Genomic DNA, 55,734 nt, shown 5'->3' on the forward strand with positions numbered 1-55,734 from the left:
AGGCGGGGTGTGGGTGGTCTGGGCTGGGGCGGTGCGGGTGGCGGGGGATAGGCGGTGGGGGGTTAGGGGGTGGTAGGTGGGTTGGGCTTCTGGGGCGGGGGTGATGAGGGTGGTGAAGACGGTGTTGATCCAGGTGAGGACTGGTGGGAGGGTGCGGAAGTTGGTGGTGAGGGTGACGGTTTCGCCGAGGAGGGACTGCGCCGTCAGGTAGGTGGCGATGTTGGCTCGGCGGAAGCGGTAGATGGATTGCTTGGGGTCGCCGACGACGAAGAGGGAGCCGTCGGGGATTTCTATGTCTCGCCAGTCTTCGGCGTCGGCGGAGGCGCCGGCGGCGATGCGGACGGCTAGTTCTATCTGGATGGGGTCGGTGTCTTGGAACTCGTCGAGGAGCAGGCGTTGGTAGCGGTCCTGGAGGGCGGAGCGGACTGCGGGCTCGCGGCGCAGCAGGTTGCGGGAGAGGACGAGGAGGTCGTGGAACTCGAGGCGGCCTTCGGATCGGCGGTGTTCGGCGGACTCGAGGACTCGTTCGGCGATCCAGTGGGAAAGGTGCCTTAGGCAAGAGTCCAGGAGGAGTTCGACCAGGGAGCCGGCGACTACGACGACCTCGGTGCAGTCGGCGCGGTTGCGGGTGATGTCGGGCCAGTTCTCCTTGCGGCCGATCCTGCCGACCTTCAGGGTGCGGAGGTTCTGCAGGATCGCGAGCTGGGTCTCGGCGTCAGTCGCGGCGGCGAGCATCAGGCCCAGGTCGCGGATGCGGTGGATCTTCGGGAGGAGGCGGTCGTCGTCGGCTCGGCAGTCGGTGGCGGCGGCGCCGATCTGGGCGGCTGCGGCGATCAGGCCGGTGAGGTCAGGCATCGCGACCAGCTCGGGTGGGTCGACCAGGACGCGTTCGCCGATCAGGTCCCAGTCGTTGCCGAACAGGCGGGCGAGGGAGCGGAGGTGCTTGAGCTCTACGCCGACTGCCATCGCGAGCAGGAGGGGCTCGGCGATGGTGTCGTCGTCGAGCAGTTGTTGCTGGAGCTCGGACCAGCGTTCCTCGAAGGCGACGGAGGAGCCGACTTCGTCGAGGACGTCGATCAGTGGTGGCAGGCCGGCCTCGATCGGGTGGGCGAGGAGGATCTGCTGGGCGAAGGAGTGCAGGGTGCCGATCGACGCGGAGTCGAGGTCGTCGAGGGCTTCGTCGGCGCGTGGGCGGTCGGGTCCTTTGCGGGACTTCTCGAACTCGACGCGGAGGCGGTCGCGGAGTTCGGCGCCGGCCTTCTCGGTGAAGGTGACCGCTGCGATGGTGCGCAGCGGTACGCCGTCGCGCAGGACCAGGGTCGTGACCCGGTCGATCAGCGCGTGGGTCTTGCCGGAGCCGGCGCCGGCCTCGACGAACAGAGTCGTGTCGGTGGCGGTCCGAATCTGCTCGCGGGCCTCCGCGTCGAGCAGTTCAGTCATCGAACCTCACCTCTGTATGCGCCGGTCTCGGCCGAGGCGAAGAGCGCGAACGGTGGGCGCGAGCTGGATGCGGTGAAGGGCTCAGTCATTGAGGCTCACCTCTTCGAAGGCGGGCAGGGCGCCGGGGTCGATCAGGCGGACCAGGCGTTCCAAGGTTGGGTCGAAGCGTTTGCGGTCGTAGCGGGCTCGGACTTCGCTGTGGCCGATGTCGTCGGGATTGCAGTACGGGCACTGCACCCAGAGGAAGTCCGGGATCTCGGGTGCCTTCGCGGGGAAGTAGCCGGCGGCGATCGACGAGACGATGACGTCGAGGGCGTGCACGTAGCGGTCGGCGACCTCGGGAGTCAGCGGCACCGGGATGCGTCGGCCTCCCTTGCGGACGAACCAGTACGACGCTTCGACGGGCGTCGACTCCTCGCCCAGGCGGGCACGGGCGGCGTACGCGTAGACCGGGAGCTGCAGCTTCGTGCCGGCGGCGACCGGGTCGGACTCGATCGCTTCGTAGCGGGAGAAGCCGCCGGTCTTCACATCGGTGACGTAGATCGTGCCGTCCTTGCCGAGGTCGACCTTGTCGGCCGAACCACGCAGCAGCACCCGTCCGGACGGCACGGGGATCTCCACCGGCGGCTCGCCGTCGAGGCCGAAGCGCAGCTCACTGGCGACGACCGACGCGTCGTGCGCGGCGCGCCAGCGATCGTCGTCCTCGAGCAGGACCAGCAGGTCGCCCAGGATGCGCAGTCGCTCGCGTTGCCACAGGCGCGGATGGCCGGTCAGGCCTTCGGCCTCGAAGCGAGCGGCGAAGTCAGCTCCGATCGTCAGCAGCAGCGATCGCTGCTCGGCGGTCCAGGGCTCGCCGTATCCCGGGAGAGAACCGGCGAGCCGGCTGACAAAGGCGTCCAGGCTGTTGTGGATCAGGTTGCCGATCTGGACCGGCGAGATCACCAGCAGATCCTCGGGGGCCTCCAGCGGCTCGACCTGGAGAAGGCGTTCGACGAAGTACGCGTGCGGGCAGGTCGCGTACGACTCCAGCGAGGTCGGGGACGCGATCCGTTCCTCGAGCGCGTAGTCCGGCAGGCCGTCGACGCCGGACAGGTTGCCGTCGAAGCGGGTGAACTCGTCGGCGGAACGGGCCCGCAGCAACAACCGGGCCCGGTCGACGACGCTGTCCGACAAGGCCAGCCCCGCGGTCGCCGCGCGGACCTGCCAGTCCTGCTCGGTGGCCGGCATCCTTGCCGTGGTCAACGAGCCCGCGTACGACGCGGAGGTCAGCAGGCGGCCGCCGTACGACGTCTGGTCCCACAACGTCGCGGCCAGAGCGTGGTCACCGCTCAAGTCTCGCAATGTGCCGAGCAACCAACGGGTCGGCAAGCGGCGGCTCGAACGGCGGAGGTCGCCGCGGGGGAAGGACGCCACGACCCGCGACGATCCGGCCGAGAACGCGGCGAGAAGATGCCGCTGCTTCTCGTCGAGCCGATCCCGCGCTGACGCCAGCTCGGGGGCGGCTGCCTCACGTACTCGGTGCGGGAGAAGGGCGTCCTCGTGCAGGCGACCTGGATAGAGGTCTTCCGCAAGGCCGACCACAAAGATCACGTCGACCGAGAGGCCGACGGCGGCGGACAGCGGAGCCACCAGTACGCCGGTGCCGAACGTTCCGATCCGAGGCAGGGACTGCTGCAGCTCCAGATCGAGGACGTCGCGCAGCACACTCAGACTGGCCGGTGTGCCGAGCTCGTCGAGTGTCGACAGCCCGCGCAGCGATCCCTCGACGGCGACCGCGGCGTACTGCTCCTCGACGGGCAGAGTCGCGTAGTCGCCGAGCAGGTCGTGGAACAACCGGAGCACGACCTCGGACAGTTGCGACCAGCTCTCCATCACCGCGGCGGCGCCCAGCCTGCGTCGCAGCTCGACGGCAAAGGTGTGCATGCGGAGGGCGTTGGAGGCGTTGTACTGCGCGCGGCGGATCACCGCGGGGCGAGGATCGTCGGCGAGCTGCTCCTGCTCGGCTGTCCGCCGTTCGGCCTCAGCGTACGAACCGAGTCGCACCTCCCAGTCGTCGCCGCGCACGACGCCGGCCACTCGCGACAGGCGCTCCCACTGCGGCACCGGGATCCGCTCGCCGGTGAAGTCGCGGGTCGGGGCGTTGGCCAGGGCGCGGAACAGGTCGGCCCGGGGCAGGTCGCGATCGACCAGCGCGAGGACCTCGAGCAGCGTCCGTGCCAGGGCTCGTTCGTGCACCGGGCGGGTACCCGGACCGTTCGCGGTGATCTTGGCAGCGGCGAGGTGTTCGTGCAGGAGTCGTGCGTACGGCGACGCGGCGGCGTACAGGACGGCGACGCGATGCGCGGGTGTCTTCTCCAGCACCGTCACGAGATCCCTGACGACGCAGCGGATCTCGTCATCGGCGTCCGACGAGTTCAGCACCTCGGTCGCGACCGGGTAGTTCTTCGAGATCGACGGTGGCAGGTCGATCCCGATGCGTTCCAGCGACCGGCGTACGGCACGATCGGCACGGCGTACGTCGGTCAGGCCAACGATGACGGTCAGATCGGCGGCCGCGATCCCGAGCGAGGCGACGAACGATGCCTCGGCCTGGCTCAGCTCCTGTGGCAGGTACAGCACCAGGGAGCCGAGCTCGGCGACGACGGCCGGCTCGGCCTCGGCGCGAGAGGCGGCGGCCCTGAGCAGGTCGGTTTCGTCGTACCAGTCGCTGCCGAGTTCGTCGCAGACCGTGCGGTGCAGACGGATCAGCGAGGGACCGAGCCCGGACGCGGCGGACACCTTCTCCAACGCGGGATCGCTGAGGTCGCGCAGCTCCCGGTGCGCTGCAGCAAGCGCTTGGATGGTGGACGGGTGGTCGGCGACCTCCTCGAACACGCCTGGCGCTTTGGACAGCGCGGTCCGCCAGGTCGCCGCGACGATGGGTCGAGTGGCCGGCCGTCGAGGTGCCAGCAGCCCGGCCGCCAGCTGCTCGGCCAGACGTGGCAACGTCGCCAGGTACAGCGCCGCGATGCCTTTGGAGGCGAGGAATCGGCGCGCCACGACACCGGTCAGGTTGTCCGGCAGCAGCAGCGTGACGGGCTTCATCGGGTCGTCGGCCTTCAGCCGCGCGACGACCTCGGCCAGCCGCTCCAGCGCTGCCGCGCCGTACGCCGACGTCTCGATCCGGGTCCCGCTCACTGTGCCCCCGATCCTGGTGCCTTGTCGTGAAAGACGCTAAACCCTGCCACGGACAATCCTTCCGCGGCCGCGGCGGCGAACCCATGACCTGAACCGGCATTCATCAGGAACTCTTGAGGAACCGGCCCGGAACCACCGCAGGAACTGCGGGAAAACGCCGCTGGGAAAGGCGAAGGCGCGCCGTGTCGCTGCGGGGGCGGCGATCGGCTCCGACAATGAAGTATGACCAAGGAGACCACCGTGGCGCGGGCACTGCTGGTGCTCGTCTTCGCGCCTGCCGGTGGGCTGTTCGGGAAGGCCGTGGCGACGGCCGCGGGCGGTCAGGAGTGGTGGCCCTGGCTGGTCGCGTCGGCGGTTTGGCTGCTCGTGTCGGGTGTGGTTTCGATGGCGGTGTCGAACCGTCTCGACGAGCACAGATAATGCTCCGATGGCCGCCGCGCTGCACCACGTCGAGATCTGGGTCCCGGACCTGTCCCGTGCCGTCGAGAGCTGGGGCTGGATCCTCGGCCGGCTGGGCTGGAAGGACGGCGACAGCTGGCCCGGTGGGCAGATCTGGACCGCCTCCGACGGCAGCTACGTGGTGGTCGAGCAGAGCCCTGCGCTGAGCGCCACCGAGCACGACCGGCTGCGGCCGGGGATGAACCATCTCGCGCTGAACGCGGGAAGCCGGGCCGAGGTCGACGCGATTGTTGCCGAGGCCTCCGACCAGGGGTGGACACTGATGTTCGCCGACCGTCACCCGTACGCCGGAGGGCCGCGGCATTACGCCGCGTTCCTGCACAACGGCGACGGCTACGAGCTCGAGATCGTCGCGCCGCTCTGAGGCGGCGGACGGGGGAGGTCGGCAGGTGAGACTCGTGATGCCTGGAGTGACACCGGGGACTGTTGGTGTGACATGGTTGACCGCGGCAGTGAAGGTCGCGGGGCGAAGGTGGAAGGACGGTGCTCGTGACGGAGGCGCCTGACGGGGGAACGACGCCCGGACCGGTTTCTCCGGAGGTGCTGGAAGCCCGGATCCGCGGTCTGCAACACGCACTGGCGCAACTGCTCGACAATGCCCACCAGCTGACCCGTGGCGAGCATCAGCGCGCCGTACAGCTGCACCGTCAGCTTCAGGAGCAGACAGCGATCGCGCGGCGTGAGTCCAGCGGACTGGTCGAGGCAGCGACCGCGGAGGCGCTGGCGACCGCTGAGCCCAACGCGCGACTGCTGGCCGACCGGCTCGCTCCCGGACTCGCTTCCATCCCTCCGAACGACGCGCGCTGGCGCTCCCGCCAGCTCGTCGGCGCCGGCATCCCGTCGTACGTGCGCGTCGGTGAGCTGGACGCCGGTACGCCGGTGGTCGCGCCGCTGCTGCGGACGAACGGCTGGCGGGTCACCGCTGACCGGCCCGAGTCGGCACGCCAGCTGCTGCAGAGCACGGCGCTGCGGCTGATCGCGGCGGCGGAGCCGTTCCGGTTGCGGATCGACTCGTTCGACCCGCGGCTGACCGGGATGATGGGGCTGCTCGGCCACCTGACCACGAAGTACCCGCAATTGGTGCCTAGGGCAACACACACGGCCGAGCAGCTGCACTCGGTGCTGTCCAGCCTGGTCGACGTGTCGTCGCTACGAGCGAGCAGGCAGGCGCAGCTGGGCCACAAACGGTTCGAGGAGCTGATCCGGGAGACCGGGCGGGTCACCGATCCGTACCGGCTGATCGTGCTGTTCGACTACCCGGCCGGCATCGACACGCTCGCCCAGCGCGACCTGCTGCGGCTCGCCGCGACCGGTGGCGAGCGAGGCATCTGCTTCCTGGTCCACCACGACCCGGCGATGGCGTCGGAGTCCGACGTAGACGCGCGGCAGCTGCTCGACCTGCTGACGCCGGTGTCGGTGACGAACGGCAAGGTCGAGGTGTCCCAGCTCTCGAACGTACCGGCCAAGCTGGACCCGCCGTTCGAGGCGAACGTTGCCACCGGCATCTGTGACGTCGTGGCCGAGCTGGCGGAGATCGCCGTGCTGCCGACGATCGATTTCGAGCGGACGCTGCCGGACCGTCTGACCTGGTGGAACCCGGTCAAGGACGAGCTGAGCACAGTCATCGGGTACGACGACCGCACGCCCGCGCTGATCCGGCTGCGGAGCGGCAACCCGGCGCTGCCGCACGTCCTGGTGGGCGGTGCGGTCGGCCAGGGCAAGTCGAACCTGTTGCTGGTGATGATCCACGGTCTGGCCGCCAGGTACGCGCCGGACGACCTGGAGATGTACCTGCTCGACTTCAAGCACGGTGTGGAGTTCTCGGCGCTCGGACCGGCCGCTGAGCGCGAGCACTGGCTGCCGCACGTCCGGGTGCTCGGCATCCACAGCGACAGGGCGTTCGGGCTCGCCGTACTGCGGCACCTGTCCGACGAACTGGCTCGGCGCAGCGAGATCTTCAAGGCGCACGGCAACGTCGCGGACATCGCCGAGCTGTCTCCCGGGCCGGACCGGCCCCCGCGGATCCTGGCGGTGCTGGACGAGTTCCAGGTGCTGCTGGAGGACGACGACGAGCTGGCCGACGAGGCGGCGCGGTTGCTGGAGCGGCTGGTGCGGCTCGGCCGTGCGTACGGCGTCCACGTCGTACTGGCCACGCAGACGATCGAGGGGGTCAAGCGGCTGTCGACGCGGCGTGACTCGATCTTCGGCCAGGTGCCGTACCGGATCGCGCTGAAGACGACACCAGCCGACTCCCAGGCGATCCTGCGGACGGGCAACACAGCGGCCGCCGAGCTGCAGTTCCGTGGTGAGGCGGTGCTCAACGCGAACTTCGGCTCGCCGGACGACAACCAGCACGTGCTGGTCAGCTTCGCCGACAAGCCGCTGCTGGACGACCTGCGGCACGAGCTGTGGAGACGGTCCGGTACGACGAGGGCGCCGCGGGTCTTCCACCTGGCCGAGCCGGCGCGGCTGACCGACACCGCGGCTGCTGTGAAGGCTGAGCTCGGCCGGCCCTGGATGGGCTTGCCGATCGCGGTGACTGAGGAGCCGGTAGCCATCGAGGTGCAGCCGGAGCCGGGTGCCGGCGTACTGGTGCTGGGTGACGGGCCTACTGATGCGCTGGGCGTGCTGACAGGGCTGGCAGTGTCCACTGCGGCTGCTGCCGCCGTACCGCCGCGGTTCGTGTTCCTGGACGGGACGGATTCGGCCCCGGCAGTTGCTGAGGGCAAGGGCGCGCTGATCCAGGTGCTGCGGTCGCTCGGCTGCGAGGTGGAGACGGTCGACAAGCACGGGGACGTCGCGCCGAAGCTGTTCGCGCTGCGGGACGCGGTCAAGGAGGGACGGGTCGGCGGTACGACGTACCTGCTGGGCTTCGGGTTGCACGCCGTGCCGAAGATGCAGACGCACGCCGAGGGGTTCTTCGAGAGCCCGGCGAACGCGCTGCAGGAGATCGTGCGCGACGGGCCGACGCAGGGGCTGGTCACGTTCGGCTGGTGGAACCGGCTGCACGTCTGCACCGAGCAGCTGGGGTACGGGCGGGCCAACGTGGCGACCCACCTGTTCCTGCGGCACCCGCAGGAGGGGGTGCGCGCGGTGGCCGGTCCGCTGGTGCGCTGGGCTTCGGAGCCGCACCGCAGCCTGCTGTGGGACGGGCTGCACCCGGAGGCGCAGGTCGTCGTACCGTACGCGCCGCTGCGCGTCGACGAGGTCGACCGGTACCTGGAGCTGGTGCGGCGATGAAGACCGAAGAGCAGGAGTGGGCCGAGTACGCCCGGGAGCTGCGCCGGGTCGCTGGAGCCCGTGCGGACGCGCAGCAGGAGCAGGACCGGCGTACGGCGGCCAAGACCCAGGCGGAGGCGTCCGCAATGGCTGAGGCCAACGCGATGGCCGAGCGGGGGCACAAGCTGGAGGTCCGGCTCAACGGCCTGGCCGAGAAGGCCGCGGTGAGCCTGCAGCGGGCCGGACTGCCTCCGGACGGCAAGCGGACGGCTGTGCCGTTGCCGGAGATCAGGGCGATCGCGGACATCGAGGTGGTCGCCGCCCGGATCACCAAGCAGCTCGCGGAGACCGTGGACCAGCTGGAGGCGGTCCGGGCGGAGGCCCTGGCCGAGCAGGAGCGGCGGAAGCGCCGTACGATCAGCGCCGCCCTGACAGTGGCCGCCCTGCTCATCGTGTGGGTGGCGCAGTCGTTCCTTGCCGGCGTCGAAGCGGCCGCGATCGCGGCGGTGACGATGCTGGCCGCGTCCCGGGTGCTGGGCCTGCCCCGGCTGCCCGGAGCGCGCTGGTGGGGCTGGGGTGGTGCCGTGCTGGTCGTCGTACTGATGGCCGCCGGGCTGCCCTGGTGGCTCGCGATCGGCGTACCGGTAGTGGTGTCGGGGACGGCGATCGTGCTGCCGAAGAAGCGCAACTCCTAGGGAAGAGGCAGTAGACGTGTCGGACGTACAGCGGCTCAAGGAACAGCTGCACCAGGTATCTGCGGAGGCCAAGCAGGCAGCTGGTGGGCTGGCCGGGTTCAAGCTGCGGTTCACGCAGCACAGCGCGCAGGTGGAGAGCCTGATCGCCGGTACGGCGACAGGAGTGGACCGGGACATCTCGGAGATCCTGGACGCGGCCGGCAAGGCGGTCGAGCAGGCCGCTGAGGCGCTGGAGATCGCATCGGCCGGCTGCAAGAGCTACGCGGACCAGATCTAGGCCCTGCGCGTGCCGTCTGATCTGCAGCGGGTGGCTCGGGGACTGGTCGAGTGCCTGGACGAGGTGCCGCAGGTGGTACTGCACCTGCAGCGGACGGCCGACCGGTGCCGGGAGAACGCGGCACTCGCGATCGTGGCGTCGCAGGGGCGGGCGACCGTTGCGGCGCAGCAGTTGGATGCGGCTGCTCGGGCTTGTGAGGCTGCTGCGCACTACTTGTCGATGGCGCCGCCCAAGGCGAAGGCCTGGGCTGAGCGGTTGGTGGGTGAGGGGCGGTCTTCGAATCGGCCTGATGCCGGGTCGGCGGATCGGAACAAGGCGACCGGTGGGGTTGCCGAGCGGGATTCGCGGGGGCGGACTCGGCGGTTGGAGGCCCGGTTCAAGCCTGAGGCGGATCCGGAGGCTGTTGAGGCGCCTCTGATTCGCGTGGCGCGGCAGGCTTTTGAGGAGCTGCGGAAGAAGCAGGAGAAGGACGCCGAGGAGCGGGATCAGTCGGAGTTGGACGAGGAGCTCGAGGTCGAGCTCGTGGTTGATCCGAAGGGGGAGCTCCGGGCTGCTGGGAAGGCTGCTGCATCTTCTGATGAGGAGGATGAGGAGCGGGAGGAGCCGGCGTACGAGATCGCTGTGGATCTTGGGGATGCGGCGCGGGAGCTGTTGGAGGCGATGGCGGCTTCGGGGGAGCAGGTGTGGGAGCGCGCCGAGCTGGTGATCGCGGTGGATCGGGTGACAGCTGTTTTCGAGTACGGCGAGGAGCCGGCTGAGGTCGTCGTACCGGTGGTTGATGTGGAGCTGCCTGCGTTCGAGGCGGGGGATGCGCCGGGGGTGGTCGAGGTGCCGGAGCTCGAGGTCGAGGTGGGGGACACGGAGTTCGACCCGGCGTTCGAGCCTCGGGCTTTCGGGGTCGACTTCGCACCGTCAGTACACGACGCGCATGACAAGTTCGACGCAAAGGAGCAGGCGATCGCCGACCGACTGGTGATCGAAGGATGGCGGGTCGATGCGCGGCTTGATAACCACAAAGAGCACGGGCTCAAGAACCCGGACGCGATGGTCCGCCGGGACGGGAGCGACCGGGGGCGGGTCACGGAGTTCAAGCGGCTCGACAGTGCGGCGCCGAACGCGATCAAGCGGAGCATCGAGAGAGCCACCGACCAGGTCAAGGGGGTCGGCGAGGTGGTAATCGACGGGCGGATGGTCGACCTCGGGTACGACGCGGCTCTGCGCGCTTTCCGCCGTGCCTGCGCTCAGGACGGTAGAACTGTTGCTCCAGTCGTCCACGTGATCCTTGGCGACGGACGGTTGGTCACTTACGAGAGGGAGAGCTGATGTCCGACAACGGCAGCTTGTTCATCGGGTCGGACGAGCCGATCGTCGAGGTCGCCGGGTGGTTGCGGGCAGCGCTCGGACTCGAGGAGGTGAGCGAGGCACCGGGCGAGATCGGGTTCCGGGGTCGGGCGGTGAGTGTGGACGACGGTTGGGTGGGCTTTCTCGTGCGGCGGAACGGTTACATCGAGGCAGACCCAGCGCCTGAGGACGTGCAGGCGCTCGACGGGTATCCGGTGGAGATCGATGTTCAGTACTTCGGCAAGGACGAAGAGGTGCTGCGGGCAGAGTCGAAGGCGGCGTTCGAGAAGGTGGTGGCGGCGCGGCCGGATCTGCCGGTGTTGCTGTGCCACAACCTGGCGTTGCTGGTCGCGGCGTACCTGCCGGGGGCCGGGATCAAGTACTTCGATGCGGGTACGACGCCTGACGGGCCTGATCTGGCCGTGTGGGAGCCGTGGGTTGTGAGGTGACGAGTGGCCGCCGGCGACGAGATCTTTCTGGCTTCTGATGCGCCGGTCGAGGTGGTGGCTCGGCGGGTGGCAGAGGCGCTGGGGCTGGAGTACATGGGCGTGATCCCTGGAACCGGGGAGTTGCAGTACAAGGGGCGCGGTCGGACGTTCGATGGGTGGATGGGGGTGTTCATCGAGGCGAACGACTACTACCCCGAGCCTGGGGAAGTGCAGGCGATGGATCTTTACCCGGTCCTGGTGGATGTGCAGAGCCGACAGGTGAAGGAGAAGCAGGCCGAGGAGGCTCGGCTGGCGTTCGAGGTGTTGGTGCGGGAGATGCCTGACGTACCCGCCTTGCTGGCGCACAACATGGAGATTCTGGTGGCTGCCAGCCGGCCGGGGGTGGGTACGCACTATTTCGGGGAGCGGGTGTGGCTCGATCCGCCTGAGGTGGAGCCGTGGGGGCCTTGGGTGGTGCTGGCGGGGGAGTGAGTCGCCGGAAAAGTTTTGGGAAGTCGCGTCATGAAGCTTCTGGGGGGCCGTCACTATCTGTGAACCCATCCCCACAGGGAAGTGGAAGTGATGACGTGATGTGCGAGTTGTCGATGTCGCTGGTGGGTAGGTCATGGGGCGGATCTCGCCTCCTGGTTTTGCGTCGGGTGCACTGATGGGCGGCGATCATGCGGGGCCGCAACGGCGGCGGGTGCGGGTCTGGTTCGGGGACCATGTCGTGGCGGACTACTGCGCCGAGGCGGAGCTGGCGGATCGGTACGCGGCGGCGATGTCGCGGCGGTTCGCGGGGCTCCGGGTGACCACCGAACCGGTGTCGGCGGCTGATCCGGGGACCGGGCGGCCGTTGCCGGGGGAACGGTTGTGGGAGGTCGCGCCGAAATGAGATCACGCCGGTTTCGATTGATGCGGCACGAGGACGTGTCCGGGGTGAGTGGGACCGGGCCCGTCGCGGAGGGGGTCCAGTTCACCGACGGGGCGGTCGCGCTGCGGTGGTACGGGGACTACCCGACGACCACCGTGTGGGACGGGATCGACTCGGTGATCGCGATCCACGGGCACAGCGGGGCGACGGAAGTCGAATGGCTCGACCCTGATCCCGGTCCGGACCCGGCGATCGCGCGGCGGGAAGATCTGCCGCCGCAGCCGTGGCCGGAGTTGCACCAGGCGCCGGAGTCCGAGGACGAAGGGCCGGGGCCGAGTTTGACCAGGTCAGACGACGCGAACGGCTCAGCTGGTACGACGGGCGCTGCGGATCGCTCAGGTGGGTCGACCGCGGTCGGCTCAGCCGGTACGACGGGCGCCGCGGATCGCTCAGATGGGTCGACCGCGCACGGCTCAGGCGGGTCGACGGGCTCTGCAATGGTTCCCGGGCAGCGCGCGACCAGGCCGATCTTCCCGGCGGAGCACGGGTCGTCGGGGCCCGTGTTTCCGAGCGGGCACGCCAAGGAGCCGTTCTCGGAGTTCATGGACAACCAAGCCGGTCCGGCGCGACGTCGTACCGGGTTCACCGATCTGCTCTGACCACAGCACCACATGACCACGACCGGGTCCGGCGCCGCGGACCCGGTCCTTCCCCCGAGCGGGCCGCGCACCGAAACTCCCTCCGGTGCCGGCCCGCTCGTAGCGTCAGGGCTTGTACTCCTCCGTTTCCAGCTGGTCGAAGTTGCGGAAGGTCGGCGGCCCGTCGCACAGGCCGGTCAGGGTGGCCGCGAACTCGCCGGTGTCGTCCCGGCTGGAGTTCTCCATCGCCTCCTCGTACGACGCGAACTCGATGACCGCGCAGTACCGGCCCTCTTCGTCGCGGTCGGCGCACGTCATCGCCCTGGCCGGGCTCGGACCGTCGCCGGTGGCCTGCCGCTTCTGGCGGAAGTCGCTCATCAGCGCGGCGATCTCGTCCTGCCGGGACGTGCGGTACTCGATGAACTGCACGAAGCCAGTCATGTCATCCCCCTTGGAATAGGCCTCTTCTGCTGACAGTGCGCCGCCCCCTGGCGGTCCGCAAGGCTCCGCGCCCCCTGATGACTCACTGCTGGCGGCAGGCAACGATCTGCTGTCAGCAGAGGTACTGGGAATCGGTACGCCGGGCTGCTTGGCTTGGTGCCATGCAGATTCTGGTACTGGGCGGAACAGCCTTTCTGGGGCGCGAGATCTCGGCGCAGGCACTCGCACGGGAGCACGCGGTGACCTGTGTGGCGCGGGGCGAGAGCGGTGGGGTCGTTGAGGGCGCCGCACTCGTCACCGGCGACCGGAGCAAGCCCGGCGCGTACGACGGCGTACCGGTGCAGGACTGGGACGCGGTGTTCGAGGTGTCCTGGCAGCCGGGCTTCGTCAGGGAGGCGCTGGACGCGTTCGGAGCGCGGGCGAAGCACTGGACCTACGTGTCGTCCGGCAACGCGTATGCCGACTTCAGTACGCCGGGTGCCGACGAGTCGGCCGCACTGCGTGAGCCGACCGAGTCGGAGACCGCAGACCGGGACCAGTACGGCGAAGCGAAGGTTGCGTGCGAGCAGCTGTCGTCAGCAGCGGTAGGGGATCGCCTGGTGATCGCACGGGCCGGTCTGATCGGCGGACCGGGCGACCGGAGCGACCGGGCCGGTGCCTGGGTCGCCCGCGCGGCCCGGGCGCCTGAGGAGCCGTTGCTGGTGCCGGACACGCCAGAGCTGCCCACCTCGGTCATCGACGTACGGGACCTCGCCTCCTGGTTGCTGGACTGCGCTGAGCAGGGCGTGACCGGGACGTACGACACTGTCGGGCCGGTACAGCCGTTCGGTGAGTGGATCGAGCTGTCACGCCAGGTCGGTGGACACACCGGTCCGGTGGTCAGTGCGCCGAGGGCGTGGCTGGAGGAGCGGAAGGTCGAGCAGTTCATGGGACCGGACTCGCTCGCCATGTGGCTCACCGAGCCGGGCTACGAGGGCTGGTCGAACCGCAGCGGCCAGGCGGCCATCCAGGCCGGTCTGAAGCACCGGTCGCGGGAGGAGGTCGTCCGGGACACGCTGGCGTGGGAGCGCGAGCTGGGACTGGACCGGGAGCGCAAGGCAGGGCTCAGCCCGGCGCGGGAACAGGAACTGATCGCGCAGCTCGGCTCAGACTGAGGGCATGAAGCTGCTGCTGATCTCCGACACCCACCTGCCGGTCCGGGCGAAGAAGCTGCCGGAGCCGGTCTGGGACGCGGTCGACGTCGCCGACGTGGTGATCCACGCCGGCGACTGGGTGAACGTGGAGCTGCTGGACGAGCTGACCGAGCGGGCCAAGCGGCTGATCGGCTGCTGGGGCAACAACGACGGGCCGGAGCTGCGGAAGCGGCTGCCGGAGGTCGCCCGGGAGACTCTGGACGGGCTGCGAGTGGCCGTCGTACACGAGACTGGCAGCAAGCAGGGACGTGAGCTCCGGGCGGAGAAGGCCTACCCGGACGTGGATCTGCTCGTGTTCGGGCACAGTCACATCCCGTGGGACACGACGTCGCCGCGAGGGCTGCGGCTGCTCAACCCGGGATCACCGACGGACCGCCGGAGCCAGCCGTACCGCACCTACCAGACGGCCACGATCAGCTCGGGCCGCCTGGAAGATGTTGCCTTGCACAACCTTTAGACGTTGGCTGCTTCCTTGACCCGGGCCTTGAGCCGGTCACGAACCTCTTCGGGCGTGTACGAGCGACGCTTCCGCTCGCCCCGCGCGATCACCACACCGGTCGCCGCGACACCCACCAGGCCGGCGACTCCGAGCACCTTCCATACCTTCATGAGCACTAACCTAGCGATGTGGAGACGCGGATAACGCTGGACGACGCTACGGAACTGACACGAACAGGTGACATTTGGCTGTTCCGCGGGGAATCCGCGGCCGATCGGGCGATCCAGCTGACGACCAACAGCCCGGTCAACCATGTCGGTATGGCGATCGTGATCGAGGACCTGCCGCCGCTGATGTGGCACGCCGAGCTCGGCCGGTCGCTGCCTGACGTCTGGACCGGCAACCACCAGCGCGGCGTGCAGCTGCACGACCTGCGCGACGCGGTGACCACCTGGGCGCACAGGTACGGCCAGCGGGCCTGGCTGCGGCAGCTGGACCCCGTGGTGGGCCAGGAGATGGAGGACGCCGTACTGCGGGTTGTCGCGCGCCTGGACGGTACGCCGTTCCCGTCGACCGCCCGGCTGGCGTCGCGGTGGATCCGCGGGCGGGTGCCGGCGTTCCGGCGCGGGGACCGTGAGCTGGTGCTCGAGACGGCATACTGCGCGGAGGTGGTCGCGCTGACGTACGAGGAGATGGGGCTGCTGCCGGGTGGGCGACGGCCGAACTGGTACGACCCGGGGCGGTTCTGGAGCGGCGACGACCTGGATCTCGGGCTCGGGGCGACGCTCGGCGAGGAGATCGCGGTCGACGTACCGGCCTGAGAGCGGGTGGACCGGAATTGTCGGTGGGCTGTGATTGGCTGGTCGCAGTAGGAAACCACGGACCGATTCCGAGGAGGCGTCGCCGATGTATGCCGTCATCGACACCGAGACGACCGGCCTGCTGCCCGGGCACCGGCACCGGGTGATCGAGGTCGCCGTCGTGCTGCTGGACGCCGAGGGGCGGTTCGAGGACGAGTGGGTGACGCTGCTCAACCCGCAACGGGATCTCGGTCCGCAGCACATCCACGGGATCCTGACCGCCGACGTGCTGGCGGCGCCGGAGTTCGTCGACGTCGCGCGGCGGCTCGGTGAGCTGCTCGCCGGGCGGATGGTGGTGGGGCACAACGTCGAGTTCGATCTCGGGTTCCTTCGGGCGGAGTTCGCGCGGCTCGGGCACGTCGTACCGCTGATCACGGAGCGGTCGATGTGCACGATGGCGCTGGCCGGGTATCTGTTCCCGGGATCGCGGCGGACGCTCGGGGCGTGTTGCGCGGCGGCCGGGATCACCTTGGAGGGTTGGCATTCGGCGCTTGCGGACACCCGGGCGACGGCTGAGTTGTTCAGTGCTTACTTGAAGTCGTTCCCGTCGCCGCCGCCTTGGCAGTGGGCGTACGACGAGATCCGGGAGCTGCCGTGGCCGGAGCTGCCGGGGACGCATCGTGGGCCGACGGTGCGGCCGGTGCACGCGGGTGGGCGGCACGGGTGGATGAGTCGACTCGTCGATCAGTTGCCACGGGTTTCGGAGCCGCCGCAGGCTGACTCGTATCTCGCGGTGCTGGACACCTTGCTGGCGGATCGGGAGATCGATGCGGCGGGGGCTGATCTGTTGGTGCATGTGGCAACGGATCTGGGGCTGACTCGGTCCCAGGTTGATCTGTTGCACGGGGTTTATCTGGATGAGCTCGCCGCTGCTGTTTGGTTGGACAGCGAGATCAGCGACGAGCAGCGGGCGGATCTGGATCGGGTGGCGACGATGCTCGGGCGGCAGGCCGGCGACGTGGACGACGCATTGGTTGCTGCTAGCAACGGTCAGTACGTCGTACCGGCGCGGCCGGGGGCTGGTGGGTTTCCGCTGGGTAGCACGTTGGTGTTCACCGGGGACATGGTGGAGCCGCGGGAGGTGTGGTGGGACCGGGCGGTGGCGGCCGGGTTCAGTCCGCAGGAGGCGGTGCGCGCGGAGACGACGTTCGTGGTGGCGGCCGATGTGGACAGCTTGTCGTCGAAGGCTCGGGCGGCGCGGGAGTTCGGGGTGCCGATCATCGCGGTGGAGGCGTTTCGACGATTGCTGCCGGCTGAGGTGCTGCCCGCTGATGACGAGCGGAAGGCGGGGTGAATTAGGGTCGACGGCGTGGACAAAGCAGAGCTGGGGCGGCGGATCTACGAGGTGGCGCATCTGACCGGGGAGTTCACACTGCGGTCGGGGGTGACGACTGATCACTACTTCGACAAGTATCGCTTCGAGGCGGATCCGGTGCTGCTGGATGCTGTTGCGGAGGCGTTGGTTCCGTTGGTGCCGGCGGGGATCGAGGTGCTGGCCGGGCTGGAGATGGGTGGGATTCCGGTGGTGACCGCGCTGGGGCGGCATACCGGGTTGCCGTGTGCGTTCGTGCGGAAAGAGGCGAAGACGTACGGGACCTGCCGGTTGGCCGAGGGGGCTGAGATCGCTGGGCGGCGGGTGCTGGTGGTTGAGGACGTGGTGACGAGCGGCGGGCAGATCGTGCTGTCGACGCGGGAACTGCGGGCGCTGGGGGCGGATGTGCGCGAGGCGTTGTGCGTGATCGATCGGGAGCAGGGCGGGGCGGAAGCGTTGAAGGAGATCGACCTGGGGTTGATCTCGTTGCTGAAGGCTGCTGATTTGGGATAGTCACGTTGGGAGCCGGGAGCCGGGAGCCGGGAGCCGGGAGCCGGGAGCCGGGAGCCGGGAGCCGGGAGCCGGGAGCCGGAAGCCCGGAGCCCGGAAGCCCGGAGCCCGGAAGCCCGGAGCCGGAAGCCCGAGCCCGAAGCCCGAGCCCGAAGCCCGAGCCCGAAGCCCGAGCCCGAAGCCCGGAGCCCGGTCAGGGGTGCGCCGGTGGCGGGTGCGGATCAGGCGTGAGCCTCGGCGGGGTTGGCTGGGGGTGGCGTCTGGTCGTAGCGGGTTGCCTGGGCTGGGGTGACCGGGGCGAGGATTTGGCCTGTGGTGGGGGTTCCGAAGTAGCGGACTTGGGTGGGGTGGGTTGCTGCGTAGGCGGCGATGTAGGCGCAGACCACGCTGTCCAGGGCGTCTTCTACGCGTTTGAGGTCGGCCTTGCGGGTGGCTTGGGTGAGGGCCTGGCGGAGTTGTTGCCAGGCGGGGTTTGCCTTGACCTGCAGGGGTGGGGAGGCGTCGGCGAGGGACTCGACGTACTGGGCCAGGCGGAGCATTTCGGCGTACAGGTGCTCGAAGTCGCGGCCGGGTTTTGATTTGTACTGGAGGATTCGGGGGAGGTCGAAGAGGGTGACGATGGCGGGGTGGGGGTAGACCTCGGCGGCGCGCCTGGCGGCTGTGGGGTCGAGGCTGAGGCCGAGGGCTTCGATGAGGCGGAGGGCTCGGGAGCCGTTGGTGAAGCTGGCGTTCGTGGTGTTGGCGGCGTGGCAGGAGGCGCCGAAGCGGCCGTAGTACTGGGAGATCAGACGTTCGCAGGAGCGGTGGCCGGTCGCGTTGTTGACCACGATGGGGGCGTCGAACGCGACGAAGCACGGGCCGGCCGTCCATCGGCTCAGCCAGGTGAGGATTTCGTCGTCGGTTTGCTGGACGGTGACGTCCAGCAGGCAGCCGGACGCGTCAAGTACGGCCAGACCGGTGACGCCGCGTTGACCCCAGGCGAGGTCGACGCCGACGTACCGCACCGCACTCATCTCAACCTCACCGCACTCCGGTGAGGTGCCCGATCCACGCTGGACGGAGGGCGGAACGGGCGAGCTGGATTTCAGTCTTCCGGCTCTTCGCGTTCGATCTCGAAGCGGAGGCTCTTGCCGGAGCGGATGCGTTCTACCGCGGCGAGGCAGGCTTCGGGGCTCATGTGGACGCCGATCTCGCCGAGGCGGTTGCGCAGCACCAGGGCGGCGTCCTCGGCCGACCGGGCGCTCGACTCGTTGATCGCGTCGATCGTCGCGGTGGTCAGCTTCTCGCGGATGTCCGGGTGGACCTCGTGGATCTCGTGGGTGATTCTGAACTCCGACATCGCGACTTTCTCCTGTCCAGCGAGCCCGTGACCTGTGTCCAGCCTAGTTCCCCGGACTATTCTGGAGGGAGCATTCTGTCGCTCCCGTCGGTGCTACGCGAGTACCCGCGACACGAAACTCTCAAGCCTGTTGCCGAGTCGCTCGATTCGGACCTCGGGGCCGACGGTCTCGCCCTGGGGAACCTCGGGCTCGCGCAGGCCTCGTAGGTAGAGCGAGCAGGCCAGGTCGGCGCAGATGTAGGTGCCGACGGTGTTGCCGGCGCGTCCGGCTGGACCGGCGCGGCGGGCGGCGAAGAGCGAGACGTCGATGACCTTGTGCGCCGTGTGGCAGAGGTCGCACAGGCCGGTACCGCGGCGGGGCTTGCCGGTGGCGGCGGTGTTGAGCGCGATGCCGAGCACGCCGTCCTCACGCGGTACGACGAGGTAGGCGCGCGCCGGCGCCTTCGGGTCGCGCCAGCCGAGGAAGTCCAGCGACTCCCAGGGCAGTTCGCTCAGTTCGTGCGGCATCGTGACCGCCTTGACCTGGCTCTTGGTCGAGTTGACGAACGATCGCCGGATCTCGTCCGCGTTCAGCGCCTGCACCACAAACTCCTCACCATCGACCGGTTTCCCGACCTACTCAAACCCGCGGCGCACGGTCGCGGCAACCGAAATACGGCGCCAGGGCGTGACAGTGCGGTGGCGATCCGGCAACATGCGGACCGGGGGAGTGGACTTATCAACCTGGAGCTGGCACCATAAGAGGTACAAACTTCAACTAAGCGCCCCCGGAGGACACCAGTTATGAGCACGACCGACTACGCCACGCTCACCGGCGACTACACGATCGACACCGCGCACAGCCGTACCGGTTTCGTGGCCCGGCACGCGATGGTGACCAAGGTTCGTGGGTCGTTCAACGAGTGGGAGGGTTCGGCCCACATCGACGGCGAGAACCCGGCGAACTCCTCGGTCAAGGTGACGATCCAGGCCAAGAGCATCGACACCCGCAACAGCCAGCGCGACGACCACCTGCGCAGCAACGACTTCTTCGAGATGGACGAGCACCCGGAGATCACCTTCGTCTCGACCTCGGTCGCGGCCAAGGGCGACGACGTCTTCGCCGTCACCGGCGACCTGACCATCAAGTCGATCACCAAGCCGGTCACGATCGACTTCGAGTACACCGGTACGGCGACCGACCCGTTCGGCAACACCCGGGTCGGCTTCGACGGCGCGGTCACGATCAACCGCAAGGACTGGAACGTCACCTGGAACGCGGCCCTCGAGGGTGGCGGCGTCCTGGTCAGCGAGAAGGTCACCCTCGAGATCGAGGTCTCGGCGATCAAGAACGCCTGAGCACAGCAGCACTGCCGTCCGGCGAGCATCACGCCGTACGACGAGCAACCGGGGTCACCGCTGGTCGGTGGCCCCGGTTTCGTCTTTCACAACCGGTGCCACGTCGTTCGCAACCGGCGCCGGGTCTTTCACAACCGGCCCGCCTCTTCACAACCGGCGCCGCGGCTTTCACGGCGACGGTTTCTGATAGCCGGCACCCCGCGGAGTGTCGGGTTCGTCGCGGTGGGGTCACGATCGGCCTTCGGTGCGGGCGGGAAGGTTTTGCTGCCCCCGTGCACTGGAAAACTCCTGGCTGAGTGACGACCTAGGGCCAGGGGGTCCGCCGATGATCGACACCAGGCTCTACCGATGGTTCCTGCCGCTGATCGGGCGGCGCCGGCCGGTACGGCGTACGCCGGAGTCGTTCCGCCCGCGCGGGACGAGTTCGCGGGTCAGCCGGCTCGCGGCGCGGTACGACGCGGACGTGGACGAGGCGCTGCAACGGCTGTGGCCGAAGGCGCGGGTCTACCACGATCGCGAGTTCGCGCGGGACCGCGCCGACTTCCTGCTGGTGGTGCGCGGGCGGGGCGTGATGGTCGAGACGAAGGTGAAGAGCGATCCGGGGTTGTTCCGCGGGTCGACTCTGCCGCCGTTGCTCGACCGGTTGCAGCGGGACGGCAGGCGCCTGGTGGTCCTGCTGAACCAAGGCGACCCGACGCCGGCGCGGGAGTTGATCGCGGACAAGTTGGGTGACAAGGCGCGCATCGTCGTGTGGTCCGGCCCGGACCAGGACCGCGAGCTGCGCGACGCGGTCGAGGAGCTGATCGCCCAGGAGTCGCGGCACCCGCTCTAGCCATTCAGAGGTTGGGAAAAGCCGGCAGCGCGGAGAGGTGGACTCTCCGCGCTGTCGGCTGACTCCGGGGCGCGAGGTGTGCCCGAGGGCGGCGACCAGGAGTCGTGTTCTCCTCCGGCAAGGCCCGGAGGTTGCTTCAGGGGGTCAGCACTTGCGGGCTGTGGTGCTGCCGCCGCCGACCACCCAGCGGCCGTCGTGCTGCTCGACGCGCATCTCGTCGACCCAGCGGGTCGGCGACTTGGCCGGGATCATGCTGCGGCCTTTGGCGTCGACCGTGCGGGCCGCCTTCGTGTCGTAGCAGGCGCGGATGATCACACCCGACGCGGCGATCGTTCGCTTGGCCCAGACCACCTTGGTGGCGCCGGTGTTGCGCAGCTTGCGGGCGCGGTAGTACTTGGCCTGCTGGCTGTACGCCTTGTAGAGCTGCGGCGTCATCACCGGGACCAGCTGCTTGGTCGCCTTGCCGCCGCTCTTCATCATCGTGTCGAGCGCGGCGCGGTAGTCGTAGTACGCGTTGACGACCGGGTCGTCGGAGACCGGGACCGTCTCCGGCTGGGCCGCGCCGACCGGGACGTCGTCGTGCTTGGACGCCTTCTGGGCACCGGGGGACGAGGCGGCCACGTCGGCCGATTCGTTGGCGCCGCAACCGGCGAGCATCAGGACCGGGATCAGCGTGGCGGTCACCGCCAGGTCTCGAATGCGCATGGGACGAACCTCCTGTCGGGTGCCGCCGGGAGCGGACTGCCGCTACCACCGGCACTGTTCGTGTAACGCGGCGACACGGACCGTGGTCACTGTGACCTGGATCACATCAGACCCCGTACCGGGGTACTGGGAGCGCATTCGCTCCCTGGCCGGATGTGCCGGAGCCCGCGAATTTCTAGGCTCGATCTCGACTGCTGAGACCGAGGAGAGCGCTATGACGGACAACAGGACGAGCACAGTGAGTAGACAGGGCGGGCCGACGCGGCCGTTGATGGTCACCCATCGGGTGATCGCCGTAGCCCACGGACTGCTGGCGGTATTCCTCATCGGCCTCTGGGGGATCGCGGTGGTCCGGGGACCGTTCTTCGGCCTTGTCGAGCACGGACCGTTCGGACCGGAGACGTGGGGTGGACCGACGTTGACGGGAGCCTGGATCGTCCATGCCGCGGTGGCGGTTCCGGTGATCGTGCTGATTCCCCTTGCGCTGTGGGGAATGCGCAGACTGCACGCCACGATGACCCGTGGCCTGTACGGCGCGGCGCTCAGCTGGTGGGTCCGTCCGGTCGCAGTTCTGATCGCTGTCGCCGGAGCGGCGCTCTTCGTCGCCTGGGTCCGGCAGATCTAGGGTCGCCAGATGACGGGATGGCCGCGGGGCAGGTGGGCGTGGGTCGCCGGTGCCGGTACGGCGGCGCTGCTGGTCCTCACGACCATGGACCTGGGCCAGCACTACCAGCTCCCACTGGGTGCGGCGCTCGCACTGGGGGCCGCACGGGCGCTGACGATGGCACTGGCGTGGATCCGGCCCACCATCAGCCTGCCCGGTTCACTGGCAACAGCAGCCCTGACTGCAACGGTGAGCGTGCCGGTGAGTGCGGACGAGCCCTGGCCGTGGCCGGTGACGAGTGTGTTCGGGCACTCGATCGTGCTGGCGGTCGTCGCGGCACGGGGCGCGTCGCGCAAGACCGTGGCCGGCTGGTGGGTAGCGACTCAGCTGACAGGCGTCGTAGGGATGCTGCTGGCGCCCGAGCGCGGGTCTTGGGTCGGACTGCTCACCATGGCAGTCCTGTCACTCGTCGCTGTCGTCATCGGAGACCTCCAAAGATCGCGGGCCGAGGCGCGGCAGCAACTGGTGGAGCAGGAGGCGCTGACCGAGGCCGAGCGGGCCGAGCGGGCGCTGTGGCAGGAGCGGGCGCGGATCGCTCGGGAGCTGCACGACGTGGTGGCGCACCACTTGTCGGTGGTCGTCGTCCGGGCGGACAGTGCGCCGCACCGGTTGCAGGCGCTGCCGGAGGAGGTGCGTACCGAATTCGCCGGGATTGCTGAGGAGGCGCGGTCGTCGCTGACCGAGATGCGGCGGGTGCTGCGGTTGTTGCGGGACGAGCCGGGGGAGCTGGAGCTGGAGCCGCAGCCGGGGCTGGAGGATCTGCCGGGGCTGGTCGCCAAGGCTCGGCAGGCGGGCGCGTCGATCGAGCTGGACGCGACGACAGAGGGAGTGGATCCGGCTGTGGGGCTGACGGCGTACAGAGTGGTGCAGGAGAGCATCAGCAACGCCGTACGGCATGCGCCGGGTGCGCAGATCACAGTGGCAGTACGACAGCACCAAGGCGAGCTGCGGGTCACGGTGTCCAACACCAGAGGCAGCAGCACGACCAAGAGCGGTGCAGGGCAAGGGCTGCTGGGCATGCGGGAGCGGGTGAGCCTGGTGGATGGGACTGTGAGAGCCGAGAGCACGCCGGACGGCGGGTTCGTGGTGGAGGCGGTTGTGCCGGTGCGGGTCCGATGATCAGGGTGATGGTGGTGGACGATCAGGAGATCGTTCGCGCCGGGTTCAGCGCGTTGCTGGGGTCGCAGGACGATCTCGAGATCGTCGGCCAGGCCGGGGACGGCGCCGAGGCGATCGAGGTTGCGCAGAAGGTCAAGCCGGACGTCATTCTGATGGACGTACGGATGCCTGTGCTGGATGGGATCGCGGCAACCCGGCAGATCCTGGACACACAGGGCGAAGCTCCGCGGGTGATCGTGCTGACGACCTTCGACCTCGACGAGTACGTGTACGACGCACTCCGCGCCGGTGCCAGCGGCTTCCTCCTCAAGCACGCCTCACCCGACGAGCTGGCCGCCGCGGTCCGCATCGTTGCCGCAGGCGACGCGTTGCTCGCCCCGTCGATCACCCGCCGCCTGGTCGAGGACTTCGCCAAGGCCCGCCCGGTCCTCAAACCAGCCGACGCGACCCTCACCCCGCGCGAGACCGACGTACTGCGACTGATCGCCAAAGGCCTGTCGAACCGCGAGATCGCCACCGATCTCGTCCTCGCCGAGCAGACCGTGAAGTCGCACGTGAGCCGCATCCTGACCAAGCTGGATCTGAGAGACCGGGCGCAAGCTGTTGTCTACGCGTACGAGGCCGGCGTCGTCGCACCCGGCCCGACGCGCTGAGAGGCGGAGAGCATGGACGGGTTGGAACGACTCAGGGCCTTGTGCCTGGCGTTGCCGGAGGTGACCGAGCGGCTGAGCCACGGTGAGCCGACCTGGTTCATCCGGGACAAGAAGACGTTCGTCATGTTCGCGAACCAGCACCACGACGACCGGATCGGCTTCTGGTGCGCGGCTCCCGAGGGCGCTCAGCAGGAGCTGCTCACGACCGACCCGGATCATTTCTTCCGTCCGCCGTACGTCGGTCATCGCGGCTGGCTCGGCGTCTACCTCGACGTCGACGATGCCGACTGGGACCACCTCGCCGAGCTCGTGCGCGACGCCTACCGCCAGGTCGCGCCCAAGTCGCTGGCGGCGCTAGTCGACTAGTTCCGCAGACGTCTGCGGAAGCATGGCGAGCTTGGTCGACCACAGCTCAGCGGCCTCCGGAGAGGACCAGGCCCAGGACCGGATCTGCGCCGCGCTGCGACGTCCGAAGATGGCACGGAACAGCTCGTACGTGTCGACGCTGACCTCGGCGGCCGGCCCGTCGGAGTCGAACCAATACGTGCCGTCGGGGGTGTGAACGGCGAGCCCTGTAGAAGCTCCGTCGAACATCCAGTCGAGGGTGGCCAGCCAGGCTTCGCGCGACGGCCGCGGGATGCCGAGAGCACCGCACAGGTCGGCTTCGTGGACGGAAGCATCGGCGTACGGGTTGCAGACCAGTGGATGTGACGTCGTACCGCTGGTGATCAGCTGCTCCAGCAACACACTGGACGCAGACCACTCAGCCAGTACGGCGGCCGCCGGCAACCGTCGGCGCGGATCGACCTGGCGAGCGGTCCACGGCGGGAAAGGTGCGCCGTCGAGGTTGCCCTGGACGAAGTCGGTGGCCACGCCGGTCAGATGCGCGAGCAGGTCGTGCACAGTCCAGTCCGGACAGGCCGGCACGACGCGGTCGAGGTCGGCGGCCGAGAAGGTGCGGGCCGCCGCCAGGATGCGGTCGCGGCTGGCGGCGTACAAGGTGGCGCTGGTGCTCGGGTCCATCGGTGGCCTCCTTTCTGAGCATGACGCACGAGTGGCCCCGGAATCGACAACGTAAAGCAGGGTTGGGTTCCACCGATAGGGTGGCGCGGTGAGTGAGACTGAGGTCCAGGTCCGCGGGATCGCGGACAAGCTGGCGATCGGCCTGTCGTTCGGGAGCTCGGCGGCGGTGATGGTGCTGGAGCTGGTGTCGCTGCGGCTGGTCGCGCCGTACCTCGGGCTGACGCTGGAGACGAACACCGCGATCATCGGTGTCGCGCTGGCAGCGATCGCGACGGGCGCCGCGCTCGGCGGCCGGTTCGCCGACTCGGTGCCGCCGACGAAGACGCTCGGACCGCTGATCCTGTTCGGCGGTGCGTTGGTGCTGCTGGTGCTGCCGGTCGTGCGCTGGACGGGCGAAGCGGTCCGCGGTGGCGGCGAGAACGCGGTGTTCCTCGCGGTCGCCGTCGCGATGTTCGTCCCGGCGTCGTTGCTCGCGGCGGTGACGCCGATGGTGACCAAGCTCCGGCTGTCGACGCTGACCCAGACCGGCACGGTGGTCGGCCGGCTGTCGGCGTACGCGACGGTGGGCGGGATCTTCGGGACCGTGCTGACCGGGTTCGTGTTCGTGGCCAAGGTGCCGACGAGCGTGATCGTGCTCTGCCTCGGCGGGCTGCTCGTGCTGACCGGCGCGGTGCTGACGATCTTCCTGCGCGGTTTCCAGGCGGCGGCCCGGCCGCTGATCCTCGCGCTGATCGGCGGTGGACTCACGCTGGTCGCGCCGCGGCCGTGCGAGGTCGAGACGGCCTACCACTGCGCCCGCATCGAGTCCGATCCCAACCGCGCGAGCGGCCGGATCCTGTACCTCGACCAGCTACGGCACTCGTACGTCGACCTCGAGGACCCGACCTACCTCCAGTTCGAGTACATCAAAGACTTCGCGGACCTGATCGACACCGAGTTCCCCGCCGGTCAGCCGATCGACGCGCTGCACGTCGGCGGCGGCGGACTGACGATGCCGCGCTGGCTGACCGCGACCCGGCCGGGTTCGCACAACAAGGTGTACGAGATCGACCCGGGCGTGATCGCGCTGGACAAGGCCGAGCTCGGCGCGAAGGCAGGCCCGGAGCTCGACCTGCAGATCCGTGACGGGCGGCTCGGCGTACGGTCCGAGCCGACCGACAGCCGCGACCTGGTGATCATGGACGCGTTCGGCGGCGTCGCCGTGCCGTGGCACCTGACCACCCGCGAGATCGTTGCGGACGTCCACCGCGTCCTGCGGCCGGGCGGGCTCTACACGGCCAACATCATCGACTTCGGCCCGCAGAACTTCCTCAAGGCGGAGGTCCGGACGGTCGCCGAGGAGTTCAAGAACGTCGCGGTGATCTCGACCGGGTCCGCGCTGGCGGGGGAGCAGGGCGGCAACTTCGTGCTGGTCGCCTCCGACGACGAGCTGCCGATCGCGGCGCTGCAGACCAAGCTGGGCGCTCGCGCCGGCGTACTGGCCGGAGCTGACGACGTACGCCGGTTCGTCGGCGACGCCCCGCTGCTGACCGACGACTTCGCGCCGGTCGACCAGCTGCTGACACCGTTCCCGAGCTGAGACGAGCTGACCGGAACTTGGGCATCCGTGGTCCGGAGTTGTGCTCCGCGCCCCGGGCTTGTTGCATGTGCACATGCACCCACGCGCAGGTCAGCCCGCTCAGCCCGAGGATCTCGTCGACGTCGACGCGCTGCTCGCGGCGTACGACGGGATCACCCCGGACGTCGACAACCCCGCCCAGAAGGTCGTCTTCGGTACGTCGGGCCACCGCGGCTCGAGCCTGGACGGCGCCTTCAACGAGGCCCACATCCTGGCGATCACGCAGGCGATCTGCGAGTACCGCGCCGGTGAGGGCACCAGCGGTCCGCTCCTGGTCGGCCGGGACAGCCACGGTCTGTCCGAGCCCGCTTGGCGGACCGTCCTCGAGGTCCTCGCGGGCAACGGCGTGCAGACCCTGGTCGACAGCGCCGACCGGCTGACCCCGACGCCCGCGGTGTCGCACGCGATCCTGCGGTTGAACCAGGGCGCCGGCGCGGGCGCGGACGGCATCGTGATCACGCCGTCGCACAACCCGCCGCGCGACGGCGGCATCAAGTACAACCCGCCGCACGGCGGCCCGGCCGACTCCGACGCGACCGGCTGGATCGCCGCCCGCGCCAACGAACTGATCGCCGGCGGCAACCGCGAGGTTCGCCGTACGCCGTTCGCGCAGGCGCGGAGCCAGGCCGGGGACTACGACTTCCTCGGCCACTACGTCGACGACCTGCCGTCGGTGATCAACCTGGACGCGATCCGTTCCTCCGGGCTGCGGATCGGCGCCGACCCGCTCGGCGGGGCGAGCGTCGACTACTGGGCCGCGATCGGTGAGCGCCACGGCCTCGACCTGACCGTGGTGAACCCGCGGGTCGACCCGGCCTGGTCGTTCATGACGCTCGACCACGACGGCAAGATCCGGATGGACTGCTCCTCGCCGTACGCGATGGCCTCGCTGGTCGCGCAGAAGGACCGGTACGACCTCGCGACCGGCAACGACGCGGACGCCGACCGGCACGGCGTCGTCACGCCGGACGCCGGCCTGATGAACCCGAACCACTACCTCGCGGCGGCGATCTCCTACCTGTTCGCGAACCGCGAGTGGGGTCCGGACGTCGCCGTCGGCAAGACGCTGGTCTCGTCGTCGCTGATCGACCGCGTGGTCGCGGATCTGGGCCGGCGGCTGTGGGAGGTGCCGGTCGGGTTCAAGTGGTTCGTACCGGGACTGATCGACGGGTCGGTCGGCTTCGGCGGCGAGGAGTCGGCGGGCGCGAGCTTCCTGCGGTTCGACGGCAGCGTCTGGACGACGGACAAGGACGGGATCCTGCTCGCGCTGCTGGCCAGCGAGATCACCGCGGTGACCGGCGAGACGCCGTCGCAGGCGCACGCCAAGCTGGTCGAGCGGTTCGGCGCTTCGGCGTACTCGCGGGTGGATGCGCCGGCGACCCGGGAGCAGAAGGCGAAGCTCGCGGCGCTGTCGGCCGATGCCGTCACGGCGACCGAGCTGGCCGGCGAGCCGATCCTCGACCGGCTGACCAGTGCGCCGGGCAACGGCGCGGCGGTCGGCGGTCTGAAGGTGACGACCGAGTCCGCGTGGTTCGCGGCCCGGCCGTCGGGGACCGAGGACCTGTACAAGATCTACGGCGAGTCGTTCAAGGGCGCCGAGCACCTGGACGAGGTGTTCGTCCAGGCTCGCGAGGTCGTCTCCAACGCCCTCGGCGGCTAACGGACGAAGGCGTCCACCAACCGGTCCAGGTCCGTGGCGGGGCTCGACGTCAGCCCGCTGTGGATCGGACCGGGGTGGACGACCGTACTGCGGGGAGCCGCGAGCCACCGGAAGCGTTCACCGATCCTCGTCTGCGCGGCCGGTCCGCCCACCGGGTCGCCCGCGCAGATCGCCCGGATGTGCTCCAGCGACGCGCACACCACGTCGACGTCCACGGCCGGATCGAGCGAGCGCAGCCGGGCCGGGTCGACGTCCCACGCGGCGCCGAGGAAGTCCATCCCGCGGCAGTAGATCACCGCGCCGACGTTGACGAACTCGCCCCGGTGGATGCGCGGCGCGGCGCGCAGGATCACGTAGTCGAAGGGCACCAGGTCGCCCGACTCGAGCGCGGGATCGGTCATCGGGCACCACCCGGCAGCCAGGCGGACCGGTCGGCCAGCCGCGCGGTCAGGTGCCCGAGGTAGCGCTCGCGGTCGCCCTCGGCGATCCACTCGTCCGGGACCAGCGCGATCACCTCGGTCAGCAGCTCCGGCGTGATCTCGGCCGCCAGGGCCGCGTCGATCGCCGGTACGGCGGGAGCGTCGTCGCGGAAGACGTGGTCGGTCGCGTCGTACGGGAGGGCAGCGAAGCGCTCGGCCGACATCCAGGAATGGTGGAAGTACAGGGCCGCGCCGTGGTCGATCAACCAGAGTTCCTTGTGCCAGACGAGCAGGTTGGGGTTGCGCCAGGAGCGGTCCACGTTGGCGATGAACGCGTCCAGCCAGAGGATCCGCGCCCGCATCGGGGCTTCCGGCGTACCGCTGGATCCGTCGTAGCCGAACGAGCCGGGCAGGAAGTCGACCGCGAGGTTGAGCCCGGCGCTGCGGACCAGCAGGTCCTGGATCTCCTCGTCCGGCTCGGACTTGCCGATCGCCGGGTCGAGCCGGCAGAGCTTGAGCTCCGGGATCCGCAGACCGAGGCGGCGGAACAGCTCGCCGGCGATGATCTCGGCGACCAGCGCCTTCGGGCCCTGGCCGGCGCCCTGGAACTTCAGCACGTAGGTCCCGAGATCGTTGCCTTCGACAACACCCGGCAGCGATCCGCCCTCGCGCAACGGCAGCACGTAGCGGGTGGCGGTGACGGTCGGCAGACTCACCCGGCAGAGCCTAGAGGTCGGTTTCCACGGGAGTGGCGTCGGGTACCGACTCGGGATGAAACATCCGTCCATGGGCGTCGAAGAAGAGTTGCTGCTGGTTTCCGCCACCGGTCAGCCGCTGCCGCAGAGCAAGGCGGTCGCCGACGGCACCGAGGGGATCGACGTCGAGCTGGAGCTGACCCGCGCGCAGGTGGAGACCAACTCGCCGGTCTGCGACACCGCCGACGAATTGCACGAACAGCTCACCGCGATGCGGAAGAAGCTGGCCGTCTCGGCCGCCGAACAGGGCGGCCGGTTGCTGGCCGTAGCGGCGCCTCCGACCGGTGAGGCCGCGCACCTGGTCACGCGCAAGCCGCGGTACCAGGAGATGGAGGAGCGGTACGGGCTGCTCGCGCAGGAGCAGGCCGTCTGCGGCTGCCACGTGCACATCGACGTACCGGACAAGGAAGCGGCGGTCCGGGTCAGCAATCACCTGCGCCCGTGGCTGCCGTCGTTGCTCGCGCTGAGCGCCAACTCGGCGGTCTACTTGGGCCACGACACCGGGTTCGCGAGCTGGCGGTGGATCATGTGGTCGCGCTGGCCGTGCGTCGGGCAGCCGCCGTACTTCGAGTCGGCCGAGCACTACGACCGGCTGGTCCAGACCTATCTCGCGTCCGGCAGCATCATGGACGAGCGGATGGTCTACTGGGACGTCCGGCCGTCGTCGCACCTGCCGACGGTCGAGGTGCGGGTCAGCGACGTACCGCTGACCGTCGACGAGACCGTGTTGCACGCGACGCTGGTCCGCGCGCTGGTGATGACCGCGCTGGACGACGGCGGCCTAGGGCCCGAGCTGCAGCCGGAGCTGCTGCGCGCGGCGTACTGGCTGGCCGCCAAGGACGGGCTGACCGGCAACAACCTCGACGTACGACGTGCCGAGGTGCTGCCGATCCGGCAGGTTCTGCAGCTGATGATCGACCACGCCCGACCGGCATTGGAGCAGCTGGGCGAGGTCGAACGCGTGGAGACAACCGTCGACCGTTTGCTCCGCGAGGGCAACGGCGCAATGAAGCAGCGCGAGGCCTTCCGTGAGGGCGACGACCTGATCGCCCTCACGGCAGCCGCGCCCTAGTTCCTGAGGAAGTCCTCGAGGCCGTGCAGGTCGTCGGTGTTGAGGTGGTCGACGCCGGCGGCCGCGAGCTCGGCCCAGAGGGCGTCGCGGGCCGCGCCGCGGGTGTCGGGCGTTTCCCAGAAGCGGACGCGGTAGCCGGCCCGGTGAGCGGTGGTGACGATCTGGCGGAGCTTCTCGCGCTCGGCGACCGGGAAGGAGCCGACGCCCTGCCAGGTGAAGTTGTTGTTCCAGTTGTCGCTGACCAGCGGCATCAGGGACGCGGGCATCTTCGAGTTCAGGTCGGACAGGCGGCCGTCGTACCCGGCGTACCGGACCTTCTGCGCCTTCAGTACGTCGAGCGGCCGGTTGCCGCTGATCACCGCGGTGACCGGGCCTCGGAAGGTGCGGCCGCCGGCGAAGATCGTGCTGATCCCGCGGTACTTGCGCAGCGCGGCGTCGATCGCGGCGTACGTCGTCGGGCCGTCGCTCTTGATGTCGATCAGCAGCTGGAAGTCGCGCCCGCGCTGGTAGACCTCACCGTGGTTGGCGCGGATCCGGTCGGCCAGCGGCTTCAGGTACAGGCTCTCCAGCGTGCGACCCGGTACGGCGTCGTCCAGGTCGTGCGCGACCCGCAGCTCGCCGTCGATCAGCCAGACGTCGGCCTCGACCGAGTTGAACCCGCGGTCCAGCGCGTCCTGCAGCGGACGCCGGTGCTCGTAGTCGTTGTGCGCGTGCGCCGACGCCAGCGGCCGGATCGCCGGAGCGTCGTACGCCTTCGGCAGCCGGAAGCCGTTGTCCCGCGCGACCTGGCGCAGGCGGTCCGGGTAGTCGGAGATGATCCCGTCGACGCCCTTGTCGATCAGCGACTCCATCGTCGCCGGGTCGTCGACGGTCCACGGCACGACCTTCATCCCGGCCTGGTGCGCGGACTTGACCATCGCCTCGGTCACGTACGGCCTGTACGACGGGTCGCCGACCTTGCCGTCCTGCGGGAACCCGTGCACCGGGGAGATCGCGCTCGCGCCGAACGACTTGGTCGCCTTGACCAGGTCGCCGCCGAAGTCGTCGATGTCGATTCCGCCCAGCCACGGCGACTTGCCGGGCTGACCGGTCTGCAGGAAGTCGTAGTTGGTCAGCGCGACCAGCGGCAGCTCGGGCGCGACCTGGCGCATCCGCATCAGCGAGCCCCAGTCGAAGCTCTGGATCGTCACCTGCCGGGCGATCCGCGCCTTGCGGATCTCCTGGGTGACGACCTGGACGAACTGCTCGCGCGGTGCCGTCTCGGTCGGTGCGCCGGCCTCGACCTTGGTCTCGATGTTCAGCTTCACGTCGTTGGCGCGGAAGCGGTGGACGAGCGCGAACACCTCGCGCAGCTCCGGCATCCGGGCGCCGGGGTCGGGCGTCTGGCCCGGGAAGCCGGCCTGGGGGAGTGAACCGCAGTCGAGCTGGCGGACCTGGTTGAACGTCAGCGTGTTGATGTACTTGCCGACGTACGGGTACTCGGGATCGCCCGCGGTGTACGGCGCGGTGTCCTTGCACTTGGAGCCGGTGATCTTGCGGTCGTGGGTGACGACGGCGTGGCCGTCCTCGGTGATCTGGACGTCCAGCTCGAGGGTGCTGACTCCGGTCTCGAGGCCGCGGGTGAACGACGCGATGGTGGACTCGACGGTGAGTCCGAGGCCACCGCGGTGGGCCTGCAGGTCGAGCTCGCGGCCGCGGTACGCGGACGCCTCGACGGTGACCAGGCCCTGGCCGAGCAGGGCGGCGGTGAGGGCGAGCGGGAGCAGCGCGCGGGGGAGGCGGCGCATGAGGGGTTCCTGTTCGTCGGCGGAGGGTGTGCGGGGGCGATGCTTCAGGGCGCAGGGGTACCCGGTGCCACCCGAAGGTAACCAACGAAAGGCCGAAGGGTAACCGCCTGGCGCCGGTTACTTACCGTACGGAGCCGCAGCGCGACGTCAGAGCCAGCCGCGGTGGGCGGCGTGGTAGCCGAGCTGCAGCCGGGTGTCGGCCGACACCATGTCCATCAGCGCGCGGACCCGGCGCTGGACCGTCCGCATCGACAGGCCGAGCTGGTTCGCCGCCGCTTGATCGGTCAGTCCCGCGAGCAACAACCCGAGGATTCGCGCGTCGATCTCCGGCAGCCCGTCAGCGGTCGGACTCTCCTCGACGACGCCCTCACTGCCGAACACCAGCGGAATCGCCTCCCGCCAGACCCGGTCGAACAGCGCCAGCAGCCCGTCGAGCATCCCGCTGCTGTGCACGATCAAGGCCCCGATGTCCCGGTGCGAGCCCGACAGCAGCGGGACCAGCGCGATCCGCCGGTCCACGATCAGCATCCGGATCGGCAGCTCGGGCACCACGCGGACCTCCTCGCCGGCCCGCAACGAGTCCGCGGCGGCCGGGAAGAAGCCGGGCCGGTCGAAGGAGTTGCGCTCGATCACCACGCGATACCGCACACCTCGGTTGACGGCCGCGTCCTCCGCGGTGTTCTCCTCCGCGGCGACGGCCGCGATCTCTGCCTTGACGAACCCGAGCACCTCCTCGCGCGCCGACATCTGCAGCTGGGTGAACCGCTGACCGACCGCCTTGGCACCCCGTACGACGTCCACCACGTCGCCGACCGACCGCTCGGTGTCGGTACCGCGGTAGATCTCGGCGAGCGACTCGATCTCCCGCTGCGCCCGCCGGAGCTCCTCCTCGCGCTGCACGGCCAGCGCCGCGAGCGCCACCGAAGGCGGCGAGGCGACGTACCGGCCGGTGCCGCTGCTGGACCGGGCAGCCAGGCCGCTGCTCTCCAGTGCGGCCAGCGAGCGGGCAGCTTCGACCGGGAGACAGCCGAGCCGCGCGGCCAGTTCGCGGGCGTCGTACGACGGCACCTCGACCAGCGCGCGGTAGGCGAGTTCTTCGGCGTCTTCGAGTCCGAGCACGTCGAGCACGATGCCTCCCTGATCACTCCCGTACGGCGGCCGGATGCTGGCGGGTTCCCGAATTGTCGCAATCCTGCCAGGTCATGCCGCGAATCCGGTGGCGGTTTTGCGATGAACTGACGGCCGACATCGCCCTGCCCCCGAAGGTGGTCCCCCCGATGCTTTCCCGCTTCCTGGTCGGCGCAGCCGTCACCTCGCTGCTCGCCACCGCCCTCGTTCCCGCCGCGGCCACCCCGGGCGCGGACCCTCCTCCTGGCCTCCCACTCGGCGTCGACAGCGCCAAGGTCGTCACGCTGCTCACCGGCGACAAGGTCCAGCTCAGTCCGGCCGGCAGCGGCCGGAGCAACATCCGCTTCGTGCCCGCCGATCCGTCCGCAAGCGGGTACGAGACGAGGACGGTCGGCAAGGACCTGTACGTCGTCCCCGACAGCGCCGCGAAGCTCGTCCAGAGCGGCAAGGTGGACGGCGCGCTGTTCAACGTGAGCGGTCTGATCCGCCAGGGCTTCGACGACGCCAGCACCGACCGTGTGCCGGTCATCACGACGTACAAGTCGACCCTGCGGTCCCAGCCGGCGGTGCCGACCGGCTCCGAGCGCACCCGGTCCCTGCCGTCGGTCAGCGCCTCCGCGCTGCGGACCGAGAAGACCCAGGCCCGCGAGACCTGGCGAGCGCTCACGTCGCCCACCGATCCGGCCGGACGGGAGCTGGACAAGATCTGGCTGGACGCGAAGGTCACCAAGACCCTCGACGAGAGCGTCCCGTACGTCGGTGCGCCGCAGGCCTGGCGTGCCGGGTTCGACGGCGCGGGCACGACGGTCGCCGTACTGGACTCCGGCGTGGACGCCGAGCACCCGGACCTCGCCGGTGCCGTCCGGGCCCAGAAGAACTTCACCGACAGCCCCGACGTCGCCGACCACGACGGGCACGGCACGCACACCTCGTCCACGGTCGCCGGACGCGGTACGGCGTCAGGCGGCCGCAACAAGGGCGTCGCGCCGGGCGCCGAGCTGCTCTCCGGCAAGGTGCTCAACGACTCCGGCAGCGGAGACCTGTCCTGGATCATCGCCGGGATGGAGTGGGCCGTCGCCGAGGGCGCCGACGTGATCAGCATGAGCATCGGGACCTCCGAGCCCGTCGACTGCACCGACCCGATGGCCGAGGCCGTCGACCGGATCAGCGCCGCGTCCGGCGTCCTGTTCGTCGTCGCGGCGGGCAACCTGTACGGCCCGTCCGAGACGATCACGAGCCCGGGCTGTGCCGCGTCCGCGCTGACCGTCGCCGCGACCGACCTGACCTCGACGACCGCCGACTTCTCCAGTCGCGGTCCCGTGATGAGCAACCACGCGGTGAAGCCGGACATCGCCGCGCCTGGGGTGGACATCACCGCGGCGCGAGCCGGTGGACGCGGCGACACGGCGTACACCGACATGAGCGGTACGTCGATGGCGACGCCGCACGTCGCCGGTGCCGCCGCAATCCTCAAGCAGCAGCACCCCACGTGGACCGGTCAGCAGCTGAAGGCCGCGCTGCAGAGCAGCGTCCGGTCGGCCTCGACCACCGGCGTCTACGACCAGGGCGCCGGCGAACTGAACGTCGCCAACGCCGTCGCGCAGCAGGTGATCGGACCGGGCACGACCGACCTCGGCACGTTCGCCTGGCCGCACAAGCCGTCGGAGAAGGTCACCAAGCCGTTGACCTACACCAACTCCGGCACGACGCCGGTCACCCTTCGGTTCTCCGCCGACGTCCGCGGCAACAACGGCAAGCCGTTGCCTCGGTCGGCCGTTCAGCTCGGCGTCACCACCCTGAAGGTCCCGGCGGGCAAGTCGGCCGCGCTGCCGCTCAAGATCGACCCGTCGGTCAAGCTCGACCACGGCCTGTACGGCGCGGTCAGCGCGCGGATTGTTGCTACCAGCAACGATGGACGGACCACCGTCACCCCGGTCGGGTTCTACCTCGAGCCGCAGCACGTCGACGTCACCGTCAAGCTGATCGACCGCAACGGCAAACCCGCGTCGTCGATCACCTCGCTCGACGTCTTCGATCTGGACAGCATCGCCGCGCAGCGGATCGGGTTCGAGGGTGCTGACCAGACCCTGCACCTGCGCGCCGGCAGCTACTCGCTGGCCGCGATCGTCGCGACCGAGGGCGCGGACGGACAGATCGAGTCCTACGCCTTCCTCGGCGACCCCGAGCTGAAGCTGACGAAGAACAGCACGATCACGTACGACGCCCGCAAGGCGGTCCAGACCAAGGTCACGACCGAACGGCCGAGCGAGCGCCGCGGGGGAAGCCTCACCTACGGGCGGGTGGTCGACGGCTGGGTCCTGTCCAGCAGCCGCAACATCTTCCCGACGGTCAAGGCCGTCTACCTCGCCGACACCGGTACCAAGGCCAAGCGCGGCACCTTCGAGGTCGTCGAGGGCTGGCAGCTGGAGTCACCCGACTGGGCGCCTTCGCCGTACCTCTACAGCCTCGCCTTCACGCACGCGGGGCAGGTCAAGGGCGGCACCACCCACAAGGTCAAGGACCGCGGGCTGGCCTCGATCGACGCGACCTACTACACGCCGGGCAAGAACTACACCTACTCCGAGTACGTCGACGTCTGGCGTCCGTGGAGCCTGAACCTGATCCCGACCGGTGAGCGGGGCCAGGTGGCCGCGCCGAACCGGGTCGAGCACCTGGTCACGGCGGAGAAGAACACCAAGGTGAGCCAGATGGTCGGGCACTCCGACGCCATGGCCTGGCCGTTCGCGACGCTGATGATGTCGTCGGCGAAGGCGTACAAGCCGGGCAGCCGGCAGCAGGAGAGCTGGTATAAGGCGGGGCTGCGACCCGGGATGCTGCACAACCAGGTGACCGGGCAGACCGTCGCACCGGCGGCGCGGAACGGCAACACGGTCTGGAGCAACTTCCCGACCTGGTCCGACACCGAGCCGGGGCATTTCTCGATGGGAGGCTTCCTCGACCAAGGTGCCACCGAACTGCTCGCGGACGGTGTCTCGCTCGGCGACTACCAGTGGTTCGGGCAGGGGAACTGGGACGTCCCGGCGCAGGCGGCCGACCTGGAACTGGTCTACCAGCTGAACCGGTGGCAGCGCGGCGCGTTCTCCTGGGAGTCGCCGACCGACACCGAGACGCGCTGGCGGTTCAGGTCGTCGGCGGCTGACTCCGGCAAGCCGCTGCCGCTGCTGTGGCCCGACTACGACCTGAACGTCGACGCGAACGACCGGGCGCCGAAGGTGGCGGCCTACCCGATCTCGATCACGGTCGGCGCGGGGGAGTGGTACCAGCCGGGGCGGATCACTTCGGCGAAGGTCTGGGCGTCGTACGACGACGGCGTGACCTGGGTGGAGGTGCCGGTGAAGAACAACGGCAAGAAGGTGACGGCGACGGTCGACAACACGCTCGCGACCGGGTTCGTCAGCCTGAAGACCGAGGTCACCGATGCCGGTGGCAAGAGCGTCACGCAGGTGCTGAAGCGTTTCTACGGAATTCGCTAGAAATGAGAGCCGGGCGCCCCTGATGGGGCGCCCGGCGTCTCGAAGATTGTGGTGCCGGACCGGGAAGCGCCTCACGGCGCGTGGCCGCTCGTAGCGGCTATATTTGGGACCCGGGGCTACCGCGGCCCGACACCTTCATCATTGTAGCCGGTGCCCAAACGCCTTGTCCTGTTGAGCTTTCCGGCCCCGAATCGCTTAGCACCAACCCCGGATCTGTGCAAGTGTCGTGGCCGAACTGCCAGGCAACTACCAGAGTTGACCGGCACGCTCCGTGCGCGCCGCGGTCGCCAGCTGGTCGGCCATCTCGACCAGCTTCGACGCCGACCGGACCTGGTCGTGCCCGTCGTCGGCCAGGTGGGCGCGGCCGGTCGCGACGATCCGGGCGAACGCCGCCGCGCGGTCCAGCGTGGTCGCGAAGTCGCCGGTCGCGACACCCCGCAGTACGGCGTCGACCATCGCCCGCACCTCGTCCGGGCCGGGCGGGTCGGCGACACCGGCCACTACCGCGTGCACCTCGGCGTACGCGCGACCGGTCGAGTACTCCCGGGCGACGTCCTCGGCGCTCGAGTGCACCCAGGAGCGCAGCACGTAGAGCCGCCAGAGCGTGCCCGGCAGGGAGTCGGCGGGCGCGTCGGACCAGAGGTCGGCCAGCTCGTCCAGACCGTAGTCGTCGGCGAGCTTGACCACCCGCGCGACCACCTCCGCGTCCTCGCTCGACCGGGCTCCCCGGACCAGCAGCTCGGCGGTCCGGTGGGCCACCTCGGCCACCTTCGCCGGGTCGGCCGCCGCACCGGGCAGCGACTCGAACAGCTGGTTACCCGGCAGGATCGGCCGGCGCGGAGTAGGAACGGTCACGCAGCCATGATCCCCGACGCCACCGACGGTCGCATGCCGACCCGGCCGAGTCAGTACAGTCGGATGCATGGCAGCTCCTCAGCGTGGGCGACTGGCGAAGAACCTCGTGAAGTACGGCGTGCGGTACGGGCCGATGGCGTTCGAGGCGGTCAAGCACGGGCGGGAGCCGGCCCAGCAGGCGATCCAGGCCGCGCTGGCGAAGCGGTCCGCGCGGAAGAAGGCGGTCGAGCACGCGCTCACCGTGCGGGACGGGTCGCTGCTCAAGGTGATCAAGGACGGCTCGGCGATCTTCTTCGTGTTCAGCGGCGACGCGATCGTCACGACGTACCCGCCGGTGCCGCAGGCGACGTACCCGGAGCTGCTCCGGCACGCCGATCTGGACCGGCGCGAGCAGGCCGCCGTGCTGGCCGCGCAGCGGGCCAAGCTCACCGACCGGCTGCCGAAGCCCCGCCGCCGTCGGTGAGCTTTTGACAAAGGCGTAACACGGCGGACCCGGCCCGGTCACACCTCCCGCGCACAGTGGAGAGCACGATCCACGAGGGAGGGCGTCCGCATGCTCTGGAAGATCAGGACCGAACTCGCCGACCGGCCGGGTGCACTGGCCGAACTCGCTGCACGGTGTGGTGCGGACGACATCAACATCCTCAGCCTGGAGGTCTTCACCGCCGAGAGCGGAGCCGTCGACGAGCTGGTGGTCTCCACCGGCGTCGGCTGGACCGCTGACGACCTGGCCGCCCTCACTGTCGAGGCCGGCTGCGTCCGTACGACGGTCAGTCCGTGCCAGGCCGACGTACTGAGTGACGCCCCGACCAGGTACCTGCGGGCCGTGCTGCGCCTCATCGACGACCCGCTGGCGGTCGACGAGGAGCTGGAGGCGCTGCAGGGGTTCGGCGAGTACACGCCGGCCGAGTGGGCCCGCGCCGACGTACTGGTCGAGATCGCCGGCCGCCTGTCCGCCCAGTACGCCGAAGAGGTGCAGGACGCGCCCCGGCCCGGCGACGGCGCCGTACCGGACCTGCGGCGGGCGACTGTCGAGGACGCCGAGGCAGTGGTCGCCATGCACGACAGGTGCTCGTACGAGAGCCGCACCCGGCGCTACCACGTCCCCATGCCGCGGCTGACCGCCCGCACCGCTCGCCACCTGTCCGCTCCGGCCGGAGGGGTGTCGGTCGTCGCGGTGGTCGACGGTGCCGTGATCGGCATGGCCACGGCCGCGCCGTGGGACGAGCTGGACGGTTCGGCGATGGAGATCGCCGTACTGGTCGAAGACGGTTGGCAGGGGCAAGGACTGGGGTCGCAGCTGCTGCGCCACGTGATCCGTGAGTCGCGGCTGCTCGGCGCCGACCGGGTGGTCTGCATGGTCCAGCCGGACAACGCCGCGATGCTCCGGACGGTCGAGGGCCTGCGGATGCGGACGCGCGTCGTACCGGACGGCGACAGCCTGATGGTGGCCATCGCGCTGTCCGACCAGAGCCTGTCGCATTCCGTGGATCGGGGGCCGGTGCCCTATCGTCAGACCCGTGCCATCCCTGCCCACCGGTCGCAACCCGCACGGTCTACTGGTCAACCTGCCCGCGAGCACGCGCTCGCCGGTCCTGGAGCTGTTCCGTCGGCTCCTGATCGCGGTGGGGCTGCTGACCGTGATGGTGCTGATCGTGGTGGTCGACCGTGACGGCTACAAGGACACCTACGACGGCCGCGTCGACCTGATCGACAGCATCTACTACGCGACGGTGACGCTGACCACCACCGGGTACGGCGACATCACTCCGGTGACGCCCGCCGCCCGGCTGGTCAACGCGTTCATCGTGACGCCGCTGCGCATCTCGTTCCTGGTGGTCCTGGTCGGCACGACCCTGGAAGTCCTGGCGAACGAGGGCCGTCGCATCATGCGCGACTCGCGGTGGAGGAAGCACATGAAGGACCACGTTGTCGTCGTCGGCTACGGCACGAAGGGCCGTTCGGCCGTGCAGACCCTGCTGAGCAACGGCGTCAAGCGCGAGGACATCGTCGTCATCGACCCGCGCGCCCAGGCGATCGGGGACGCGGGCAACGATCAGATGGCCGCCTTCCACGGCGACGCCACCAACCGCACGGTCCTGCGGCGGGCGGAGGTGTCGGTCGCCCGCGAGGTGATCGTGACGACCGACCGCGACGACTCCGCCGTACTGGTCACGCTGGCGGTCCGGCAGCTCAACCCGGATGCCCACATCGTGGTCGCGGTCCGCGAGGAGGACAACGTCCCGCTGCTGCGCCAGAGCGGCGCGGACGCCGTCGTCACGTCGTCCGAAGCTGTTGGTCGGCTGCTCGGTCTGTCCGCGGTGAGCCCGAACCTCGGCGAGGTGATGGAGGACCTGCTCACGTACGGCGAAGGCCTCGAGGTCGCCGAACGCCCGGTCCTCGGCCGCGAGGTCGGCAAGGCGCCGTCGTCGGTCCCCGATCGCGTCGTCTCGGTCGTCCGGGACGGCAAGGTCCACCGGTACTACGACTCGAACGTCTCGGTCCTCGCCGCCGGCGACAAGCTCATCGTCGTACGCCCCGCGAAGGAAACCCCCTGGGCCGAACGCCCAGGCGCCGACGACCAGGACGAGTAACCCGCCGAGCCGATGGCCCAGCCAACGGGCGGGCCCGGGCGGGAAGCGAGACCTCGGACAAGAAGCGGGGACCTCGGACAGGCTATTTCCTGTCCGAGGTCCCCATTTTCTGTTCACGCTCACGGGGCGGCGACGGGAGCGGGCGGTCGCGGAAGGTGCGGACCAGGTGACGGAGTGGTCCGTTCTTGACTCGTCTTCTCCGGCGACCTAAGGTCGGTTCTGTAAACGATTACAAGAACGATTACAGGAGCGCCGCGTGAGTCGTCCGACGATCGCCGCCGTGGCCCGGGCCGCGGGGGTTTCGGTGGCCTCGGTGTCGCGCGTGCTGAACGGTCTGCCGGCCACCGAGGAGATGGCCGAGCGGGTTCAGCGCGCGGTCGCCGAGCTGGCCTACGTGCCGGACTCGCGGGCGCGGTCGCTGAAGGTCGGGCGGACCTTCCAGCTGACGCTGGCGGTCGCCGACGTCGGTAACCCGGTCTACGTGACGATGATGCGCGCCGTCGAGGAGGTCGTCTCCGCCGCCGGCTACCGGCTCGTCGTGACCACCACCGGCCCGGACGTCGTCGACGAGGTCGCCCTGGTCCGCGGCATGGCCCGCGGGTACGCCGACGGCCTGGTGATCAGCCCGCTGCGCGTCGACGACGACCTGATCAAGTCCATCCAGGAGTGCGACGTCCCGGTGGTCGTCGCCGGTAACGTCCCCGCCCGGGCCGGCGTCGACACCGTCCGCGCGAACTCCCCGAAGGGCATCCTGCTCGCCGTAGAGCACCTCCTCACCACCAAGCGCCACAAGGTTGCCTTTGTCAACGGCCCGGTCGACACCGTTCCCGGTACGGCCCGAGCCAAAGGCTTCACCGATGCGATGAAAGCCAACAACCTCAAGCCGGTAGCCCAGGTAGAGGCCGACGACTTCACGTTCGCGGCCGGCCGCGAAGCCGGCCGCCGCCTGCTCGACGAGCTCGGCGCCGGCCAGCCCAGCGCCGAAGGCGCGAGGGCCCGGGGCGAGCACACCTCAACCACAGCGTCCAGCGCCGAAGGCGCGAGGGCCCGGGGCGAGCAGGCTTCCTCCCCCTCCTCTTTCCCCGCCGCCGCAGGCGGCGGGGTCGACGCGGTGATCGCGGCGAACGACTTGCTCGCGGTGGGCGTCATGCATGAGCTGGCAGCTCGCGGCCTGCGAGTTCCCGACGATGTCGCGGTGATCGGGATGGATGACAGCGAGTTGGCCGAGCAGACCTTCCCGCCGTTGACGAGTGTGAATCTGGGGTCGGCCGAGCGGGGACGCCGCGCGGCCGAGTTGCTGCTGGCAAGGATCGAGGACGACACCCGGACCCCGCGCCGGATCGTGGTGCAGCCGTCCCTGAGTGTGCGGAGATCTTCATGACCACCCAAGCTGTTCTCGCGCCGGAGAGCGCGGCCGGCAAACCACCGGGCCGCAACACCGGCCGCCCGAAGCAGAACCGGGAAGCGATCTTCCTGTTCCTGCCCGCGCTGATCCCGGTGCTGCTGCTCAGCGTGTACCCCCTGGTGAGGGGTATCGCGCTCGGCTTCACCGATTCCCGGGCCGGCCTGAACGTCGACACGAACTTCATCGGCTTCGGCAACTTCGGCAAGCTGCTGCACAACGACCTGTTCTGGGACTCCTTCCGGATCGGTCTGATCTGGACCGTCTCGGTCACCGTCCTGCAGTTCGTCGCGGCCCTAGGCCTGGCCCTGCTGCTCAACACGAACATCAAGTTCCGCGGCGTCGCGCGCACCCTCGCGCTGATCCCGTGGGCGATGCCGCCGGTGGTCGTCGCGATCATGTGGCGCCTGCTGCTGCACCCGACCAACGGCCCGGTCAACGACATCCTGCAGACCACGCACCTGACCGACCACCCGATCAACTTCCTCGGCGACTTCAGTACGGCGTTGCCCGCGGTGATCGTGGTCGGCATCTGGGTCGGCATGCCGATGACGACGGTCACGCTGCTGGCCGGCCTGCAAGGCATCGACCGCACCCTGTACGAGGCGGCCGCGGTCGACGGCGCCGGCGCGTGGCGCCAGTTCTGGTACATCACGCTGCCGCAGCTGAAGACGGTGATCGTCGCGATCACCAGCCTGGACATGATCTGGAACTTCAACTCGTTCGGCCTGGTCTATGTCCTGACAGCAGGCGGTCCGGGCGGCAAGACGATGCTGCCGATGCTGTTCGCCTACAACGAGGCGTTCCGGTACGGCAACTTCGGGATGGCCGCCGCGATGGGTGACGTGATGGTCGTGATCATCATCGTGTTCCTGGCCTTCTACCTGCGCAACCGGTTGAGGAGCGAGGCATGAAGACGCGTCGCACCACCCGCGCTGCCCAGTACGTCGCCGTACTGGCTTACCTGATCTTCCTCGGCTTCCCGCTGGTCTGGCTGATCTCCGCGTCGCTGAAGTCGCCGCGCGAGTTCGCCAGCATCAACCCGACCTTCCTCCCGCAGGCGCCGACGTTCTCGAACTTCACCGGCGCGCTCGAGGAGCAGGGCCTGGTCCGCTCGATGCTGAACAGCCTGCAGATCTCGGTCGCCACCACGATCCTGGTGCTGATCGTCTCGCTCCCGGTCGCGTACGCGCTGGCCCGGTTGCGCAGCCGGCTGCGGCCGATCACCAACGGCTGGATCCTGGTCAGTCAGGTGTTCCCGGTGATCCTGATCGTGATCCCGCTGTTCGTGATCCTGCGCCAGCTGCACCTGACCAACACGCTTCCCGGCGTGGTGATCGTCTACATGGTCTGGTCGATGCCGTTCGCCCTGTGGATGCTGCAGGGGTACGTCGCCGCCGTCCCGCGCGAGCTGGAGGAAGCAGCGTCCGTGGACGGCGCGAGCCGGTTGCGCACGATCGTCTCGATCGTGATGCCGCTGCTGCGGCCGGGGCTGATCGCCACCGCGATGTTCACCTTCATCTCGGCGTGGAACGAGTTCTTCTTCGCCCTGGTCCTGCTGCAGGACCCCCAACTCAAGACGCTGCCGCTGGTGCTGGCCCGCTTCGTCGGGGCCGAGGGCCAGGTCCAGTTCGGCCCGCTGGCCGCCGCGTCCGTCCTGGCCACCGTGCCAAGTCTCGTGTTCTTCGCTTTCCTGCAGCGCCGGCTCACGTCCGGCCTGCTGTCCGGCGCTGTCAAAGGTTAAAAGGAGTACTTCGCATGAAAAAGCTACTTGTAGGTGTTGTGGCGGCGGGCGCGCTGGTGGCGCTCGCGGCCTGCGGCAGCGGGAACGACAGCTCGGGCGACCCCGCGCCGGGCGAGAAGGTCACGCTGAAGTTCCAGAGCCTCGCCTTCCAGAAGACCACGGTCGCGGCGTCGAAGAAGATCGTCGCCGACTGGAACGCCGCGCACCCCGACATCCAGGTCGAGTACGTGCAGGGCAGCTGGGACTCCGTCCACGACCAGCTCGTGACCCAGTTCCAGGGCTCGACCGCGCCGGACATCATCCACGACGAGTCCGCCGACATCACCGGCTTCGCGAACCAGGGCTACCTGGCCGACCTCACGCCGTACCTGAGCCAGGAGACGAAGGACGCCGTCCCGGCCGGCGTTTGGGACACGGTCAAGTCCGGTGACGGCAAGATCATCGCCGCGCCGACGCTGCTGCAGTCGTACGTCGTGTTCGGCAACTCCGCGCTGCTCAAGCAGGCCGGCGTTTCCGCGACCGGCGACTCGCTCAGCTGGGACCAGCTGCAGGCGGACGCGAAGAAGCTCACCACCGGCGGCAAGTTCGGTCTCGGCTGGGGCCTGAAGAGCCCGACCGCGACCGTGCTGAACCTGGGCATGAACTTCGACGCCGCGTTCTTCGAGGGCACCGGCCGTGACGCCAAGGCCAAGATCGGCGACGCCGAGCTCGAGGTGCCGAAGCGGATCCACGCGATGGCCTACACCGACAAGTCGATCGACCCGACCTCGCTGACCCAGAGCGGTTCGGACGTGCTGCCGGGCTTCTTCGGCGGCAAGTACGCGATGGTTGTCGCGGGCAACTACACCGCGCAGCAGATGGTCGAGCAGGCGCCGAAGGGCTTCCAGTGGGAGGTGCTGCCGCCGCTGAAGGGCACGTCGGAGAAGCAGGCCGCGAACCCGCAGACCCTGTCGGTCCCGGCCGAGGGCAAGCACGTCAAGCAGTCGGCGGAGTTCATCGACTTCTTCATGAAGGCCGAGAACCTGGCCGCGGTCGGTCAGGGCGACTGGCTGATCCCGACCACGCAGCCGGCCCGGGACGCGATCCAGAAGGCGACCGGCGGCAAGAACGGCTGGCAGCAGACGCTGGCCAGCGGCACCGAGATGACCAAGGCGCCGTTCCAGAGCGTGGAGAACTACCCGAAGTGGAAGGACCAGATCGCCACTCCCGCGCTGCAGGAGTTCCTGGCGAACAAGATCGACCTCGCGACGCTCGGCCAGAAGCTGAACGACGGGTGGGGTCAGGTCAACAGCTGATGCCTGACGAACAGAAGTCACTGCTGGAGGACAAGTCGGTCGGAGCCCTGCTGGGCTCCGCCGCGGGGGACGCGATCGGCGGTGCCGTCGAGGGCTGGACCCCGGAGGCGATCCGGGAACGGCACGGCGGCTGGGTGACCGGCATCGTCGGTCCCTGGTACGACGACTGGCGCAACGCGCGCCCGATCGCGCCGTACCACAAGGGCGACGGGCACATCACCGACGACACCTTGATGACGCACGCACTGGTCGAGGTGTACGACGAGACGCGGGCCCACCTGGACGCGTACGCCATCGCCGAGAAGCTGGTGCCGAAGATGCTCACCGGCAAGCGCTGGGTGCCGGAGCTCGAGGCGGACGCGCTGCTGCTGCAGCGGGTCTTCCTGGCCGAGAAGTGGCTCGTCGCCCGGTTGCACTACGGGCACATCGATCCGCGCGAGGCCGGCGTCGGCAACATCGTGAACTGCGGTGCGGCGATGTACGCCGCTCCGGTCGGCATCGCCAACGCCGGGGACCCGGCCGGCGCGTACGCCGAGGCGATCGACCTGGCCGGCGCGCACCAGTCGAGCTACGGGCGGGAGGCGGCCGGGGTGTTCGCGGCCGCCGTCGCCGCGGCAATGGTGCCTGAGGCAACAGCTTCGTCGGCGGTCGAGGCGGCGCTGGACCTGGCCAAGGACGGGACCCGGCTCGCGGTGGCCGCGGTCGCCGAGGTGGCCGAGGGACTGGACGACTGGGAGCAGGCGATTCCCCTGCTGCGGAAGGCGATCGAGCCGTTCGACACGGTCGGCCCGGACTACCGCGACCAGTCGCTCGACGCACGCCGTCCGAGCCGGACCAAGGCCATCGAGGAACTGCCGGTCGCGCTAGGGTTCGTCCTCGTGTCCGGTGGAGACGTACGGCAGGCGGTGCTCGGCGGGACGAACTACGGCCGCGACGCCGACTCGATCGCGTCGATGGCCGGCGCGGTCACCGGCGCGCTGAGCGGGCAGGCCGGCGTACCGGAGGACTGGACGTCGCGGATCGCGGAGGCCAGCAAGACCGATCTGATCGCGCCGGGACGGGTGATGGCGTCGGTCGCACGTGACCTGCGGACTGCCGACGCCGAGCGGTGGGCGCGGCGTACCGCGGCCCTGGATGCGCTGGCCTGAGCGATGTCAGCTGTCGAACGCCTCGATCTCGATGAGCCGGGAGTACCCGTGGTCGTTGGAGTCGAGGACCACCACCTGGACGGCGTCGGCCGCGACCGCGGCGAAGGTGACATCGAGGTGTCCCTGCGTGTTGCCCCGGAAGCTGCCGACGGTGGTCCAGGTGTCCCCGGCGCGGACCCGGACGTCGACGTCGCGGACCCCCATCACGGCCGCCGGGTAGCGGGCCGAGTCGAGGGTCTGCAGCGTGATCCGGCCGACCGTGGTCGGCGCGGTGAAGTCGACGCCGTACGTGTCGGGGAAGACGCCCTTCGTCGCGTCGTGCCAGCCGCTGGCCCCCCACTGCTCGGAGTCGGCGTTGCCGTCGACGCCGCCGCAGAGCTTCATGTTGCCGTGGGTGCTGGAGGCAACGGCCTGCTCGCCGAGCAGGAGGTTGTCGCCGGGGCCCTTCGGGGGAACGGGTTTGACGACGACCGGGGCCTCGAGCGTCTCGCGGCCGACGGAGAGGTCGACCGTGAAGGTGCCCGGCGCGGTGCCGCGGGGGACGGTGACGTCGAGCGGCGCCGTGACGAGCTGGTCGACGGGCAGGTAGCTGGAGAACTGGTGACGGGACAGGACGAGCGGGCTCGCGGCGCTGACGCGCATGTCGGCGATGGTCGGTTTGCGGCCGGTGTTGGTCATGCCGAGGGTGAGTCGGCCGGACGGGAAGCAGGGGAGTGGGACGACCTCGACGGGCTGTGGGGTCGCGCTGAGCTCGACGGTGTCTTTGCCGTGGGCAACGGCCGGTACGACGGCGAGCAGCGGGACGACGGCGAGCAGGGCGGCGGCGCGTTTCATGGCGGGGTCCCCTCAGACCTGGTGGATTCCGGGGCGGCCGTTCTCGACGACCAGGGTGGCGCGGGTGCTCGGCGTACCGCCGGGCGTCGTGACCTTGTCGACGACGCGGTACTCCGAGGTCCAGCGCTGCGCGTCGAGGCGGCAGCTGAGGTAGCCGCGCTGGACGTTCTGGTACTTGACGTGCGGGTTCTCGGCGAGCAGCGCGCGACCGGTCGCGTCGACGTCGACGCCGTCCTTGCCGGACGAGATGGACGTGGTGACGAACTCGCTGCCGACGACCGGGCTTGCCGGATCGGCGAAGTCGGTCTTGAGGTCGGCGGCGACGCTGCGGTGCAGGTCGCCGGTCAGTACGACGAAGTTGTCGACGCCGCGATCGCGGACCCCGGTGAGAACGCGCTCCCTGGAGGCGGCGTACCCGTTCCAGGTGTCCATCGGGAGCTCGAGGTCCGGGCCGGTCTTGCGGTCGAGCTGGGCCATCGCGACCTGCTGGGCCACGACGTTCCAGCGGCTCGGGGAGCGGCGCAGGGTGTCGAGCAGCCAGCGTTCCTGGTCGGCGCCGGTGATCGTGCGGGCCGGGTCCTGGGAGACGGCGTCCGGCGGGAGCCAGCTGCCGTCGCCGGGCTGGTTGTCGCGGAACTGGCGGGTGTCGAGCACGCTCAGATCGGCCGTGCGGCCGAAGCGCAAGTGACGGTGCAGGCGGATCGACGGGCCTTCGGGGGACTGGTCGAGGCGCAGCGGCATGTGCTCCCAGTACGCGCGGAAGCCGTTCGCCCGTCGTACGAGGAACTCGGGACCGGGCAGGCCGTCCTCGGAGATGTCGCCGGACCAGTTGCCCTCGACCTCGTGGTCGTCGAGCGTGACGACCCAGGCCGACGCGGCGTGGGCGGCCTGGAGATCGGGATCGGTCTTGTGCAGGGCGTACCGGGCGCGGTACTCGTCGAGCGTGAAGATCTCGCCGGCGAAGTCGACCGGGACGGGCTGGTTGCGGATGCCCGCGGTCGGGCCGACGCCGACCTCGTAGATGTAGTCGCCGAGGAACAGCACGACGTCGTGGTCGCGGTTCGCGACGTCCTGGTACGCCGTGTAGAAGCCGTCGTAGAAGGCCTGGCAGGACGCGACCGCCAGCGTCATCGGCGGTTGCTCGTGCGGCGCGGGCGCTGTGCGCGTGCGGCCGGTCGGGCTGAGCTGACCGTTGGCGCGGAAGCGGTAGAAGTAGTGGCGCCAGGAGCGCAGGCCGCGCACGTCGACGTGGATCGTGTGTGCGTACTCGGGCCTGGCGGTGGCCGTGCCGCGGCGGACGACGCGGCGGAAGTGCTCGTCCTCGGCGACCTCCCAGTCGACCTTGATCGGGCGGTCGTCGAGACCGCCGAAGGGTTCGAGCGGGCCGGGCGCGAGGCGGGTCCAGATCACCACGGCGTCCGGCAACGGGTCGCCCGAGGCGACGCCGAGCGTGAACAGCGGACGGTTGGTCGCTGTGGTTGTGCTGGGAGAGGTGAGCCCCGGCAGCGCGCCGGTGAGCGCGAGCGCCGCGGCCGCACCGGTGGCGCTGAGGAACGTACGGCGAGTGGCGGTGGCGGCCTTGAGACCACGGGCGGCGGAGAGCATGGCACGGAGTATCGGGCCGTGATGACAACACGAACCAGGCAGCTGTTTCACCTGGTGCAACAGGAGGATGAACGATGAGACTGACCTGGGTGCAGCCGGAAGACCTGCTGCCGCACCAGCTGGTCCAGTCCGCAGCCGAAGGCGCCGACGTACGGGACATCACTGCTCGCTGGGTCGCCGCGGGTGGGTCAGTCGAGGCGCCGGTTTCCGGAGCCTCGGCGCAGCCGGCCGTAGCTGAGCTGCGAACGCTTGCTCGGCAACTACTTGAAGAGTTGGACGAGTTGACTCCGGCGTGGAGTGCGCCGGAGATCCCCACTCTGGCTCAGCTTGGTGATGGTTCGTTCCGTGGGGTGGAACGAAGGGTTCTGGAGGGTTGGGTGGGCCGGGCGGCGGGCAATCTGCTCGGGAAGCCGGTGGAGAAGATTCCTCGGGTGGGGATTCGGGAGATCTTGGGGAGTTCGGGGCAGTGGCCTTTGACGCGGTACGTGACGGCGGTGGGGGTGCCTGACGAGGTGCAGGCACGGTGGCCGTGGAACCGGCGGTCCAAGCCGACGAGTTTGCGCGAGAACATCTCCGGCATGCCGGAGGACGACGACCTCAACTTCGCGATCCTCGCGTTGCAGCTGGTCGAGAAGCACGGTGACGAGCTGACCACCGAGGACGTGGCGCAAGCCTGGTTGAGTGATCTGCCGGCCGGTCGCGTGTTCACCGCCGAGCGGGTCGCCTACCGCAACCTGCTCGACGGCGTCGACCCCGAACGCGCGGCCCTCGTGCGCAACCCGTTCCGCTGGTGGATCGGCGCGCAGATCCGTACCGACGTCTACGGCTGGGTGCACCCCGGCGACCGTACGGCGGCCGCCCGCCTCGCGTTGACCGACGCCCGCCTGAGCCACACCGGCGCCGGCGTCGACGGCGCGATCTGGGTCGCCGCGATGTCCGCCGCCGCGCTCGTCCTCGACGACCCGCGTGAGGTCGCGCTGGCCGGCCTCGAAGCCGTTGCCGCCGACAGCGAGATCACCCGCGCGGTCCACCTCGGCCTGTCCCTGGCCGACAAGGAGCTCGACGACGCGCTCGACGTACTGCACGCCGAGTACGGCCACCTGCACTGGGTCCACGCGATCAACAACAGCGCGCTCACGGCGTACGCGCTGACCGCCCCGGACTTCGCGACCGGTGTCGGCCGCGCGGTGATGGGTGGCTGGGACACCGACTCCGTCGGCGCGACGGTCGGGGCCGTGCTTGGCGCCGTACGGGGTGTTCCGTCAGAGTGGTCGGAACCGCTCGACAACCGGCTGACCACCAGTCTGCCCGGGATGAACCAGGTCTCGTTCGACGAACTCGCTGCGAGGACCCTGGCTGTGGCGAAGGAGGACCGGCGTGGCTGACGTCGTGGTCGTGGGCAGCGCGAACGTGGACCTGGTGCTCCCGGTCCAGCGGATCCCGCGTCCCGGCGAGACCGTGCTCGCGTCGGGCCTGACCCGTGGTCCGGGCGGCAAGGGCGCGAACCAGGCGGTCGCTTCGGCCCGAGCTGGTGCCTCGACGCAGTTCGTCGCGGCGCTCGGCGCGGACGACGGGGGAGCGCTGCTGCGCGAGGCCCTGGACGGCGTCGACCTGTCGCTGGTGCAGACCGTCGACGCGCCGACCGGTACGGCGATCATCACCGTCGACGCGGACGGCGAGAACGCGATCACCGTGGCGCCCTCGGCGAATGCCCGCCTGCAGCTGACGCCTGAGGCCCGGGTGGCCGTGGCCGAGGCGAAAGTAGTGCTTTCCCAACTGGAGATTCCGTTCGGTACGGTGCAGGCGGCGGCCGAGGCGAGCAGGTACTTCATCCTGAACGCCGCACCGGCCGCCGAGCTGTCCGACGAGTTGCTGGGGCATGTCGACCTGCTGGTCGTGAACGAGACGGAGGCCGAAGCGGTGGCTGGAACGAAGCTGTCCGCGCTGCTGGACCGGGTGCCGGCGGCGGTGGTGACGCTGGGCGCCGAGGGCGCGGTGATCCTGACCCGCGGGGCGGACGAGGTCCGTGTTCCGGCGGTGAAGGTCGAGGTGGTCGACACGACCGCCGCCGGCGACACCTTCTGCGGAGTACTTGCCGCGACACTGGCTGCGACGTCAACTACAGCGAGCGACCTGACGAATGCGGTCCGACGCGCTACCGTTGCAGCTTCATTGAGTGTCCAGACCGCGGGGGCGATCCCCTCGGTGCCTCACGGGGAAATTATCGACGCACGCGCTGCGGAGGTCTACCTGTGAACCCGCTGGAGCCGAGGCCCATCGATCTGCCTGCGAAGGTCGATCTCGGCCTCCGGGCCGACCTGAGTTTCCTCGACGACGCCAAGATCCTCGGCGCGCCCGAGGACCCGGCCGACCTGCCTCGCTGGCGGGGCAAGCTCGCCGAGTGGTTGATGGGCGCCTACGGGCGCACGTCGTACGACGGCGGCTCGCACTACGAAGAACCCGGTCGCGAGTGGACCCAGACGGCGTACTCGGTGGCGCTGGTCTGGCTGTGGGACGACCAGCTGTACGACGTGGCGACGGGCAAGTTCACGCCCGAGGCTTTCGTGCGGCACGGCGTCGAGGACTTCGGCGGGTACGACGCGGTGGTGCTCTGGCACGCGTACCCGGTGATCGGGATCGACTCGCGCAACCAGTTCGACTTCTACCGCGACGTTCCGGGCCTGAAGCAACTGGTCGACGACCTGCACGGGCTCGGGCTGAAGGTGTTCTTCGACTACAACCCGTGGGACGTCGGCACGCGCCGCGCCGACGGGCCGGACGCCGAGGAGTTCGCTTCTTTGGTCGCCGATTTCGGTGCCGACGGCGCCTTCCTGGACACGTTGAAGGAAGGCGACCCGGCGTTCACCCGGGCGCTGAACAAGGTGAACCCGGCGATCGCCTTCGAGGGCGAGTCCCGGTTGCCGCTGGCAAGGATCTCGGACCACGCGCTGTCCTGGGCGCAGTGGTTCGCCGACACCCGGGCGCCCGGCGTACTGCGGGCGCACCTGTTCGAGCGCCGGCACATGATGCACCACACCCGGCGCTGGAACCGCGACCACAGCGACGAACTGCAGTCGGCCTGGGTCAACGGCGTCGGCATCCTGGTGTGGGAGAGCGTGTTCGGCGCGTGGGTCGGGTGGAACGCCCGCGACCGCGCGACGCTGCGTCGGATGGTCGCGGCGCAGAGAGCGTTCTCTCCGGTGCTCATCAACGGGGACTGGATTCCGCTGACGCCGGAGATCCCGGACAAGGCGCGCGAGCACGGCGTCTTCGGGTCGCGCTTCGAGTTGGCCGACGTCACGTTCTGGACGCTGATCAACCGCGACGACGAGGACTTCGATGGCATCGTGCTGAAGTCGGAGGACCAGGTCGGCGACTGGTACGACGTGACGTCCGGCGTACCGGTCACTGCTGACGACGACGGGGTTCGCCTCGTCGTACCGGGGCGTGGAGTGGCCGGGATCGTTCGGGTCGGTGCGACGGCCGGTGCGACCTGCCGGGCGACTGCTCGGCGGCTCGGGACGATGTCGCGGCCGCACGTGAAGGACTCGGCGTTCCCGGTGGCTCCGGGTCGGCTGGTGCCGCCTCCGATGCCTGTTGGTGAGGCGTCGTTCGGGCCGGTTGTCGTGGTGCCTGCTGGTGATCGTTCTCTGGTCGTGCGGCACCGGCGGCGGGAGACCGGGCTGTACGACACCGCGCCGTACGTGGAGGAGTGGAAGCCGTTGCCTCCTCGCCTGCACGATCAGCAGACGTTGCAGCGTGAGGTGTCGCTGGCGGAGGTTTCTGTCGCCGTACGCGAGGTGACGAACGGTGAGTACTTCGGGTTCTTGAATGCCAGTGGCTATCAGCCGTTGGTCGGGAACCGTTTCCTCGCGCACTGGGTCGACGGCGCTCCGGCTGCTGGCACTGAGGATCAGCCGGTCACCTACGTCGATCTCGCGGACGCCCGTGCCTACGCGGAGTGGGCGGGCGGTCGGCTGCCGACCGAGGACGAGTGGCAGGTCGCCGCTTCTTTGGACGGGTTCACTCGGGGCGAGCCTTTGGTGTGGAACTGGACGGAATCCGAGCACCGCGACGGGCGCAGCCGCTTCAGCATCTTGAAGGGCGGTTCTTGGTACGCCGCCGAGGGCTCCGACTGGTACTCCGACGGCGGCCCGCAGGAGCCGGAGGTCAGCTTCAAGCTGGTCCTCACCGGCGGCGGTCTGGACCGCTCGGAAACCATCGGCTTCCGGTGCGCGCGGTGAACGAGGCCGCGCCTTCAAGTAGTGCTGGGAACGCGGTGACCGGACGCCAAGCGCCGCTCGCCGGTGTCAAGGTCGTCGAGGCAGCCACCCTCTTCGCCGGACCCCTGGCTGCGACCTTCTTGGGCGACTTCGGCGCCGACGTCACCAAGATCGAGCACCCCGCGCGCCCGGACGCGGCGCGCGGGCACGGTGCTTCGAAAGACGGCATCGGGCTCTGGTTCAAGACACTGGGTCGGAACAAGCGACTCGCCACCCTCGACCTGTCCCGCGGCCGCGAGGTCTTCCTCGACCTGATCCGCGACCAGGACGTCCTGGTCGAGAACTTCCGCCCCGGCACGCTCGAGCGCTGGGGCCTCGGCCCCGACGTACTACTCGAGGCCAACCCCCGCCTCGTCATCGCCCGCGTGACCGCGTTCGGCCAGGTGGGGCCGTGGTCGAGCCGCCCCGGCTTCGGCTCGCTCGCCGAGGCGATGAGCGGCTTCGCCGCCGTGACCGGTGAACCCGACGGCCCACCGACGCTCCCACCCTTCGGCCTGGCCGACGGCATCACCGCGCTTGCGACGGCGTACGCCGTACTGGTCGCCCTCCGCGAGCGTGATCAGTCCGGCCAGGGCCAGGTGATCGACATGGCGATCATCGAACCGATCCTGATGATGCTCGGCGGCGGCATCACGGCGTACCAGCAGACCGGGTATGTCCAGCCGCGCCTCGGCAACCGCTCGTCGAACAATGCCCCGCGCAACGTGTACCAGACCGCGGACGGCCGGTGGGTTGCCGTCTCGACCAGCTCGCAGAGCATCGCCGAACGCGTCGTCACCCTCGTCGGCCGCGCCGACCTGGTCGCCGAGCCATGGTTCGGCACCGGCCGCGAACGTGCGCAGCACGCCGACGAGCTCGACGACGCGGTGGGCTCCTGGATCTTGGAGCGCTCCCTGGATGAGGTCATGCTCGCCTTCGAGAAGGCCGAAGCTGCCGTCGGCCCGGTGCACGACATCCGCGGCATCATCGAGGACCCGCAGTACGCCGCGCTGAACACGATCACCACGGTGGAGGACGAGGAACTGGGCGGCCCGGTCGCCATGCAGAACGTCCTCTTCCGCCTCTCGGAGACCCCCGGCGAGATCCGCTGGGCCGGCCGCCCGCACGGCGCCGACACCGACGCGGTCCTCGCCGAGATCGGCGTGACACCTGAGCAGCTGGCCGCCCTCCGCGAATCGGGCGTGGTGTAGCCGATGCTCACTGCACTCTACGTACCGGCCAACCGGCCGGATCGTTTTGCCAAAGCTGTTGCTGCAGGCCCCGACCTGGTGGTGTTCGACCTCGAGGACGCCGTACCGGTGGACGACAAGGCCGACGCCCGAGGGTGGGCCGTCGCCTGGATCGCCGCCCGAGCCTCATCAGCCTTCGAGGTCCGCGTGAACGCGCCCGGCACCCCTTGGATCGAGGACGACCTCGCCGCTCTGGCAGCAGTCCCGGAAGTCCGCGTCCGCCTGCCCAAGGTGGAGAGCGCGGCCGACGTGCACGCCGTACTGAATCAGGTGCCCTCGGCAAAGATCACCGCACTCATCGAGTCCCCCCTCGGCCTGGAACGCGCCTTCGAGATCGCCTCAGCCGACCCCCGCGTCACCGCCGTCGCCCTAGGCGAGGCCGACCTAGCCAGCTCCCTAGGCGTAGACGGCTCACCCGGCCTGTCCTGGGCCCGAGGCCGCCTGGTCTCCGCCTCCCGAGCCGCGAGCCTCGGCGCGCCGATGATGTCGGTCTACCCCCACGTCAACGACGAAGAAGGCCTACGCCGTACGAGCCTAGAAGGCCGATCCCTGGGCTTTGTCGGCCGCACAGCGATCCACCCCCGCCAACTGGCTCCGATCGTCGAGTCCTTCACCCCCACCGCCACCCAGCTGGCCGACGCCGCCGACCTCCTGGCCGCGGTGGAAAAGGCCGGCGTAGCCGAAGGTGGAGTCATAGTCCTCCCCGACGGCCGCATGGTCGACCCCGCCATGCTCGGCCGAGCCCGAGAACTCACCACCCTCATGCAACAAATCGAGTCCCGCCAAAGCTGACCTCGGATGCGGGATCTGAGCGGCGTACGTCGTGTGACGCAGGACATGCTTTAGTGTCGTAGGCATGCTTCCTCGCAGGGTGGACGCCGTGGTGATCGGCTCGGGGCCTAACGGGCTGGTGAGTGCGGTTGAGCTGGCTGATGCCGGGTGGGACGTGCTGGTGCTGGAGGCCGAGGAGACCTTCGGCGGGGCGGTGCGGTCGACCACCGAGGACGGGTGGGTGAGCGACCGGTACAGCTCGAACTACCCCCTGGGGATGGCGTCGCCGGTGTTCCGGGCGATGGAGCTGGAGAAGTTCGGGCTGAAGTGGGCGCACGCGCCGCTCGCGCTCGCGCACCTGCTCGACCCGGAGACCTCCGCGGCGATCCACCCGGATCCCAACGACACGGCGGCCTCGATCGCCAAGGATCACCCGGCCGATGGCGACGCGTGGCTGGACCTGTACTCCAAGTACGTCAAGATCCGCGAACCGTTCCTGCAGTCGCTGCTCACCACCTGGCCGCCGGTCCTGCCGGCCGCGCGACTGACGCGTCGCCTCGGGTCGGCGGGAGAGCTGATCAGGTTCGCGCGGTTCATGGCGATGCCGATGCACCGGATGGCGCAGGAACTGTTCGAAGGTCCCGGCGGCCGCGCACTGCTCGCGGGGAACTCGTTCCACGCCGACGCACCGCTCAGCGGCTCGGTCAGCGGCACGATGGGCTGGCTGCTCGCGATGCTCGCGCAGGACGTCGGTTACCCGGTCGCCGAGGGTGGTTCGAGCGCCCTGTCGACCGCACTCCGTCGCCGCGCCGAACGTGCCGGCGCGCTCTTCGTCGCAGGCATGCCGGTCACCGAGATCGAACTGTCCGGCGGCCGCGCGAGCGCCGTACGGACTGCTTCCGGTGAACGCATCGCCGTCAGCCGCGCGGTGATCGGCGACGTCTCCGCCTCCACCTTGTACGACGTACTGTTGCCTGAGGCAAGTGTCCCCGCGGGTTTGCGGCGGGACCTGGCGAGCTTCGAGTGGGACTATCCGACGGTGAAGCTCAACTACCGCCTCCGCGG

General features: G+C 69.6%; 55 protein-coding genes (1 of these 55 only partly in view). 39 read left to right on the forward strand and 16 right to left on the reverse strand.

The features are described 5' to 3' along the window. Positions 1–1,440 (reverse strand): UvrD-helicase domain-containing protein (locus ACYVIO_RS37965; protein WP_460655840.1); only part of this gene is annotated, 1,440 nt, incomplete at its 3' end. 81 nt (positions 1,441–1,521) lie between these two features. Next, on the reverse strand, positions 1,522–4,617 hold the full coding sequence (locus tag ACYVIO_RS37970; RefSeq protein WP_460655841.1) for a PD-(D/E)XK nuclease family protein: 3,096 nt from the start codon (positions 4,615–4,617) through the stop codon (positions 1,522–1,524). 222 nt (positions 4,618–4,839) lie between these two features. On the opposite strand from ACYVIO_RS37970, the gene ACYVIO_RS37975 reads away from it, so the two are divergent. The 10 genes from ACYVIO_RS37975 (at position 4,840) to ACYVIO_RS38020 (ending at position 12,569) form a co-directional block, all read left to right on the forward strand. Beyond that, positions 4,840–5,037 (forward strand): hypothetical protein, encoded by a 198-nt coding sequence (locus tag ACYVIO_RS37975; RefSeq protein WP_460655842.1) that lies wholly within the window; start codon positions 4,840–4,842, stop codon positions 5,035–5,037. A 7-nt stretch (positions 5,038–5,044) separates the two neighbouring features. Next, on the forward strand, positions 5,045–5,440 hold the full coding sequence (locus ACYVIO_RS37980) for a VOC family protein (protein WP_460655843.1): 396 nt from the start codon (positions 5,045–5,047) through the stop codon (positions 5,438–5,440). A 125-nt stretch (positions 5,441–5,565) separates the two neighbouring features. Continuing rightward, positions 5,566–8,316 (forward strand): FtsK/SpoIIIE domain-containing protein, encoded by a 2,751-nt coding sequence (locus ACYVIO_RS37985; protein WP_460655844.1) that lies wholly within the window; start codon positions 5,566–5,568, stop codon positions 8,314–8,316. Then, a complete protein-coding gene (locus ACYVIO_RS37990) occupies positions 8,313–8,990 on the forward strand; it encodes a hypothetical protein (protein WP_460655845.1) in 678 nt (225 codons plus the stop codon). Before ACYVIO_RS37985 ends, ACYVIO_RS37990 begins: the two co-directional genes overlap by 4 nt. A 16-nt stretch (positions 8,991–9,006) precedes the next feature. Continuing rightward, positions 9,007–9,267, forward strand: a complete 261-nt coding sequence (locus ACYVIO_RS37995; RefSeq protein ID WP_012922179.1) for a hypothetical protein — start codon at positions 9,007–9,009, stop codon at positions 9,265–9,267. 9 nt (positions 9,268–9,276) lie between these two features. Next, positions 9,277–10,590 carry a hypothetical protein gene (locus ACYVIO_RS38000; protein ID WP_460655846.1) on the forward strand — a complete coding sequence of 438 codons (1,314 nt, stop codon included), beginning with the start codon at positions 9,277–9,279 and terminating at the stop codon, positions 10,588–10,590. Beyond that, positions 10,590–11,057, forward strand: coding sequence for a hypothetical protein (locus ACYVIO_RS38005; protein WP_460655847.1), 468 nt, complete (start codon positions 10,590–10,592; stop codon positions 11,055–11,057). Before ACYVIO_RS38000 ends, ACYVIO_RS38005 begins: the two co-directional genes overlap by 1 nt. A gap of 3 nt (positions 11,058–11,060) precedes the next feature. Further along, complete coding sequence (locus tag ACYVIO_RS38010) at positions 11,061–11,528, forward strand: hypothetical protein (RefSeq protein ID WP_460655848.1); 468 nt, start codon at positions 11,061–11,063, stop codon at positions 11,526–11,528. A 175-nt stretch (positions 11,529–11,703) separates the two neighbouring features. After that, a complete protein-coding gene (locus ACYVIO_RS38015) occupies positions 11,704–11,931 on the forward strand; it encodes a hypothetical protein (RefSeq protein ID WP_460655849.1) in 228 nt (75 codons plus the stop codon). 44 nt (positions 11,932–11,975) lie between these two features. After that, on the forward strand, positions 11,976–12,569 hold the full coding sequence (locus ACYVIO_RS38020; RefSeq protein ID WP_460655850.1) for a hypothetical protein: 594 nt from the start codon (positions 11,976–11,978) through the stop codon (positions 12,567–12,569). A 105-nt stretch (positions 12,570–12,674) separates the two neighbouring features. Here ACYVIO_RS38020 and ACYVIO_RS38025 read toward each other — a convergent pair whose 3' ends face one another. After that, positions 12,675–12,989: a hypothetical protein gene (locus tag ACYVIO_RS38025; protein ID WP_460655851.1), complete on the reverse strand. Its 315-nt coding sequence runs from the start codon at positions 12,987–12,989 to the stop codon at positions 12,675–12,677. Positions 12,990–13,150: 161 nt separating this feature from the next. On the opposite strand from ACYVIO_RS38025, the gene ACYVIO_RS38030 reads away from it, so the two are divergent. Continuing rightward, entirely contained in the window at positions 13,151–14,143 is a 993-nt protein-coding gene (locus ACYVIO_RS38030) for a Rossmann-fold NAD(P)-binding domain-containing protein (RefSeq protein WP_460655852.1), read from the forward strand. Between the two features lie 4 nt (positions 14,144–14,147). Beyond that, entirely contained in the window at positions 14,148–14,639 is a 492-nt protein-coding gene (locus tag ACYVIO_RS38035; protein ID WP_460655853.1) for a metallophosphoesterase family protein, read from the forward strand. Here the strand turns inward: ACYVIO_RS38035 and ACYVIO_RS38040 are convergent. Further along, positions 14,636–14,791 (reverse strand): hypothetical protein, encoded by a 156-nt coding sequence (locus ACYVIO_RS38040; RefSeq protein WP_460655854.1) that lies wholly within the window; start codon positions 14,789–14,791, stop codon positions 14,636–14,638. The two genes, ACYVIO_RS38035 and ACYVIO_RS38040, sit on opposite strands and share 4 nt — an antisense overlap. Before the next feature lie 150 nt (positions 14,792–14,941). Between ACYVIO_RS38040 and ACYVIO_RS38045 the strand changes: the two genes are divergently transcribed. The 3 genes from ACYVIO_RS38045 (at position 14,942) to pyrE (ending at position 17,306) form a co-directional block, all read left to right on the forward strand. Beyond that, positions 14,942–15,442: a hypothetical protein gene (locus ACYVIO_RS38045; RefSeq protein WP_460655855.1), complete on the forward strand. Its 501-nt coding sequence runs from the start codon at positions 14,942–14,944 to the stop codon at positions 15,440–15,442. An 85-nt stretch (positions 15,443–15,527) separates the two neighbouring features. Further along, entirely contained in the window at positions 15,528–16,775 is a 1,248-nt protein-coding gene (locus tag ACYVIO_RS38050) for an exonuclease domain-containing protein (protein ID WP_460655856.1), read from the forward strand. 15 nt (positions 16,776–16,790) lie between these two features. Further along, positions 16,791–17,306: an orotate phosphoribosyltransferase gene (gene pyrE / locus ACYVIO_RS38055; protein WP_460655857.1), complete on the forward strand. Its 516-nt coding sequence runs from the start codon at positions 16,791–16,793 to the stop codon at positions 17,304–17,306. A 218-nt stretch (positions 17,307–17,524) separates the two neighbouring features. On the opposite strand, the gene ACYVIO_RS38060 is transcribed toward pyrE, so the two are convergent. The 3 genes from ACYVIO_RS38060 to ACYVIO_RS38070 form a co-directional block, all read right to left on the reverse strand. Continuing rightward, entirely contained in the window at positions 17,525–18,316 is a 792-nt protein-coding gene (locus ACYVIO_RS38060; protein ID WP_460655858.1) for a DUF429 domain-containing protein, read from the reverse strand. A gap of 71 nt (positions 18,317–18,387) precedes the next feature. Further along, the gene (locus tag ACYVIO_RS38065) at positions 18,388–18,642 is read right to left on the reverse strand and encodes a hypothetical protein (protein WP_460655859.1); all 255 of its coding nucleotides are present in this window, start codon (positions 18,640–18,642) and stop codon (positions 18,388–18,390) included. Between the two features lie 93 nt (positions 18,643–18,735). Continuing rightward, complete coding sequence (locus tag ACYVIO_RS38070; RefSeq protein WP_460655860.1) at positions 18,736–19,224, reverse strand: FBP domain-containing protein; 489 nt, start codon at positions 19,222–19,224, stop codon at positions 18,736–18,738. Positions 19,225–19,425: 201 nt separating this feature from the next. Here ACYVIO_RS38070 and ACYVIO_RS38075 point away from each other — a divergent pair, with 201 nt between their 5' ends. Both ACYVIO_RS38075 and ACYVIO_RS38080 read left to right on the forward strand, forming a co-directional pair. Beyond that, positions 19,426–19,980: a YceI family protein gene (locus ACYVIO_RS38075; RefSeq protein WP_460655861.1), complete on the forward strand. Its 555-nt coding sequence runs from the start codon at positions 19,426–19,428 to the stop codon at positions 19,978–19,980. A gap of 325 nt (positions 19,981–20,305) precedes the next feature. After that, positions 20,306–20,812 carry a hypothetical protein gene (locus tag ACYVIO_RS38080; RefSeq protein WP_460655862.1) on the forward strand — a complete coding sequence of 169 codons (507 nt, stop codon included), beginning with the start codon at positions 20,306–20,308 and terminating at the stop codon, positions 20,810–20,812. A 144-nt stretch (positions 20,813–20,956) separates the two neighbouring features. Here ACYVIO_RS38080 and ACYVIO_RS38085 read toward each other — a convergent pair whose 3' ends face one another. After that, entirely contained in the window at positions 20,957–21,517 is a 561-nt protein-coding gene (locus ACYVIO_RS38085) for a hypothetical protein (RefSeq protein WP_460655863.1), read from the reverse strand. Between the two features lie 238 nt (positions 21,518–21,755). Here ACYVIO_RS38085 and ACYVIO_RS38090 point away from each other — a divergent pair, with 238 nt between their 5' ends. From ACYVIO_RS38090 to ACYVIO_RS38105, 4 genes are read left to right on the forward strand one after another with little or no spacing between them, the layout of a single operon-like run. Then, complete coding sequence (locus tag ACYVIO_RS38090; protein ID WP_460655864.1) at positions 21,756–22,142, forward strand: hypothetical protein; 387 nt, start codon at positions 21,756–21,758, stop codon at positions 22,140–22,142. A 9-nt stretch (positions 22,143–22,151) separates the two neighbouring features. Then, the gene (locus ACYVIO_RS38095) at positions 22,152–23,300 is read left to right on the forward strand and encodes a sensor histidine kinase (RefSeq protein ID WP_460655865.1); all 1,149 of its coding nucleotides are present in this window, start codon (positions 22,152–22,154) and stop codon (positions 23,298–23,300) included. 8 nt (positions 23,301–23,308) lie between these two features. Then, positions 23,309–23,953, forward strand: a complete 645-nt coding sequence (locus ACYVIO_RS38100; protein WP_460655866.1) for a response regulator — start codon at positions 23,309–23,311, stop codon at positions 23,951–23,953. Positions 23,954–23,965: 12 nt separating this feature from the next. Further along, positions 23,966–24,319, forward strand: a complete 354-nt coding sequence (locus tag ACYVIO_RS38105; RefSeq protein WP_460655867.1) for an MmcQ/YjbR family DNA-binding protein — start codon at positions 23,966–23,968, stop codon at positions 24,317–24,319. Here the strand turns inward: ACYVIO_RS38105 and ACYVIO_RS38110 are convergent. Then, a complete protein-coding gene (locus ACYVIO_RS38110) occupies positions 24,308–24,976 on the reverse strand; it encodes a maleylpyruvate isomerase family mycothiol-dependent enzyme (RefSeq protein ID WP_460655868.1) in 669 nt (222 codons plus the stop codon). The two genes, ACYVIO_RS38105 and ACYVIO_RS38110, sit on opposite strands and share 12 nt — an antisense overlap. Positions 24,977–25,064: 88 nt before the next feature. Here ACYVIO_RS38110 and ACYVIO_RS38115 point away from each other — a divergent pair, with 88 nt between their 5' ends. Beyond that, on the forward strand, positions 25,065–26,555 hold the full coding sequence (locus ACYVIO_RS38115) for a fused MFS/spermidine synthase (protein ID WP_460655869.1): 1,491 nt from the start codon (positions 25,065–25,067) through the stop codon (positions 26,553–26,555). 73 nt (positions 26,556–26,628) lie between these two features. Further along, positions 26,629–28,254, forward strand: a complete 1,626-nt coding sequence (pgm, locus tag ACYVIO_RS38120; RefSeq protein WP_460655870.1) for a phosphoglucomutase (alpha-D-glucose-1,6-bisphosphate-dependent) — start codon at positions 26,629–26,631, stop codon at positions 28,252–28,254. Here pgm and ACYVIO_RS38125 read toward each other — a convergent pair. Together ACYVIO_RS38125 and ACYVIO_RS38130 are read right to left on the reverse strand one after the other, a co-directional pair. After that, the gene (locus tag ACYVIO_RS38125; protein WP_460655871.1) at positions 28,251–28,655 is read right to left on the reverse strand and encodes a DUF3037 domain-containing protein; all 405 of its coding nucleotides are present in this window, start codon (positions 28,653–28,655) and stop codon (positions 28,251–28,253) included. The two genes, pgm and ACYVIO_RS38125, sit on opposite strands and share 4 nt — an antisense overlap. Continuing rightward, the gene (locus ACYVIO_RS38130; RefSeq protein WP_460655872.1) at positions 28,652–29,389 is read right to left on the reverse strand and encodes a HipA family kinase; all 738 of its coding nucleotides are present in this window, start codon (positions 29,387–29,389) and stop codon (positions 28,652–28,654) included. The genes ACYVIO_RS38125 and ACYVIO_RS38130 overlap by 4 nt, the downstream gene beginning before the upstream one ends. 55 nt (positions 29,390–29,444) lie before the next feature. On the opposite strand from ACYVIO_RS38130, the gene ACYVIO_RS38135 reads away from it, so the two are divergent. Next, a complete protein-coding gene (locus tag ACYVIO_RS38135) occupies positions 29,445–30,500 on the forward strand; it encodes a carboxylate-amine ligase (protein WP_460655873.1) in 1,056 nt (351 codons plus the stop codon). Here the strand turns inward: ACYVIO_RS38135 and ACYVIO_RS38140 are convergent. Beyond that, positions 30,497–32,287, reverse strand: a complete 1,791-nt coding sequence (locus ACYVIO_RS38140) for a glycerophosphodiester phosphodiesterase family protein (RefSeq protein ID WP_460655874.1) — start codon at positions 32,285–32,287, stop codon at positions 30,497–30,499. The two genes, ACYVIO_RS38135 and ACYVIO_RS38140, sit on opposite strands and share 4 nt — an antisense overlap. 147 nt (positions 32,288–32,434) lie before the next feature. After that, entirely contained in the window at positions 32,435–33,415 is a 981-nt protein-coding gene (locus tag ACYVIO_RS38145) for a helix-turn-helix domain-containing protein (RefSeq protein ID WP_460655875.1), read from the reverse strand. Between the two features lie 149 nt (positions 33,416–33,564). Here ACYVIO_RS38145 and ACYVIO_RS38150 point away from each other — a divergent pair, with 149 nt between their 5' ends. Further along, positions 33,565–36,909 carry a S8 family peptidase gene (locus tag ACYVIO_RS38150; protein WP_460655876.1) on the forward strand — a complete coding sequence of 1,115 codons (3,345 nt, stop codon included), beginning with the start codon at positions 33,565–33,567 and terminating at the stop codon, positions 36,907–36,909. A gap of 246 nt (positions 36,910–37,155) precedes the next feature. On the opposite strand, the gene ACYVIO_RS38155 is transcribed toward ACYVIO_RS38150, so the two are convergent. Further along, complete coding sequence (locus ACYVIO_RS38155; RefSeq protein WP_460655877.1) at positions 37,156–37,833, reverse strand: hypothetical protein; 678 nt, start codon at positions 37,831–37,833, stop codon at positions 37,156–37,158. On the opposite strand from ACYVIO_RS38155, the gene ACYVIO_RS38160 reads away from it, so the two are divergent. The 8 genes from ACYVIO_RS38160 (at position 37,832) to ACYVIO_RS38195 (ending at position 45,947) form a co-directional block, all read left to right on the forward strand. Beyond that, the gene (locus tag ACYVIO_RS38160; RefSeq protein ID WP_460655878.1) at positions 37,832–38,227 is read left to right on the forward strand and encodes a hypothetical protein; all 396 of its coding nucleotides are present in this window, start codon (positions 37,832–37,834) and stop codon (positions 38,225–38,227) included. The two genes, ACYVIO_RS38155 and ACYVIO_RS38160, sit on opposite strands and share 2 nt — an antisense overlap. A 90-nt stretch (positions 38,228–38,317) precedes the next feature. Beyond that, positions 38,318–39,436 carry a GNAT family N-acetyltransferase gene (locus tag ACYVIO_RS38165; RefSeq protein ID WP_460655879.1) on the forward strand — a complete coding sequence of 373 codons (1,119 nt, stop codon included), beginning with the start codon at positions 38,318–38,320 and terminating at the stop codon, positions 39,434–39,436. Continuing rightward, positions 39,408–40,358: a potassium channel family protein gene (locus tag ACYVIO_RS38170; protein ID WP_460656184.1), complete on the forward strand. Its 951-nt coding sequence runs from the start codon at positions 39,408–39,410 to the stop codon at positions 40,356–40,358. Before ACYVIO_RS38165 ends, ACYVIO_RS38170 begins: the two co-directional genes overlap by 29 nt. A 256-nt stretch (positions 40,359–40,614) precedes the next feature. Further along, positions 40,615–41,739: a LacI family DNA-binding transcriptional regulator gene (locus tag ACYVIO_RS38175; protein ID WP_460655880.1), complete on the forward strand. Its 1,125-nt coding sequence runs from the start codon at positions 40,615–40,617 to the stop codon at positions 41,737–41,739. Beyond that, a complete protein-coding gene (locus tag ACYVIO_RS38180; RefSeq protein WP_460655881.1) occupies positions 41,736–42,674 on the forward strand; it encodes a carbohydrate ABC transporter permease in 939 nt (312 codons plus the stop codon). The genes ACYVIO_RS38175 and ACYVIO_RS38180 overlap by 4 nt, the downstream gene beginning before the upstream one ends. Beyond that, positions 42,671–43,504: a carbohydrate ABC transporter permease gene (locus ACYVIO_RS38185; protein WP_460655882.1), complete on the forward strand. Its 834-nt coding sequence runs from the start codon at positions 42,671–42,673 to the stop codon at positions 43,502–43,504. Before ACYVIO_RS38180 ends, ACYVIO_RS38185 begins: the two co-directional genes overlap by 4 nt. A 14-nt stretch (positions 43,505–43,518) precedes the next feature. Continuing rightward, a complete protein-coding gene (locus ACYVIO_RS38190) occupies positions 43,519–44,799 on the forward strand; it encodes an ABC transporter substrate-binding protein (protein WP_460655883.1) in 1,281 nt (426 codons plus the stop codon). Beyond that, the gene (locus ACYVIO_RS38195) at positions 44,799–45,947 is read left to right on the forward strand and encodes an ADP-ribosylglycohydrolase family protein (protein WP_460655884.1); all 1,149 of its coding nucleotides are present in this window, start codon (positions 44,799–44,801) and stop codon (positions 45,945–45,947) included. Before ACYVIO_RS38190 ends, ACYVIO_RS38195 begins: the two co-directional genes overlap by 1 nt. 6 nt (positions 45,948–45,953) lie before the next feature. Here the strand turns inward: ACYVIO_RS38195 and ACYVIO_RS38200 are convergent, their stop codons facing one another. Beyond that, complete coding sequence (locus tag ACYVIO_RS38200) at positions 45,954–46,781, reverse strand: galactose-binding domain-containing protein (protein WP_460655885.1); 828 nt, start codon at positions 46,779–46,781, stop codon at positions 45,954–45,956. Between the two features lie 12 nt (positions 46,782–46,793). After that, positions 46,794–48,386, reverse strand: coding sequence for an alkaline phosphatase D family protein (locus ACYVIO_RS38205; protein WP_460655886.1), 1,593 nt, complete (start codon positions 48,384–48,386; stop codon positions 46,794–46,796). 74 nt (positions 48,387–48,460) lie between these two features. Between ACYVIO_RS38205 and ACYVIO_RS38210 the strand changes: the two genes are divergently transcribed. The 6 genes from ACYVIO_RS38210 to ACYVIO_RS38235 form a co-directional block, all read left to right on the forward strand. Beyond that, a complete protein-coding gene (locus ACYVIO_RS38210; protein ID WP_460655887.1) occupies positions 48,461–49,771 on the forward strand; it encodes an ADP-ribosylglycohydrolase family protein in 1,311 nt (436 codons plus the stop codon). Then, positions 49,764–50,642 (forward strand): ribokinase, encoded by an 879-nt coding sequence (locus ACYVIO_RS38215; RefSeq protein WP_460655888.1) that lies wholly within the window; start codon positions 49,764–49,766, stop codon positions 50,640–50,642. Before ACYVIO_RS38210 ends, ACYVIO_RS38215 begins: the two co-directional genes overlap by 8 nt. Further along, on the forward strand, positions 50,639–52,630 hold the full coding sequence (locus tag ACYVIO_RS38220) for a formylglycine-generating enzyme family protein (RefSeq protein ID WP_460655889.1): 1,992 nt from the start codon (positions 50,639–50,641) through the stop codon (positions 52,628–52,630). The genes ACYVIO_RS38215 and ACYVIO_RS38220 overlap by 4 nt, the downstream gene beginning before the upstream one ends. Next, positions 52,627–53,859, forward strand: a complete 1,233-nt coding sequence (locus tag ACYVIO_RS38225; protein WP_460655890.1) for a CaiB/BaiF CoA transferase family protein — start codon at positions 52,627–52,629, stop codon at positions 53,857–53,859. Before ACYVIO_RS38220 ends, ACYVIO_RS38225 begins: the two co-directional genes overlap by 4 nt. A 3-nt stretch (positions 53,860–53,862) precedes the next feature. Next, a complete protein-coding gene (locus tag ACYVIO_RS38230; RefSeq protein ID WP_460655891.1) occupies positions 53,863–54,690 on the forward strand; it encodes an HpcH/HpaI aldolase/citrate lyase family protein in 828 nt (275 codons plus the stop codon). Between the two features lie 64 nt (positions 54,691–54,754). Then, positions 54,755–55,734, forward strand: the 5' portion of a protein-coding gene (locus ACYVIO_RS38235; protein ID WP_460655892.1) for a phytoene desaturase family protein. The gene runs 607 nt beyond the window's last position; only the first 980 of its 1,587 coding nucleotides appear in the window; the start codon lies at positions 54,755–54,757; the stop codon falls past the right edge of the window.

Source organism: Kribbella endophytica (genome assembly GCF_054781295.1).

Coding starts and splice junctions, on each gene's coding strand:
- ACYVIO_RS38110 (WP_460655868.1), bottom strand. CDS start 24,976: ATGGACCCGAGCACCAGCGCCACCTTGTACGCCGCCAGCCGCGACCGC.
- ACYVIO_RS38205 (WP_460655886.1), bottom strand. CDS start 48,386: ATGCTCTCCGCCGCCCGTGGTCTCAAGGCCGCCACCGCCACTCGCCGT.
- ACYVIO_RS38195 (WP_460655884.1), top strand. CDS start 44,799: ATGCCTGACGAACAGAAGTCACTGCTGGAGGACAAGTCGGTCGGAGCC.
- ACYVIO_RS38210 (WP_460655887.1), top strand. CDS start 48,461: ATGAGACTGACCTGGGTGCAGCCGGAAGACCTGCTGCCGCACCAGCTG.
- ACYVIO_RS38080 (WP_460655862.1), top strand. CDS start 20,306: ATGATCGACACCAGGCTCTACCGATGGTTCCTGCCGCTGATCGGGCGG.
- ACYVIO_RS38125 (WP_460655871.1), bottom strand. CDS start 28,655: ATGACCGATCCCGCGCTCGAGTCGGGCGACCTGGTGCCCTTCGACTAC.
- ACYVIO_RS38035 (WP_460655853.1), top strand. CDS start 14,148: ATGAAGCTGCTGCTGATCTCCGACACCCACCTGCCGGTCCGGGCGAAG.
- ACYVIO_RS38200 (WP_460655885.1), bottom strand. CDS start 46,781: ATGAAACGCGCCGCCGCCCTGCTCGCCGTCGTCCCGCTGCTCGCCGTC.
- ACYVIO_RS38030 (WP_460655852.1), top strand. CDS start 13,151: ATGCAGATTCTGGTACTGGGCGGAACAGCCTTTCTGGGGCGCGAGATC.
- ACYVIO_RS38045 (WP_460655855.1), top strand. CDS start 14,942: ATGGCGATCGTGATCGAGGACCTGCCGCCGCTGATGTGGCACGCCGAG.
- ACYVIO_RS38190 (WP_460655883.1), top strand. CDS start 43,519: ATGAAAAAGCTACTTGTAGGTGTTGTGGCGGCGGGCGCGCTGGTGGCG.
- ACYVIO_RS38075 (WP_460655861.1), top strand. CDS start 19,426: ATGAGCACGACCGACTACGCCACGCTCACCGGCGACTACACGATCGAC.
- ACYVIO_RS38160 (WP_460655878.1), top strand. CDS start 37,832: ATGGCAGCTCCTCAGCGTGGGCGACTGGCGAAGAACCTCGTGAAGTAC.
- ACYVIO_RS38100 (WP_460655866.1), top strand. CDS start 23,309: ATGGTGGTGGACGATCAGGAGATCGTTCGCGCCGGGTTCAGCGCGTTG.
- ACYVIO_RS38185 (WP_460655882.1), top strand. CDS start 42,671: ATGAAGACGCGTCGCACCACCCGCGCTGCCCAGTACGTCGCCGTACTG.
- ACYVIO_RS38095 (WP_460655865.1), top strand. CDS start 22,152: ATGACGGGATGGCCGCGGGGCAGGTGGGCGTGGGTCGCCGGTGCCGGT.
- ACYVIO_RS37990 (WP_460655845.1), top strand. CDS start 8,313: ATGAAGACCGAAGAGCAGGAGTGGGCCGAGTACGCCCGGGAGCTGCGC.
- ACYVIO_RS38180 (WP_460655881.1), top strand. CDS start 41,736: ATGACCACCCAAGCTGTTCTCGCGCCGGAGAGCGCGGCCGGCAAACCA.
- pgm (WP_460655870.1), top strand. CDS start 26,629: ATGCACCCACGCGCAGGTCAGCCCGCTCAGCCCGAGGATCTCGTCGAC.
- ACYVIO_RS38050 (WP_460655856.1), top strand. CDS start 15,528: ATGTATGCCGTCATCGACACCGAGACGACCGGCCTGCTGCCCGGGCAC.
- ACYVIO_RS38165 (WP_460655879.1), top strand. CDS start 38,318: ATGCTCTGGAAGATCAGGACCGAACTCGCCGACCGGCCGGGTGCACTG.
- ACYVIO_RS38105 (WP_460655867.1), top strand. CDS start 23,966: ATGGACGGGTTGGAACGACTCAGGGCCTTGTGCCTGGCGTTGCCGGAG.
- ACYVIO_RS38085 (WP_460655863.1), bottom strand. CDS start 21,517: ATGCGCATTCGAGACCTGGCGGTGACCGCCACGCTGATCCCGGTCCTG.
- ACYVIO_RS38065 (WP_460655859.1), bottom strand. CDS start 18,642: ATGTCGGAGTTCAGAATCACCCACGAGATCCACGAGGTCCACCCGGAC.
- ACYVIO_RS38025 (WP_460655851.1), bottom strand. CDS start 12,989: ATGACTGGCTTCGTGCAGTTCATCGAGTACCGCACGTCCCGGCAGGAC.
- ACYVIO_RS38040 (WP_460655854.1), bottom strand. CDS start 14,791: ATGAAGGTATGGAAGGTGCTCGGAGTCGCCGGCCTGGTGGGTGTCGCG.
- ACYVIO_RS38170 (WP_460656184.1), top strand. CDS start 39,408: ATGGTGCTGATCGTGGTGGTCGACCGTGACGGCTACAAGGACACCTAC.
- ACYVIO_RS38150 (WP_460655876.1), top strand. CDS start 33,565: ATGCTTTCCCGCTTCCTGGTCGGCGCAGCCGTCACCTCGCTGCTCGCC.
- ACYVIO_RS38060 (WP_460655858.1), bottom strand. CDS start 18,316: ATGAGTGCGGTGCGGTACGTCGGCGTCGACCTCGCCTGGGGTCAACGC.
- ACYVIO_RS37980 (WP_460655843.1), top strand. CDS start 5,045: ATGGCCGCCGCGCTGCACCACGTCGAGATCTGGGTCCCGGACCTGTCC.
- ACYVIO_RS37975 (WP_460655842.1), top strand. CDS start 4,840: ATGACCAAGGAGACCACCGTGGCGCGGGCACTGCTGGTGCTCGTCTTC.
- ACYVIO_RS38015 (WP_460655849.1), top strand. CDS start 11,704: ATGGGCGGCGATCATGCGGGGCCGCAACGGCGGCGGGTGCGGGTCTGG.
- ACYVIO_RS38140 (WP_460655874.1), bottom strand. CDS start 32,287: ATGCGCCGCCTCCCCCGCGCGCTGCTCCCGCTCGCCCTCACCGCCGCC.
- ACYVIO_RS38230 (WP_460655891.1), top strand. CDS start 53,863: ATGCTCACTGCACTCTACGTACCGGCCAACCGGCCGGATCGTTTTGCC.
- ACYVIO_RS38135 (WP_460655873.1), top strand. CDS start 29,445: ATGAAACATCCGTCCATGGGCGTCGAAGAAGAGTTGCTGCTGGTTTCC.
- ACYVIO_RS38005 (WP_460655847.1), top strand. CDS start 10,590: ATGTCCGACAACGGCAGCTTGTTCATCGGGTCGGACGAGCCGATCGTC.
- ACYVIO_RS38155 (WP_460655877.1), bottom strand. CDS start 37,833: ATGCATCCGACTGTACTGACTCGGCCGGGTCGGCATGCGACCGTCGGT.